At 57.2% G+C, this 57,671-nt stretch carries 55 protein-coding genes (2 of these 55 cut by a window edge); 36 read left to right on the plus strand and 19 right to left on the minus strand.

The window, feature by feature from the left end; all coding sequences use genetic code 11:
* Positions 1–68, minus strand: partial view of an NAD(P)/FAD-dependent oxidoreductase gene (locus ACR0FE_RS11010; protein ID WP_480912771.1) — the start only. It extends 1,225 nt beyond the left edge of the window; only the first 68 of its 1,293 coding nucleotides appear in the window; its start codon is at positions 66–68; the stop codon falls past the left edge of the window.
* 80 nt (positions 69–148) lie between these two features.
* On the opposite strand from ACR0FE_RS11010, the gene ACR0FE_RS11015 reads away from it, so the two are divergent.
* From ACR0FE_RS11015 to ACR0FE_RS11065, 11 genes are all read left to right on the plus strand, one after another.
* Complete coding sequence (locus tag ACR0FE_RS11015; RefSeq protein WP_480912772.1) at positions 149–478, plus strand: DUF6614 family protein; 330 nt, start codon at positions 149–151, stop codon at positions 476–478.
* Positions 479–647: 169 nt separating this feature from the next.
* On the plus strand, positions 648–1,316 hold the full coding sequence (locus ACR0FE_RS11020; protein ID WP_480912773.1) for a TetR/AcrR family transcriptional regulator: 669 nt from the start codon (positions 648–650) through the stop codon (positions 1,314–1,316).
* A gap of 75 nt (positions 1,317–1,391) precedes the next feature.
* Positions 1,392–3,449 carry an oxidoreductase gene (locus ACR0FE_RS11025; RefSeq protein WP_480912774.1) on the plus strand — a complete coding sequence of 686 codons (2,058 nt, stop codon included), beginning with the start codon at positions 1,392–1,394 and terminating at the stop codon, positions 3,447–3,449.
* 62 nt (positions 3,450–3,511) lie between these two features.
* Positions 3,512–3,964 carry a GNAT family N-acetyltransferase gene (locus ACR0FE_RS11030; RefSeq protein ID WP_170614551.1) on the plus strand — a complete coding sequence of 151 codons (453 nt, stop codon included), beginning with the start codon at positions 3,512–3,514 and terminating at the stop codon, positions 3,962–3,964.
* A 201-nt stretch (positions 3,965–4,165) separates the two neighbouring features.
* Positions 4,166–5,188, plus strand: a complete 1,023-nt coding sequence (locus ACR0FE_RS11035; RefSeq protein ID WP_480912775.1) for a BMP family protein — start codon at positions 4,166–4,168, stop codon at positions 5,186–5,188.
* Entirely contained in the window at positions 5,188–6,726 is a 1,539-nt protein-coding gene (locus tag ACR0FE_RS11040; protein WP_480912776.1) for an ABC transporter ATP-binding protein, read from the plus strand. The genes ACR0FE_RS11035 and ACR0FE_RS11040 overlap by 1 nt, the downstream gene beginning before the upstream one ends.
* The gene (locus ACR0FE_RS11045) at positions 6,716–7,765 is read left to right on the plus strand and encodes an ABC transporter permease (RefSeq protein ID WP_480812111.1); all 1,050 of its coding nucleotides are present in this window, start codon (positions 6,716–6,718) and stop codon (positions 7,763–7,765) included. Before ACR0FE_RS11040 ends, ACR0FE_RS11045 begins: the two co-directional genes overlap by 11 nt.
* A complete protein-coding gene (locus ACR0FE_RS11050; protein WP_480912777.1) occupies positions 7,765–8,709 on the plus strand; it encodes an ABC transporter permease in 945 nt (314 codons plus the stop codon). The genes ACR0FE_RS11045 and ACR0FE_RS11050 overlap by 1 nt, the downstream gene beginning before the upstream one ends.
* Entirely contained in the window at positions 8,709–9,983 is a 1,275-nt protein-coding gene (locus ACR0FE_RS11055) for an amidohydrolase family protein (RefSeq protein ID WP_480912778.1), read from the plus strand. The genes ACR0FE_RS11050 and ACR0FE_RS11055 overlap by 1 nt, the downstream gene beginning before the upstream one ends.
* A gap of 367 nt (positions 9,984–10,350) precedes the next feature.
* A complete protein-coding gene (locus tag ACR0FE_RS11060; RefSeq protein WP_170614557.1) occupies positions 10,351–10,728 on the plus strand; it encodes a nuclear transport factor 2 family protein in 378 nt (125 codons plus the stop codon).
* A 93-nt stretch (positions 10,729–10,821) separates the two neighbouring features.
* Positions 10,822–11,667, plus strand: coding sequence for a universal stress protein (locus ACR0FE_RS11065; RefSeq protein WP_170614558.1), 846 nt, complete (start codon positions 10,822–10,824; stop codon positions 11,665–11,667).
* An 83-nt stretch (positions 11,668–11,750) separates the two neighbouring features.
* On the opposite strand, the gene ACR0FE_RS11070 is transcribed toward ACR0FE_RS11065, so the two are convergent.
* Together ACR0FE_RS11070 and ACR0FE_RS11075 are read right to left on the minus strand one after the other, a co-directional pair.
* A complete protein-coding gene (locus tag ACR0FE_RS11070; protein WP_480912779.1) occupies positions 11,751–12,302 on the minus strand; it encodes a flavodoxin domain-containing protein in 552 nt (183 codons plus the stop codon).
* A 310-nt stretch (positions 12,303–12,612) separates the two neighbouring features.
* Positions 12,613–13,917 (minus strand): ferredoxin reductase family protein, encoded by a 1,305-nt coding sequence (locus ACR0FE_RS11075; protein WP_480912780.1) that lies wholly within the window; start codon positions 13,915–13,917, stop codon positions 12,613–12,615.
* Between the two features lie 292 nt (positions 13,918–14,209).
* Between ACR0FE_RS11075 and ACR0FE_RS11080 the strand changes: the two genes are divergently transcribed.
* Both ACR0FE_RS11080 and ACR0FE_RS11085 read left to right on the plus strand, forming a co-directional pair.
* A complete protein-coding gene (locus ACR0FE_RS11080) occupies positions 14,210–14,713 on the plus strand; it encodes an Hsp20/alpha crystallin family protein (protein WP_480489626.1) in 504 nt (167 codons plus the stop codon).
* A gap of 321 nt (positions 14,714–15,034) precedes the next feature.
* On the plus strand, positions 15,035–16,525 hold the full coding sequence (locus tag ACR0FE_RS11085) for a trypsin-like peptidase domain-containing protein (protein ID WP_480912781.1): 1,491 nt from the start codon (positions 15,035–15,037) through the stop codon (positions 16,523–16,525).
* Here the strand turns inward: ACR0FE_RS11085 and ACR0FE_RS11090 are convergent, their stop codons facing one another.
* Together ACR0FE_RS11090 and ACR0FE_RS11095 are read right to left on the minus strand one after the other, a co-directional pair.
* Positions 16,526–18,142, minus strand: a complete 1,617-nt coding sequence (locus ACR0FE_RS11090) for an MFS transporter (RefSeq protein WP_480912782.1) — start codon at positions 18,140–18,142, stop codon at positions 16,526–16,528.
* A gap of 45 nt (positions 18,143–18,187) precedes the next feature.
* On the minus strand, positions 18,188–19,408 hold the full coding sequence (locus ACR0FE_RS11095) for an APC family permease (RefSeq protein ID WP_480912783.1): 1,221 nt from the start codon (positions 19,406–19,408) through the stop codon (positions 18,188–18,190).
* Between the two features lie 607 nt (positions 19,409–20,015).
* Between ACR0FE_RS11095 and ACR0FE_RS11100 the strand changes: the two genes are divergently transcribed.
* The 8 genes from ACR0FE_RS11100 (at position 20,016) to ACR0FE_RS11135 (ending at position 28,503) form a co-directional block, all read left to right on the plus strand.
* The gene (locus ACR0FE_RS11100) at positions 20,016–21,116 is read left to right on the plus strand and encodes an MHYT domain-containing protein (protein WP_170614565.1); all 1,101 of its coding nucleotides are present in this window, start codon (positions 20,016–20,018) and stop codon (positions 21,114–21,116) included.
* Positions 21,117–21,256: 140 nt separating this feature from the next.
* Positions 21,257–22,090 carry an FAD binding domain-containing protein gene (locus tag ACR0FE_RS11105; RefSeq protein WP_170614566.1) on the plus strand — a complete coding sequence of 278 codons (834 nt, stop codon included), beginning with the start codon at positions 21,257–21,259 and terminating at the stop codon, positions 22,088–22,090.
* 13 nt (positions 22,091–22,103) lie between these two features.
* Complete coding sequence (locus ACR0FE_RS11110) at positions 22,104–22,598, plus strand: (2Fe-2S)-binding protein (RefSeq protein WP_093963851.1); 495 nt, start codon at positions 22,104–22,106, stop codon at positions 22,596–22,598.
* Positions 22,595–25,012 (plus strand): aerobic carbon-monoxide dehydrogenase large subunit, encoded by a 2,418-nt coding sequence (locus ACR0FE_RS11115; RefSeq protein WP_480912784.1) that lies wholly within the window; start codon positions 22,595–22,597, stop codon positions 25,010–25,012. Before ACR0FE_RS11110 ends, ACR0FE_RS11115 begins: the two co-directional genes overlap by 4 nt.
* A gap of 53 nt (positions 25,013–25,065) precedes the next feature.
* Positions 25,066–25,932 (plus strand): AAA family ATPase, encoded by an 867-nt coding sequence (locus ACR0FE_RS11120; protein WP_480912785.1) that lies wholly within the window; start codon positions 25,066–25,068, stop codon positions 25,930–25,932.
* Complete coding sequence (locus tag ACR0FE_RS11125) at positions 25,932–27,119, plus strand: vWA domain-containing protein (protein ID WP_480912845.1); 1,188 nt, start codon at positions 25,932–25,934, stop codon at positions 27,117–27,119. Before ACR0FE_RS11120 ends, ACR0FE_RS11125 begins: the two co-directional genes overlap by 1 nt.
* 12 nt (positions 27,120–27,131) lie before the next feature.
* On the plus strand, positions 27,132–27,944 hold the full coding sequence (locus ACR0FE_RS11130) for an XdhC family protein (protein WP_480912786.1): 813 nt from the start codon (positions 27,132–27,134) through the stop codon (positions 27,942–27,944).
* Positions 27,945–28,050: 106 nt separating this feature from the next.
* Complete coding sequence (locus ACR0FE_RS11135) at positions 28,051–28,503, plus strand: SRPBCC family protein (protein WP_170614570.1); 453 nt, start codon at positions 28,051–28,053, stop codon at positions 28,501–28,503.
* 146 nt (positions 28,504–28,649) lie between these two features.
* On the opposite strand, the gene ACR0FE_RS11140 is transcribed toward ACR0FE_RS11135, so the two are convergent.
* The 13 genes from ACR0FE_RS11140 to ACR0FE_RS11200 all read right to left on the minus strand — a co-directional run bounded on the left by ACR0FE_RS11140 (position 28,650) and on the right by ACR0FE_RS11200 (position 43,972).
* Positions 28,650–30,539 (minus strand): amidohydrolase, encoded by a 1,890-nt coding sequence (locus ACR0FE_RS11140; RefSeq protein WP_480912787.1) that lies wholly within the window; start codon positions 30,537–30,539, stop codon positions 28,650–28,652.
* Between the two features lie 76 nt (positions 30,540–30,615).
* Complete coding sequence (locus ACR0FE_RS11145; RefSeq protein ID WP_480912788.1) at positions 30,616–32,010, minus strand: alpha/beta fold hydrolase; 1,395 nt, start codon at positions 32,008–32,010, stop codon at positions 30,616–30,618.
* A gap of 168 nt (positions 32,011–32,178) precedes the next feature.
* The gene (locus tag ACR0FE_RS11150; protein ID WP_480912789.1) at positions 32,179–32,544 is read right to left on the minus strand and encodes a cupin domain-containing protein; all 366 of its coding nucleotides are present in this window, start codon (positions 32,542–32,544) and stop codon (positions 32,179–32,181) included.
* 57 nt (positions 32,545–32,601) lie between these two features.
* A complete protein-coding gene (locus tag ACR0FE_RS11155) occupies positions 32,602–34,134 on the minus strand; it encodes a phospholipase D family protein (RefSeq protein ID WP_480912790.1) in 1,533 nt (510 codons plus the stop codon).
* A gap of 231 nt (positions 34,135–34,365) precedes the next feature.
* The gene (locus ACR0FE_RS11160; protein WP_480912791.1) at positions 34,366–35,481 is read right to left on the minus strand and encodes a Gfo/Idh/MocA family protein; all 1,116 of its coding nucleotides are present in this window, start codon (positions 35,479–35,481) and stop codon (positions 34,366–34,368) included.
* On the minus strand, positions 35,478–36,554 hold the full coding sequence (locus tag ACR0FE_RS11165; RefSeq protein ID WP_480912792.1) for a Gfo/Idh/MocA family protein: 1,077 nt from the start codon (positions 36,552–36,554) through the stop codon (positions 35,478–35,480). The genes ACR0FE_RS11160 and ACR0FE_RS11165 overlap by 4 nt, the downstream gene beginning before the upstream one ends.
* A gap of 12 nt (positions 36,555–36,566) precedes the next feature.
* Entirely contained in the window at positions 36,567–37,574 is a 1,008-nt protein-coding gene (locus tag ACR0FE_RS11170; protein WP_480714184.1) for an ABC transporter permease, read from the minus strand.
* On the minus strand, positions 37,571–38,512 hold the full coding sequence (locus tag ACR0FE_RS11175) for an ABC transporter permease (RefSeq protein WP_170680446.1): 942 nt from the start codon (positions 38,510–38,512) through the stop codon (positions 37,571–37,573). Before ACR0FE_RS11175 ends, ACR0FE_RS11170 begins: the two co-directional genes overlap by 4 nt.
* The gene (locus tag ACR0FE_RS11180; protein ID WP_480912793.1) at positions 38,509–39,993 is read right to left on the minus strand and encodes a sugar ABC transporter ATP-binding protein; all 1,485 of its coding nucleotides are present in this window, start codon (positions 39,991–39,993) and stop codon (positions 38,509–38,511) included. Before ACR0FE_RS11180 ends, ACR0FE_RS11175 begins: the two co-directional genes overlap by 4 nt.
* Positions 39,994–40,068: 75 nt before the next feature.
* A complete protein-coding gene (locus ACR0FE_RS11185; RefSeq protein WP_480912794.1) occupies positions 40,069–41,106 on the minus strand; it encodes an ABC transporter substrate-binding protein in 1,038 nt (345 codons plus the stop codon).
* Between the two features lie 45 nt (positions 41,107–41,151).
* Positions 41,152–42,066: a sugar phosphate isomerase/epimerase family protein gene (locus tag ACR0FE_RS11190; RefSeq protein WP_480912795.1), complete on the minus strand. Its 915-nt coding sequence runs from the start codon at positions 42,064–42,066 to the stop codon at positions 41,152–41,154.
* 10 nt (positions 42,067–42,076) lie between these two features.
* Entirely contained in the window at positions 42,077–43,231 is a 1,155-nt protein-coding gene (locus ACR0FE_RS11195) for a Gfo/Idh/MocA family protein (protein ID WP_480912796.1), read from the minus strand.
* A 12-nt stretch (positions 43,232–43,243) separates the two neighbouring features.
* Complete coding sequence (locus ACR0FE_RS11200) at positions 43,244–43,972, minus strand: SDR family NAD(P)-dependent oxidoreductase (RefSeq protein WP_480912797.1); 729 nt, start codon at positions 43,970–43,972, stop codon at positions 43,244–43,246.
* 175 nt (positions 43,973–44,147) lie between these two features.
* Between ACR0FE_RS11200 and ACR0FE_RS11205 the strand changes: the two genes are divergently transcribed.
* From ACR0FE_RS11205 to ACR0FE_RS11220, 4 genes are all read left to right on the plus strand, one after another.
* Positions 44,148–45,176, plus strand: a complete 1,029-nt coding sequence (locus ACR0FE_RS11205) for a LacI family DNA-binding transcriptional regulator (protein WP_480912798.1) — start codon at positions 44,148–44,150, stop codon at positions 45,174–45,176.
* Positions 45,177–45,254: 78 nt separating this feature from the next.
* Complete coding sequence (locus ACR0FE_RS11210) at positions 45,255–46,415, plus strand: fatty acid desaturase family protein (protein ID WP_480912799.1); 1,161 nt, start codon at positions 45,255–45,257, stop codon at positions 46,413–46,415.
* On the plus strand, positions 46,415–46,726 hold the full coding sequence (locus ACR0FE_RS11215; protein ID WP_480525409.1) for a MocE family 2Fe-2S type ferredoxin: 312 nt from the start codon (positions 46,415–46,417) through the stop codon (positions 46,724–46,726). The genes ACR0FE_RS11210 and ACR0FE_RS11215 overlap by 1 nt, the downstream gene beginning before the upstream one ends.
* A gap of 4 nt (positions 46,727–46,730) precedes the next feature.
* Positions 46,731–47,798, plus strand: coding sequence for a hypothetical protein (locus tag ACR0FE_RS11220; RefSeq protein WP_480912800.1), 1,068 nt, complete (start codon positions 46,731–46,733; stop codon positions 47,796–47,798).
* Positions 47,799–48,302: 504 nt separating this feature from the next.
* Here ACR0FE_RS11220 and ACR0FE_RS11225 read toward each other — a convergent pair.
* Positions 48,303–49,337, minus strand: coding sequence for a LacI family DNA-binding transcriptional regulator (locus ACR0FE_RS11225; protein ID WP_480912801.1), 1,035 nt, complete (start codon positions 49,335–49,337; stop codon positions 48,303–48,305).
* Positions 49,338–49,467: 130 nt separating this feature from the next.
* On the opposite strand from ACR0FE_RS11225, the gene ACR0FE_RS11230 reads away from it, so the two are divergent.
* The 11 genes from ACR0FE_RS11230 to ACR0FE_RS11280 form a co-directional block, all read left to right on the plus strand.
* Positions 49,468–49,653: a hypothetical protein gene (locus tag ACR0FE_RS11230; protein WP_170614589.1), complete on the plus strand. Its 186-nt coding sequence runs from the start codon at positions 49,468–49,470 to the stop codon at positions 49,651–49,653.
* Positions 49,654–49,675: 22 nt separating this feature from the next.
* Positions 49,676–50,821, plus strand: coding sequence for a TRAP transporter substrate-binding protein (locus ACR0FE_RS11235; protein WP_170614590.1), 1,146 nt, complete (start codon positions 49,676–49,678; stop codon positions 50,819–50,821).
* Between the two features lie 112 nt (positions 50,822–50,933).
* Entirely contained in the window at positions 50,934–51,446 is a 513-nt protein-coding gene (locus ACR0FE_RS11240) for a TRAP transporter small permease (protein WP_170614591.1), read from the plus strand.
* Between the two features lie 11 nt (positions 51,447–51,457).
* Positions 51,458–52,786, plus strand: coding sequence for a TRAP transporter large permease (locus ACR0FE_RS11245; RefSeq protein WP_170614592.1), 1,329 nt, complete (start codon positions 51,458–51,460; stop codon positions 52,784–52,786).
* 12 nt (positions 52,787–52,798) lie between these two features.
* A complete protein-coding gene (hisD, locus tag ACR0FE_RS11250; RefSeq protein WP_321253872.1) occupies positions 52,799–54,106 on the plus strand; it encodes a histidinol dehydrogenase in 1,308 nt (435 codons plus the stop codon).
* Positions 54,099–54,860 carry an SDR family NAD(P)-dependent oxidoreductase gene (locus ACR0FE_RS11255; protein ID WP_480525415.1) on the plus strand — a complete coding sequence of 254 codons (762 nt, stop codon included), beginning with the start codon at positions 54,099–54,101 and terminating at the stop codon, positions 54,858–54,860. Before hisD ends, ACR0FE_RS11255 begins: the two co-directional genes overlap by 8 nt.
* Positions 54,857–55,837 (plus strand): alcohol dehydrogenase catalytic domain-containing protein, encoded by a 981-nt coding sequence (locus ACR0FE_RS11260; RefSeq protein WP_480904976.1) that lies wholly within the window; start codon positions 54,857–54,859, stop codon positions 55,835–55,837. The genes ACR0FE_RS11255 and ACR0FE_RS11260 overlap by 4 nt, the downstream gene beginning before the upstream one ends.
* A 27-nt stretch (positions 55,838–55,864) precedes the next feature.
* Positions 55,865–56,275, plus strand: coding sequence for a universal stress protein (locus ACR0FE_RS11265; RefSeq protein WP_170806438.1), 411 nt, complete (start codon positions 55,865–55,867; stop codon positions 56,273–56,275).
* A gap of 62 nt (positions 56,276–56,337) precedes the next feature.
* On the plus strand, positions 56,338–56,844 hold the full coding sequence (gene comD / locus ACR0FE_RS11270) for a sulfopyruvate decarboxylase subunit alpha (RefSeq protein WP_480912802.1): 507 nt from the start codon (positions 56,338–56,340) through the stop codon (positions 56,842–56,844).
* Positions 56,841–57,395: a sulfopyruvate decarboxylase subunit beta gene (comE, locus tag ACR0FE_RS11275; protein WP_170680415.1), complete on the plus strand. Its 555-nt coding sequence runs from the start codon at positions 56,841–56,843 to the stop codon at positions 57,393–57,395. Before comD ends, comE begins: the two co-directional genes overlap by 4 nt.
* Positions 57,395–57,671: the start of an alpha-hydroxy acid oxidase gene (locus tag ACR0FE_RS11280; RefSeq protein WP_480912803.1), read on the plus strand. It continues 818 nt past the right edge of the window; only the first 277 of its 1,095 coding nucleotides appear in the window; the start codon lies at positions 57,395–57,397; its stop codon lies off the right edge, out of view. The genes comE and ACR0FE_RS11280 overlap by 1 nt, the downstream gene beginning before the upstream one ends.

A 57,671-nucleotide genomic window follows, 5' to 3' on the forward strand; every position in this document is an offset into this window, starting at 1 on the left:
TCGGTTGAATAACCTGCCGTTGCTGACCACAGGCTGTTTGCAATAACGGGGTTTTCGTTGCGGATCATCTATTGGTCTCGCGCGCTTGCCTTGCGGGGGGAATTGCATAGGTTTGGCTGGTGACGCCTTTCCGGACAGTATGTGAAGAATGCCAAGACTTTTGAACCAATTCGAACTGAAACCGGCCGCCGACCTCGATGCGTTCGAACAGGCCTGGAACGCGTTTGTCGGACATTTGGTTGCGGCGGGTCTGGCAACGAACGGAACGCCTTTGTGTAAACGCATTCCAGAAAGCGGTTACGATACTGACCAACAACGTGACCATTCGCTTATGGCTGTGATCGAGTTCAGGGATCAAATGCAGGCCGACGCGGCTTGGTCCGCCATCGAGGATCGCATTGAGCCACTGGGAGAATTGCATCGCAGTGTCATTTCTATGGTGCACGACCCGGTTTTCACCTTTTGGTCGGAGCTGTAGATCCATGATTGCGAACATTCGTATTGTTTTCACATCATTTATCTTCATCATTGAATGATTATTCAATCAATGGCATAAACTTTGCGAATGTCAATCAGCCTCTCGCCGGCACGGCTTGGCAGTGAGCGCGGGCAAGATTGAAGTACCTGAGAAGATGGGAGGTGTGCGAGTGAGTCAGACGCCAGGCGATAACTCAAAACCGACAGGGCGCCGGCGTACCGAGTCCAAGGAGGTGCGGCGCCAACAGCTGATCAACGCCACAATCGACTCGATCGCACAAAACGGAATTGGTGGAACAACCATGTCCACCGTGACCGAGATTGCCGGCTTGTCGCTGGGCATCGTCAACTTCCACTTCAAAAGCAAACAGAACTTGCTGGAAGAAACGCTGTTGTTTCTTGCAAAGGAACACCATGAACAGTGGTTGGACGCTTTTGACAATGCAGGTTTACCGGCGCCCGAAAAGCTGTTGGCCATCGTCGATGCGCATTTTCACCCGCGGATTTGCTCGCCGAAGAAACTGGCCGTCTGGTTTGCGTTTTTTGGAGAGGCAGGGCGGCGCAAAGTTTATCGCAAACTGATCAACGACATTGATCTGGAGCGTTACAGCATCGCGCTGCGCCTGTGTTCGGAAATTGCCGAGGATGGCGGGTATGACGACATGCCGCCAAGGCAAGTCGCCAATATCCTGGAGGCTCTGTACGACGGAATCTGGTTGGAGCTTTTGACCTATCCGGAGAATTTTCGACGTACCGAAGCCCGGGATCACATCGCCGCCTTCCTGTCCAAGGTCTACCCGGATCATTTTCGAATGCCAGAGTTCAAGAGCGGCAGTTGAGACAGTGCGGGTCAAATTTCCGGTTTTACAGACAAGACGGGCCTGCGCACAGCGCAGCAAACAAAAGGCAAACGAATGAGCAGGGATCCTCGCTACGACATCCTTTTCGAACCAATACAAATCGGACCAGTCACTGCGCCAAACCGATTCTACCAGGTTCCGCACTGCACAGGCATGGGCTGGCAATACCCGCGTACCCTTGCGGCCATGCGCAAGGTGAAAGCGCAAGGTGGATGGGGCGTCATATGTTCGGAATACAACTCGATCCATCCATCATCTGACGACCTGCCGCATCCCTATGCGTCCCTTTGGGATGACAGCGATGTTCGGGCGCACGCTTTGATGACGGACGCGGTGCACGAATATGGCAGCCTTGCGGGTGCTGAGCTATGGTACGGAGGCGCCAACTCGAACAACCTGTTTTCCCGGTTGCCGAGCATGGACGTCGACAGCCGGCCCAACGTTAAAGGGCATCCCTATCAAACCCGCGCGATGGACAAGCAGGACATCCGGGATTTGCGCCGGTGGCACCGCAAGGCCGCCTTGCGGGCGCGAGACGCGGGCTTTGACATTGTCTATGTTTACGCGACGCACGGATACCTTATCTCAAACTTTTTGCATCCACGGGTGAACACGCGCAGCGACGAATATGGCGGCAGCCTGGAAAACAGGGTGCGCCTGACCCGTGAACTGATCCAGGAAACCAAGGACGCCGTTGGGGACCGGTGCGCTGTGGCGGTCCGTTTCTCAGCAGACGAAGAGATCGGTGAGGATGGCCAGCCCATCTATGGTGAGCGTCGCGAGATGTTCGAGATGCTCGCTGATCTTCCGGATTTGTGGGATATCAACATCGCAGATTACTCGGTCGAGATGGGCGTTTCCCGTTTTACCAAAGAGGCAGCTCTTGAACCCTACATGCATTGGGTCAAGTCCGTGACGGATAAGCCCGTCGTGACTGTGGGTCGCTTCACGTCACCCGATACAATGGTCTCGCAGGTCAGGCGCGGAATTTCGGATTTTATCGGTGCCGCGCGCCCGTCAATCGCTGATCCTTACCTTCCCAAGAAAATCGAAGAAGGGCGCCTGTCTGCGATCCGTGAATGCATCGGGTGCAATGTTTGCTATGCCAGCGACACGATTGGCGTGCCAATTCGTTGCACGCAAAACCCGACAATGGGAGAGGAATGGCGCAAGGACTGGCATCCCGAAATCATTCGAAAGCAAGCTTCAGATGCACGCGCTCTGATTGTCGGGGCAGGGGCGGCTGGTCTTGAAGCCGCGCGGGCGCTTGGGGCGCGTGGGTATGATGTCCTGCTGGCAGAGGCTTCTCGTGAAATAGGCGGTCGGGTTGTGCGCGAAGCGGCACTTCCGGGCATGAGCGAGTACATTCGCGTCAGGGACTATCGCGAGCAGCAATTGATCGAAATGCCTAATGTTGAAATCTACCGGGAAAGCCCGCTGACAGTTGACGATATCTTCGCGGTTGAGGCTGACCACGTCGCAATCGCCACCGGCGCGACCTGGCGAAATGATTACCATGACGAGGAACGTTTCGTCCCGGTCGCGGAAGGAGCCGCCTTGAACCGCGTTTACACTCCCGATGACATCATGGATGGAAGGATTCCCGATGGGCCAACTCTCGTTTTTGACAGTGATGGCTATTACATGGCCAGCGTCATTGCCGAAAAAATTAGGGCGCGAGGTCACGCCGTAACGTTTGTCACACCGTCCGACAGTGTGGCTGATTGGGCTGGAAAAACGTCCGAGCGTTGGCGCATCCGAACACATTTGCTTCGCCTGGGGATCGAGATTATGCCGTCAAGGACCCTCAGTCAGTTCGATGGCGAATTGGCGCATTTGGATTGTCTCTACGGCGGATCAGGTAAAACATTGCCCGTTGCCAACATTGTGATGGTGACAGCCCGGAAACCAAATGACGGCTTGTATCGGGAATTGAGCAGTCGGACGAAAACTGCGGAATTGCCATTCAGCCTCCGCCGCATTGGCGATTGCGATGCACCAGCGATTATCGCGGCGGCAGTCTATGCCGGGCATAGATACGCCCAGGAATTGGATGGTTCCGTGGATGTGGACGTGCCGCTCAAACACGATCGTGTCGATGTCGGGCAATAGCTCATTTGACCGCTCGGTGCGGCCATCTCGATAAGCACCTTGAAATGCAGGAGAAATCTGTGATGCCGGAAGGTCTGGTTATCCGCCCGCTTGAGTCGAAAGACAAGGAAGAGTGGCGCCGCTTGTGGACTGCCTATCTGGAGTTCTACGAGACCACCGTCCCGGAAGAAGTCTACGAGATTTCTTTCAGCAGGCTGTTGTCAACAGATACAGGTGAATACAACTGCCTCATTGCTGAACTGGACGGACAACCGGTTGGATTGGCACATTACCTGTTTCACAGGTTTATGTGGTCCGTCGAGGATACCTGCTATCTGATGGATCTGTTTGCAGACCCCGAGGTCCGAGGAAAGGGTGTCGGCCGTGCTCTGATCGAGGCCGTTTTTCAAACCGCAAAGCAGCATGGTGTTCCAACAACTTACTGGACCACTCAGGAGTTCAACTACAAGGGCCGAATGCTATACGACGAAGTGGCAAAACGAACGCCATTCATTGTCTACGAAAAAGACGAATAGTCAGCAGCGTCATTTCTGAAGGCCTTGGGCTGAGGAGGACGGGTATCTTTGACCACCTCGTTCAATGATCAAACCCAGCGCATTTGCTTGATTCAAGACCAATGCCGAGATCATTCGCCCAATATTCGGCACGTTTTCTTTGCGTTACACGACGTTCTTGCTACTGTCGGCTGACAACAAAGTCGATAGGGGGAATATGTCATGAAACGCGCCGAACTGCTTTACTCTGGAATTGATCGTCGGAGCCTGCTTTTGGGCGCGAGCGCCGCAGCCAGCCTCGCGACATTTCCCAAACGCCTCATTGCGCAAGAGCCATTGAGCGTTGCGGGTATTTATACCGTTCCAGTTGAACAGCAATGGGTCAGCCGCATCCACATTGCGGCGGAAGCGGCGAAAGATGCGGGCCAGATAACTTATGCCTTTACCGAGAACACGGCCAATACCGATTATACCCGGGTCATGCGGGAATACGCCGAAGGCGGCGCCAAGCTGATCGTGGGTGAGATTTTCGGGGTCGAGGCAGAAGCACGGGAAGTGGTTCTGGATTACCCCGAAACTGCGTTCCTGTTGGGTTCGTCTTTCCTTGAAGATCCGGCCCATCCCAATCTGGCCGTTTTCGACAACTATATTCAGGACGCTGCCTATCTTACCGGTATCATTGCCGGCGCCATGAGCGAGTCTGGCAATATCGGAATGGTTGGCGGTTTCCCGATACCAGAGGTCAACCGGCTCATGCACGCGTTTATGGCTGGCGTGCGTGAAATGAAACCCGACGCGACCTTCCAGGTTTCGTTCATTGGCTCGTGGTTCGATCCGCCCAAAGCGAAAGAGACGGCTTTCGCGATGATCGAAAACGGTGCAGACGTGATGTATGCCGAACGCTTCGGCGTTTCCGACGCGGCGCAGGAGCGCGGCGTTCTGGCGATCGGCAATGTCATCGACACTCAGGCGGACTATCCGGATACGGTGGTTGCCTCGGCGCTCTGGCATTTTGAACCTACGATGCAAGCGGCTCTTGCGGCGGTCGCCGACGGCAGCTTTTCGGCGGCCAATTACGGGCTTTACTCCTACATGAAGGAAGGCGGCTGCTCGCTCGCGCCTCTGGGCACATTCGAGGGCAAGGTGCCTGCCGATGCGATGGCGCTTGTTGCTGAACGAGAGGCTGCAATTCGGGCGGGTACTTATGTTGTGGAAGTGGACGATTCAGAGCCTGTGTCCTCCTGATGTCCAACGGTAGTTCGGCGCAGGAGGTTGTCCTGCGCCTTAATGGCATCACCAAGCGATTTGGCAATTTAACGGCCAATGACTCGGTTGACGTGACGCTTCACCGGGGCGAGGTCATCGCGCTTCTTGGTGAGAACGGCGCTGGCAAGACGACGCTCATGAACATCCTGTTCGGGCACTACACTGCGGACGAAGGAACCGTAGAGGTGTTTGGTCAAGTCTTGCCTGCCGGTGCAACCGGTGCAGCGCTGCGGGCCGGTGTCGGCATGGTGCACCAGCATTTCACGCTTGCCAATAACCTTACTGTTCTCGAAAACATCCTTCTGGGCACTTCTTCCCTTTGGTCCATTGGTCGTGGCCGCCAGAAGGCGCAGTCACGCGTGATGAAACTGGCCGAAGAATTCGGGCTGGCCGTCGACCCATCGGCTAAGACAGGGCAGTTGTCGGTCGGCGAGCGGCAGCGCGTGGAAATTCTGAAGGCACTGTATCGCGATGCCCGCATCTTGATTTTGGATGAGCCGACAGCGGTGCTGACACCACAGGAAGCTGACGCTCTGTTCGAGACACTGCGCCGCGCCGTCGATCAGGGCCTTTCCGTCATCTTTATTTCCCATAAGCTGCACGAGGTTATGGCAATCTCGGACCGGGTTCTTGTGCTGCGCCATGGCAAGCTGGTCGGGGAAACGCGCACAGATGAAACGACGCCTCATGCCCTTGCTGAGCTTATGGTCGGGGAAGAGATTACCCAACCCGTTCCATCCGAGGCCAAACCCGGTGCCGTTCTACTAAGCTTGCGCGGTGTCTCTGCGCATCCGCCTGGGCACCGAACCGGCCTTCGAAACATCGATCTGGATCTGCGTGCAGGCCAGATAATGGGCCTTGCCGGTGTGTCCGGAAACGGGCAGGGCGCACTGGCCGATTTGCTGTCGGGCGAAGCCAGGCCAGAAAGCGGAGAGATGTGGCTTGGTCAGGAAAAGGCGCCACCCTGGTCTCCTCGCGCGTCCCTTGCGGCCCGGATCGGGCGCATTCCCGAGGATCGCCACAGCACTGGCAGCATTACAGATTTCTCGTTGACCGAAAATGCCATCCTCGAAAGCTACAGGAATCCGGGGATCAGCCGAGCAGGTTGGATGCGCTGGGCCGCGGCACAAGCCTTCGCGCAGAAGGTGATCGCGCGATACGATGTGCGTTGTCCCGGTCCGGATACGCGAATTCGTCTGCTTTCGGGCGGCAATATGCAGAAACTCATCCTCGGGCGGGTTCTTGAATCCGATCCGGAAATCATCCTCGCCAACCAGCCCGTGAGAGGGCTTGATATTGGGGCCGTAACCTACGTTCAGGAGCGTCTGATAGCAGCCAGAGATGCGGGCGCGGCGATCCTGCTGATCTCGGAAGACTTGGACGAAATCATGGGGCTTGCGGATGTGATCCGGGTGATGTCCGACGGCCGGCTCTCGCCTGAGTTCCCCCGTGGAACGATAACCCCCGCCGAGCTTGGGCGGTGGATGGCCGGGGAGGGGTTTGAACGTGCGGCTTGAACCGATTTCCAACCCGTCCCTCGCCCGATCCGTGGGATTTCCAGCGGTGGCATTGGGGCTTTCGATCGTTATGGTATCGTTTCTCGTTCTACTTGCAGGGGCCAATCCTTTCGCCACGTTGGGACTGATACTGAAAGGAGCCGCAGGTTCGAAGTTCGCCGCGCTTGAGACCCTGAACCGGGCAACACCTTTGATCTTCACAGGTCTGGCGGTAGCCGTCGCCTTCCGCGCAAAGCTGTGGAACATCGGGGCGGAAGCACAGCTTTACATTGGCGCGCTTGTGACAGTCCTCTTCGGGACGTCGGCGTTGGGCCTGCCGGGGCCGCAACCACTGATACTGGTCGGTCTCGCCTCGATGCTGGGAGGGGCGCTGATGCTGCTGGGCCCGGTCATTCTCAAAACGCGTTTCGGCGTTGATGAAGTGGTAACGACATTGCTGCTCAACTTCATCGTGCTTCTTTTCATCTCGCTTCTGCTGGAGGGACCGCTCAAGGATCCCATGGGGATGGGGTGGCCGAAATCGCCCAGGCTGGATGCAGAAGCGCGCCTTCCTCGGATTGTCGAAGGGCTTCGTCTGCACTGGGGCTTTGCGCTTGCTCTGATCTGTGCCGTGGTCGTCTGGGTGATTGAGACCCGCACCACGCTTGGCTACGAAATCCGGGCTGTGGGTCAGAACCCGACGGCTGCCCGTTTTGCGGGTATCCCTGTAAATCTTGTGCTCTTGAAAACCGCGTTTCTTTCGGGCGGGCTTGCGGCTCTGGCAGGTTTTTCGGAAGTCGCGGGGCTTAAGGGGTCCCTTACGCTGGATCTGAGTCCGGGCTTTGGCTACACAGGCATTATCGTCGCCATGCTTGCGCTACTTCACCCTCTTGGCGTCGTTCTTTCGGCGATTTTCGTAGCGGGCGTATTCGTCGGTGCCGACGGTATGAGCCGCGCCGCGAGCGTTCCGACCTATATCGCAGACCTTCTATTGGCGACCGCACTTTTGTTCATGGTCCTCGCCATCTTGCTGACGCGGTTCAGGATCGTGAGGGGCTGATGGAGATCTTCGAAATCCTCCTCTCTGCCAGTTTTTGGGCAGCCGCTGTGCGCATTGCTTCTCCGTTGATCTTTGCGACGATGGGAGAGTTGATCTGCGAACGCGCGGGGGTTCTGAACCTCGGGATCGAAGGGATCATGGTGGCCGGCGCTTTTGCCGGTTGGATGGCGGTCTATGCCGGTACCGGACTGTGGGCCGGTGTTTTCATTGCGATGCTGGCAGGTATGCTTTTCGGGCTTCTGCATGCAACGCTCACGGTGCCGTTTGGGTTGTCGCAGCATGTCGTGGGGCTTGGGATTACGCTTCTGGCGACATCAGCCGCCTACTATGCGTATCGCCTGGCCCTGCCGGAAGTCTCAAGCCCCCCGCGGATCAAACCCTTTCAACCACTTGAGGTTCCGATACTGTCGAAGATACCCGTTCTGGGGCAGGCGCTGTTCAACCAAACCCCGTTAACCTATCTGGCCTTTGTTATCGTTGGCGTAACTGCCTTCGTACTGTACCGGACGCCGCTGGGACTGGCCCTTCGAGCAGCCGGAGAAAACCCGTCTGCAGTAGAGGCTCAAGGCCTGTCTGTCACCGCGCTTAGAATGGGGGCGGTCATCATCGGGTCTGGTCTGATGGCTGTCGGGGGCGCGTTCCTCACCATGTCGGCCTTTGACAGCTTTTTCTTCGAGATGGTTAACGGGCGCGGCTGGATCTGTATCGCATTGGTGGTTTTCGGTGCTTGGCGGCCAGGCAAGGCATTGTTGGGTGCGCTACTTTTCGCTGCCTTCGATGCCCTGCAAATCCGCCTGCAGCAGACGGGGCTGGGGGCCCTCGTTCCCTACCAGGTCTTCTTGATGATCCCTTACATCCTGTCGATCCTTGCATTGATCCTGATGTCGCGTCGTGCCGAAGTGCCGGCGGCGCTGATGATACCCTACAACCGCGGAGAACGCTGATGGCAAGCTTCGATATTCTTGTGAAGGGCGGGAGCCTGCCCGACGGAAACGTCGCCGATATCGGAATAACAGGCGACCGTATCACGGCAATGGGGCAGTTGAACGGTGCCGAGGCTGGTACGATCATTGACGCGACCGGCGACCTGGTTTCGCCGCCCTTTGTTGACCCCCATTTTCATTTGGATGCAACGCTTAGCTATGGCATCCCTCGGATAAACGCATCGGGTACGCTGCTGGAGGGGATCGGCCTTTGGGGCGAACTCAAGCAGGTGACAACGGTCGATGAAATGGTCGACCGTGCGCTTTCATACTGCGACTGGGCGGTCTCTATGGGCCTGCTTGCGATCCGGAGCCATGTGGACACCTGCGATGACAGCCTGAAGGGCGTCGAGGCGATGTTGCATGTGCGCGAAGTCGTTCTGCCTTACCTGGACCTTCAGCTTGTCGCCTTTCCCCAAGACGGTCTGCTGCGTGACCCCACTGCCCATGCCAATACATTGCGGGCGCTCGACATGGGTGTCGATGTCGTCGGCGGTATCCCACATTTTGAGAGGACCATGGCGGATGGCGCTGCCTCGGTCCGCATCTTGTGCGAAATCGCCGCTGAACGGGGCCTTCCGGTCGACATGCATTGTGACGAAACCGACGATCCTCATTCTCGGCATATCGAAACATTGGCCTATGAAACGACGCGACTGGGATTGCAGGGGCGGGTGGCAGGGTCTCACCTGACCTCAATGCATTCCATGGACAACTACTATGTCTCAAAGCTGCTTCCTCTGATCGCCGAGGCCGAAATCAGCGCCATTCCGAACCCACTGATCAACATTATGCTTCAGGGTCGGCATGACACTTTCCCGAAACGGCGCGGGCTGACCCGGGTGAAGGAAATGCAGGCTGAAGGTATCCGAGTTGGCTGGGGGCAGGATTGTGTGCGCGACCCCTGGTATTCGCTGGGAACCGCAGACATGCTTGACGTTGCTTTCATGGGGTTGCACGTCGCTCAGATGTCGTCTCCAGAAGATATGAGGCGGTGTTTTGACATGGTCACGGTTGAAAATGCTGCAATCCTCGGACTTGAAGACTATGGCCTTTACGAGGGCGCCATGGCCTCGCTTTTGGTTCTGGACGCCGGGGACCCCATTGAAGCTGTCCGCCTGAGACCTGACCGGTTGGTGGTGATCTCAAAGGGAAATGTGGTTTCCAAAAAGCAACGTAACGATAGCCGCCTCGCCCTTCCTGATCGGCCGAAAAGCGTGCGTAGGCGGCACTAGGGTTTCTGTGACGGTCTCGTCATGATTTTTCTTTGAAGGGTCGGGGGCTTTCGTAGCCTCACTCAATGGTTTTACGATTGGACTGGACGAACTATAGCCCGGTCTAGTCTGCGTTCTGTTTTGCGTACAAGCTACTGTTAATAAATAAAAAGTGGAAATGCGACATTTGCGTGAATCCCGTTTTGAAACCACTATCTGGATCGATGAACCGTAGCTGAAAATCATGAAATAGCTGGGTGTGCCTTGACCCGTTTACCAAGGCGGACCGCAGGAAATGCTGGCGAACAGGGTCTCTGACCTCATTGATCTTTGTCAATATTGGCAAGGGTCAGAAGTGGTACAATCGGCGATAACAAAGGGGGTTCCCATGGAAGACTTAGTCCAAATTGGAAGAGCATTCGTTCAGGCCATGCGTGATCGCAGGGGGCTTATAAGCGTTGACGAAATGTACGCCGAAAACGCCCAGTCGATTGAGGCGGTTGTGCCGCCGGTTCGACAGTTTCGTATCACAAAGGGCCGGGACGCCATCAAGGGAAAGAGAGAGGATTGGCTGGCAGCGCATGAATTCCACGAACTCGATGTAGACGGACCCTATGTGCATCCACCCAACCGCTTTGCAGTGCGATTTAGTGCCGAAGTAACCCAGAAGGCCACAGGAAAACGTATGACCCTGAGCGAGATCGCCGTCTATTCTGTGGCAGAAGGCAAGATCGTAATGGAAGAGTTCTTCATGTTGCCGAAGTAGGAAGAACAACCATCATCTAAGTGGCTGCTTTTGTTGGGTTTGTGCGCTCGGCGAGTTTCCTGCCCGCAGTGACATCCTGGAGGGAGATCCGGAATGCAACGCAGAACTTCGACGTATTTCATTGGCGCGGATACTAGCGATGTATCGATACTTGAATGCGCCGATGCTGCCCAACGTCAGCGCGGCCATTTGACTTGCCTTCTGATCGCGGCGCTACCGAACCTGCCTTACTTGAAGTACGGATCCAGCAAATTCGTCGAGGCGGGTTTGCCCGCAAACTGGTTGGATCAATTGGAAGAGAAAAAGGCGACCTTAAAGTCCCGTGCGCGTGAAGTTGAAGCACTGCTTGCGCGCTCGGGCGCATCGGCGAGCGTCACGGTTTTCATGGGTTCCGGTGCGGACTTTAAGACTCTGGCGGCGCGCCAATCGTACTGCTGTGATGTCGCATACCTGGACCCGGAACTGCGCAATGACCCCGAAGTGTTTCACGAGGTTTGCCATGGCGTCTTGTTCCATTCGCCAGTCGCCATGATGATCAACGGAGACCCATATACCCAACGCGAGCGCATTTTTCTGGCGTGGAACGATAGTCTTGCTGCATCCAGAGCGGCCCATTTGGCTTTACCCTATTTTCTGGAAGCCAAGGAAGTTGTGATTGGTTGTTTCGATCCGCCGTTAGCACATGACCCGGAAAGTCAGGACCCCGGTACGGACATCGCCGCATGGCTCAGACACCACGGCTGTAGCGTGACCGTAGCGCATTTCCCGAGCGGCGGACTACCGATCGAACAGTGCATACAGGAACGTGCGAAGGAGGCCGGCTCTGACCTTATTGTTATGGGCGCTTACGGGCAGTCATACCTACGCGAGTCGATTTTTGGTGGAACTACAAGGGCCATGCTGCAACAAACCGGTCTTCCGGTTCTATTTGCGCACTGACTGACGCAAGTGGACGTCCAGTGTTTGTCTGGGTTCGATGGTCAGGTCCAAACACTATGAAAGAATGGGTTCAGTGTATTGAGTTAGGAATTGTCTGATATTGTCAGGTAGTTCCCATCCAGAAACCCCTTCACAATCGACGTGAGTTCGTCCCAGTCTGTGAATTCCCGCACGCCATCTCTCGGATCGATTTTCCGACCCAACAAGACGACGTGTTTAACGATCTCTTTCTCAAAATATCCGTAGCTGTCGGGTCTCACCGCGCCTGCGACCAATGCTGACGCATCTGGTTCGAAACTCGTTCGCAACAACATCTCGGTGAGGTAGTCGCGGGCTTCCTCGCGCCCCGATGCAAAGGCCGCCTTTAGACCCACAGAAAGCACGAGTGTTTTTCGTTTCACCAACTCGTCTTTAAACGACGCGATGAAAGCTTCGAATGAGGCAGGGTGTCGACGTTCGTGAACAGGAGCCAACAGAACAACGCGATCCACATCGTCCAGTTTTACCTGACCGGGAAGTTGATCGGTATTGATCAGTCTTGTGTCAAAGCCGGATTTCTTCGCGACATTGCTGATAAAATGCGCAATTTTGGCCGTCTGGCCCTCAACAGTGGCAAAGACGATAAGTACTGTCATTCCGATCCTCCCACAAATCGGTCTGAGAAGCGTTTCAAGTATTATGAATTGGCGTGAGTTCGCCTTTGATCTTAATCAAAGGCGCAAGTTGAGGCTGGCGATTCCAATACATTGAACGTGTTTCTGAAATTTGCATGACGACGCCTTACGCGGGGAAGAATTTCTGCTGTGATGGCTGGTCTTCTCTGCACTACCCAGTGGACGTCCGCGCTATCTCAGGGCAAATAATAAGATTGCGACGCAAACAGTAACATTGATGGACCACACTGCCAGTTTGACCCGTCGGCGCGCGGACAGGTTTCTAAACGGATCAATCATAGTCAAACCTTTCAGACAGAACCCGATGCGAAGGTGTTCCCCGGGCAACAAGGTGATCTTCGACAGTGTCCATCATGGCAGTGGGGCCGCAGAGTACGAAAAGCCAGTTGTCATAATGTTCTGAAGAAAGCGTTCGGTCCAAGAGGGCGCCGTCGATCCAACCTGTTTCACCGCTCCAGTTCTTCGGGGGCTCGGATAGAACAAATACAGTATCTTCCCTGGTCAGTTCTTCCCGATAAACAATCTGCTCCTCGATCCGGTTTCCATAGATGAGCTTGATATCGCGTCGCTCTGCGCTCAGACGAACTTGGCGCAGTATGCTGAGCAAAGGGGCGATGCCGACACCACCTGCGATAAGAACAATGCCTTGTTCAGCGCGTTTGCCGACCGAAAGGTTCCCGTGGGGGCCATCGAGATAGGCCAGCGTATCCGGCGCGATCTGCCCGAGACTGCCTGTGAAATCCCCAAGCTCTTTTATCACGAATGAAACTTCAGGACCTTCACCCGGTGCCGAGCTAATCGAAAACGGGTTCTCGCGCTGTGAAAAGACGTTGTGCCCCACATTGAGCCAGGCAAACTGGCCCGCTTCAAAGCTGAGGCCCTGATGACCGACCGGTTTGAGGCGCAATTCCCATTGCTTCGGTGTCAGACGAGTGACCGAGGAAACACGCCACGGTTTCCGCATCTTAAACAAGGGGCGGGCGAAATAGACATAAAACAGAGTACCAACGACAATGCCGGTCATTGCGAACCACAGATATGTCAGTGACGGATGCCCACCGTAGCGACCTGCATAGATTGTGTGATGAAGAAGCAAACCGGCCAATGCCAGAGCTCCGAGACCGTGCAAAAGACGCCATGTTTCGTATTTGTTTCCAAGGCTTTTTCGGGCGACCGCCGAGGCGACCAGAACGACGACTAGGAAATAGGCAGCGACGCCCGAGGCCAGCGCCGGAAAGTCTGTCGTAATCGTCAGTTGGCGCGATACGTCCCACGGGCGATGTCCGCCAGAAGGCGTGCCCTGGTAAAGAAGCGGGTGTATCAACGCAAAAACGAGTGCCGCGCGCGCCATCAGCTGATGCATGCGCATGGTCACATCCATACCCACACCGGAAGAAATGAACCTGAAGCGCCCGGAGAGCAGGAACTCCACCAGAATGATCGAAAGTCCAATCATTCCCAGCCCTGATGCGAGTTCTTGGTGAAAAGATCGCGGTGGCCAGCCAAGTGACCAGGAAAAGCCCAACGGCGCCAAGATCAGCAGAACATAGATCAGCGCCAGATAGGGCCATTTCATATGGTTTTGCTCCACTGCGCCAGAGTTGGGACATTCCCGCTGTCTCAAGGGGCTAGGCTAGGCGAGCCCCGGTTGGCGATCAAGCTTCCTGTGATCGGATGTTTTCCCGTCCGGAACGCTATGCCTGTTGGAGTGCTGTCATGTTCCGAAATGGTGGCAGAAGACTGGCCGGTCCGAACGGCCAGGCGGGAAAAAGATGCGAGCATTCCCTTGCGCAAGATCAAGGTTCTTGACCGGGGTTTCTGCGATAATACGGCGTCCGTATAGCCGGACAAAAGGAGGAGATTTAGAAATGCTTGAAGACAAAAAGTCCCCGCAACTTTTCAGCGGAACGCATCCGCTCTCCGACAACTTTCGACGTGAAATGGAAACCCTGATGTCGCGGTTCTTAGGAGGCGGCTCTCCGTTTTTACCGCTGGAAACGGCTGCGCAGCGCACGGGTCTGCCATCTCTTGATATGTCCGGCGCAATTTCCCCGGCCATTGATGTTCAAGAGACGGATACGGCAATTGTTCTGACGGCGGAATTGCCCGGTCTGGAAGAAGACGATGTTGAAATCGAAATCAAGGATCGCCGCCTCACCCTGCGAGGCCAGAAGAAGATCACACATGATGAGACGGGCGACCTGCGTGTCAGCGAAAGAAGCTATGGCAGCTTTTCACGGGCAATGACGCTGCCGGACACTGTTGATGTCGAGAATATCTCGGCCACCTTCGACAAGGGCGTTCTGAGCATCAACATGCCGAAAACCGAACCTCGGGATCCCAGCCGCAAGATCAAGGTTTCATCCAAATAGGTGGCATTTCGGCTGGGGCTTGAAACTGAAGGCCGATCATCGGTCGGCCTTCTTTGATTTGCAATCCAAGGAGTGTGCGGTTTGGTGAACCTGCTGGCACGGATTTGATGCTAAACTGACAGAGAAATCCAATCCTTCCTAGCGCCCAAAACGAAGCAATAGGTTTTGTACAGCCGTGTGCTAAAGTACCTCTGCGTGGCCTTTGAAAAGGGGGCTAAATTGCGGAACTCAGACGCGGCTGACACAAGCTCATCGCCGTGCCCCGACGAGGGGGGCGTGCGTGCCCTCCTTGAAAATTTGACCGGACCGTCGCGCGGGAACGTGAGCTGGTTGGCCGACAATGCCCTTACTGTTTCGGTTGGTGAAAGCCGGGCGTTGAGTCTTCGCCCCAAAGACGACATGCCTCCGCACGACAACGATATCGCAACTCTTCAGTGGGCGGACGGTGGCTATTCAATAACTGCGTCGTCTGGGCGTAATGTCTGGGTGAATGGGCGCAAAATATCGTCCGCGAGTCTCGGGCACGGCGACATGATCGAGTTCGGCGAAAAGGGCCCAATGTCCCGGTACAGGTTATGTAGCAAAACCTACCCGGCGCGTCATACGGTCGAAGAAATCCTAAGTGACGCCTACGCTTACGCCCGAACAAGCCGGCGGCCGTTTGCCAAAAGGATGTCCGGCGCGCTGCGCGACAGCAGTCGTCGGCTAGCGTCTCAGACGACAGTTCTGTTCAGGATCACGGTCGTCGCTGCACTTCTGCTGATCGCGGGCCTTGTGTTTCTGCTTTATCAAAACGATCAAAGGCTGGCGGACAGTATCCAACAGGAATCTCGCAAAATCGAAGCGGTTGCGGTGATGCTTGCGCAGACACGTGAAAATGCGCTGACCCCGGACGATCTGGCCTCGTTGCGGGATGCCTTTGAAAACCAAGTCACGTCGACCGAGCAGCGTCTCGGAACCCTTGAACAGCGAGCAGGCGCATCGACACGGGTAATTACCGCCTCATCTAAGTCTGTCGCATTCATTCAGGGTGCCTACGGGTTGCGTCATCTGGAAAGCGGGAAGCTCTTGCGGCACATGTTGGGGCCGGACGGAGAAAACCTGAAAACCCCGTTTGGGCAGCCCTGGATCGAACCGGACGGCACGGGCGAACCAGCTGAATTCCAGTTCACGGGAACCGGTTTTCTGCTGGAAGGTGTTCCGCTTATGGCCACCAATCGCCATGTTGCCTTGCCGTGGACGTCCCGCGACCGGGTGGACGCTTTGAAAAGTGCGGGGTTGGAAGCGGAAATGCTGAGGCTGCTGGCCTATTTGCCAGGTCAACCGGATCCGATTGGGGCCAAGTTGGAGAAGTTCAGCGAAACGGCCGATGTCGCGCTTTTGTCAGTAGCTCCTGATCGGGTTCAGGGGCTGGGCGTGCCGTTGGCGGATGAACCGCCAAACGCAGGCGAAGAAGTCTACCTGTTGGGATATCCGACGGGCTTGAAGGCGCTGATTGCGCAGGCGGGGCCGGGCTTTCTTCAAACGCTGGAGAAGGAAGGTTCGGTCAATTTCTGGTCCGTAGCTTCCCGATTGTCCGAGCAAAGCAAGATTCATCCGCTGGCCAGCCGGGGGATCGTTGCCAGAGCAAGCCCAGGTTCCATCGTTTACGACGCCGAAACCACAACCGGCGGAAGCGGAGGACCCGCCTTGAACCGGCGAGGTGAGGTAGTCGCCATCAACGCCGCGATCCTGCCTGAGTTTGGCGGCTCCAACATTGGCGTTCCGGTTGCGCACCTCAAAGAACTGTTGAGCGAGGCAGAAGGCCTGTAGTCAGTCGCTTGTTCGGAAGCGGGACTTCTGTACAAGGAAAACCGCCGCCAGCGGGACCGTGACAGTGATCAGGGCGGCTGCAATCAGCAGATACCCGAGTTGGCTGTAGTCGGCAGTCGAGGTGACGACACCCGTTTCCGGATTGGTCACCGCGCGTGTAACGACGAATGTTTGGTTCAGGTATTTTGTTCCGAGACTGGCCGCCGACAACGCCATGTTGGTGAACGATGCCATCACCGCAAAAAAGGTCGCTTTCAGTTGGACCGGGGCGTTGCGTGCGATCCAGGCCAGCAACGGGACCATGGCAATTTGCCCAAGAGGCGATTCAACAGCCGTGTCGAGAATGGCAATGAATCTGGCGTCGACAACTCCGCCTGTACGCGCTGCCGTCCATTCGTGAACGCCGTAGTAAAGGGCAAGGTTTGGAAGAGAGAGCAGACCAGCCGCGATCGTAAGCACCACCACCACGTGGGCGATTGAGCGTTTCGCCATGAATGGCCGCAGGACGATCAATCCAAGCAATGCCAGCAAGGACGTCAGCAGAGCCAGGATTGCCAAAAACTGCTCGTCGAACCCCAATTCGTCAATTTCAAACCACGTCAGTCCCGGCCCCGGCAGAGGAACTGCACGGAACACGAAAATGATTATTGCCGTACCGACCAGGGCTTTCGCCTGGGCGAGTTCCAGTTCTTTCAGAAGACGGGACATGAGGTACAGGATCACCGTGAGAGAAACGGTAAACACCACCTCTTGTGCGAACTCGAATTCCGCGGTTCCCAACACTATGCTGAACACAACAAACGCGAAGCCACCCAGCAATATGGACCATTTGACCTCGGTCACCTCATCCGGGGTATGCAGTGGGTGACCCTGACGAAGCCGCTGACGTTGTATCAGTGAGTGCAGCACCACACCGCTGACGGACAGCACAGGGATGATCAACGCAATCAGGTAAACCTGGCCGTAGAGAGCAAGCCGGTCAGATTTTTGCAGATCTTCCGTTCCTGAGAATATCCAGATGTTGACGGCCGCAACCGCTGCAAACCCTGAGATGATCGAAACTCTGCCCAAGGTCTGCATTGTCGTGTGCTGGGCGCGGGTTTCTTCAGGCGTAAACGCAAGGCCGCCCTGGTCGACCTTGGGAACCGCCTCGACCGTCATGGCGTCGGCGACAACATCCTGAATGGCATAGCCGGAAGGCGCCAGAAGCAGGGCGACAACATACCAGTCTTCCAGCGGCATGACGCCGGCCATCCGAGTGGGCGCGGTCACAAGCCCGTACATTGTGAGCAGGGAAAGGGTAATCAGGGACGCGCCAAACAGGATCAACAGGGATTTCCAGCGCCAGAACAGATCCACGATGTGGCCCAGCGGCATTTTGAGAATCCAGGGAAGACCGGCCCAAAATGCCAGACCTGCGACAAAAGACGCTGATAAATCGAGGTAATCCTTCAGAAAAAAAGCACCGACAACCGAGGTCAAACCGGAGACGCCAGCCGCGAAGTAGACCATCAAAGGCGGCAGGTAGGACCATTGCAACTGCTGAGCCAGATCCACAAAGGTTCTGTGCCACCAATCTGAGAGCTGCGTTCCTGTCGAAGATCGGTCAGTGGTCATATGCCAACCTGGAATTGCTGATGGCCCGTTTGCCTTTGCATTTAGTTAGAGAAATCCAGCTCCGAAAAGCAATGCACTGGTGATCACGCCAAGGATCGGAACGAAAAGAGGCACCCGGAAGTGTTCTTCAGACCCGTTCGGTTTCACCTTCAGAAGGATCAGCGAGACATTGACGAGGACAAAAACCCCCAGAACAATCTGTGATGTGCGCTCCGCCAAGATCCCAATCGGTACGGTTTGGGTCAGAAGAAGGATTGTTGCGACAACGAGCAGTGTGGCAACCACAGGCGTCTGGGTTGCTTTAGGCACAATGGCCAAGGCTTTCGGCAAATGGTCCCTGTCAGCCAGCCCATAGATCACCCGCGATGCCATGATCATCTGGATCAGGACTCCATTAACAGTCGCCACGATCGCAACTGCAGAAAAACCCTGTTTGATCACGTCGGGGGCATTTGCAAAAACAAGTGCAAGCGGCGCAGCAGACGCTGATAGAACATCAATCGGGACAACCAGCAGCACCGTCAGCGATGTTCCAAGATACAGTACCGTCGCCAGTATGAGCGTCAGCAAAATTGCTTTCGGGATGGTACGAACAGGGTCAATTACTTCTTCGGCGACATTTGCCATGTCCTCAAAACCGACAAATGCAAAAAAAGCGAGAAGAGATGCAGCGAAGATGCCTCGCCACGCTTCAAGCTCAAGTGGAGGGAGCATGGAGCTGACATTATATCCCTGCGGGTCCTGAACCGACATGCCCCAGCCGATCACAAAGAGAAGCCCCGCAATCTCGATGATCGTGATGGCCGCAGCAACAAGCACCGATTCTGTAATCCCCCACAGCGCGATAAGCCCCATAATCAACACAACGCTGACAGTCAGAAGCGGTATTGCCAGACCCGTTAATGCGTGAAGATAGGAGGCTGCGCCTATCGCGACGGCAGAGGCCGAGATAACGCCCGAGGCCGCAACCGCCAGACCGACCAGCATTGCCATCCAGTTTTTCTGAAATCCCGCCTCGACATAGGCTGCCTCTCCTGCGCTGACCGGAAATCGCGTTGCGAGTTCTGCATATGAAAGTGCGGTCAGCGAGACGACGAGTGCTGCTACGACAAACGAAAATGCGGCATACGGGCCGGCTATGTCCGCCGTCGCGCCGACGAGCACATAAATTCCTGCTCCGACCGTTACGCCCAGGCCATAAAGCGTAAGCAACGGTGCTGTAAGGGCCCGTTTGAGTTTCTGTTCTGGCGGTTCAACGGTGCTCATCAGAGTTTATACCGAATGTCTTGCTGGCACGTCGCCAGCGGTGTCGTTGTTGTCACCGTCCGCATTTGGCGGTGCGGCCAGGTCTTGCGATCCAATTCGCGCCGTATTCCTTGCGTCTCAACGTTCAGGCTCTTTGGCGGATTGTGAACAAAGAGGGGGCTCGCCACCACTCCTGCCGAGCCCCCGTGTGGAACGTCCACGCTATTCAAATTTCGCTCACTGTCATGTTTGCTTGGGGACAGGTCAGTGAACGTAGATCATGATTAATATTCGTATTTCACTATATGAAGGTTGCAAGTGCATTGATCTGTGTCAATCGGTACGTTCTGCGGGCCTCGTTTGGTTGCTTTGGAAAAGACAGTGATCTCCAGTGACTTTAGAGTTGATATGGTGCTTTGGTTGTGAAGTTCTGGAAGTGTGAGGTGCCATTGGTGGCGGTCGCCAAACGTCGAAATAACCGGCCAGCACGAAACAGAATGCTTTCGTTGAATCCCGTCTTAGTCACAGGTTCCAAAAAGATTTGACTGATGGATCATTCGAGCCGATTGTGCCAATAAAACAGGTTTGTTAACGTCGTCCCTGCGCCAGGGAGGGCGCATGTACCTACATGTTGGACTATTCGCATAACGGCTGGCTTGTGGCGGCATCGCTTGCCGTGGCATTGATGGCCGGTTTTACCGGGCTCTATCTGACGCATGGAGCCTCAAAGCTGAACGACCAAAGACGCAAGTTCATCGTCGCTCTGGCTGCGATCATACTGGGTGGCGGCATCTGGTCCATGCACTTTGTGGCAATGCTGGGTTTGCAACTGCCAATTCTGTTTTATTACGACGCGCTGATCACATTGATTTCAGCTTTGGTGGCAATTCTGATGGTCGGTCTGGCCCTGCTGCTTTTGCATTTCCGTCCCCGGACAGTGCAAACAATGATCGGCGCCGGTGTCATCGTCGGCCTTGGAATTGTGGTAATGCATTACGTGGGCATGTCAGGGATGCAGCTTTGCCGCCCAGTCTACAATGCTTGGGATGTGGCAATTGCAACGCTTGCGTCGGTTGTGCTCTCCGTTGCCGCCATTTGGGTTGCGTACGACAATCGAACCCAGCGCAATATCCTGCTGGGCACGGCCTGTTTTGGCCTGGCTGTATTCACGATGCACTTCGTGGCAACCGGCCTGACCGACTTTGTCGCGACGGACAACGCAGGCGGAGCCGGACCGGCCCTGAACAATCAGGTCCTGGCGATGGGTGTGACTGTTTCGGTGTTTCTGATTTGTGGTGCCTTTCTGCTGACCGGCATTTCGTTTGTCGGCCCCGAGACGGCCACCGGCGCTGCGCCTTCTGTGGAACCCGAACCGGAACCGGCGCCGGTCGTACCGCGTGCAGGTGTTCCGTACGAGCGGGACGGCCAAACCTTCTTTGCCCAACCCGGAAAAATAGCCGCAATCCGGGCCGAGGGGCATTACACCGTGCTGTATATGGATGCCGATAAGCTTTTCTGCCCCTGGTCGATTACCGAGGCCGAAAGCCGGCTAAAACCAGATGGTTTCCTGCGGGCGCATCGTAGCTATCTTGTCAATCCCGAACATGTCTCAAGCTTTGAGAGGCACAAGGACAACGGCACCTGCTACTTCGACGGGGTTGACGCGTTGGCCAAGGTTCCGGTCAGCCGATCCCGCCTGACGGACATTCGCGAGGCGCTGGGCCTTTAGTCGCAACTCGTGCAGCTAATTCGCGTTTCGTGAAACAAGCTGCGCGCCCCGTTTCCACCCGCTGGAATGGCTGCCCCCAGTGTTCTTTCCTTCCCCGCAGGTCCCCCAAGGCATACCGCTCGGACCCAGGGAGGAAAAACATGATACCAGCCGGTTTTGAGTATCACCGGCCAGGCGACATCGCCTCGGCCATTGGCATCTTACAGGAACACGGAGATGAGGCGCGTGTGATCGCAGGCGGCCACAGCCTGATCCCGATGATGAAGCTTCGCATGGCCGAAATGGGCCATCTGGTTGATCTGCAGGCCATTGATGAACTGAAAGGCATCGAGATCGGGGCTGATACCGTCTCGCTGGGCGCGATGGTCACTCAGCATGAGTTGATCACGCATGACGGTCTGGCATCGGCCGTTCCCTTGATCCGCGAGGCCGCGTTGCAGATCGCTGATCCTCAGGTGCGTTATATGGGTACCGTTGGCGGCAACGTCGCAAACGGTGATCCGGGTAATGACATGCCGGGCCTGATGCAGTGTCTGAACGCGACGTTCGAACTGTCTGGTCCTGATGGCAACCGCAGCGTGGCAGCCCGCGATTTCTATGAGGCTGCCTATTTCACCGCGCGCGAGGATGAGGAAATCCTGACCCGGATTTCGATCCCGGTACCGGGTGCGGGCGTCGGACAGGCGTATGAAAAGCAGAAGCGCAAGATCGGCGATTACGCGACCGCTGCGGCCGCGGTGATGGTTGGCAACGGCCAGGCCTCGGTCGCTATGACCAATCTGGCGGATACGCCCATCTGGTCTGAGGCGGCCAGTAGAGCGTTGGCCGGCGGCGACGTCGACGGCTGCGTCGCAGCAATGCTCGAAGCGATTGATCCAGTGGCTGACAATCGCGGCCCCGTCGAATTCAAGAAACACGTGGCCGCCGTGATGCTGCGCCGCGCCATAGACCGTGCGCAAAGCCGCGCGGGCTGAGGGAGGAACACTTATGTCGAAAATGCACGTCAAACTCACCGTGAACGGCAAGCAGGTCGAAGGTCTGGCCGAGCCGCGCACGCTGCTGATCCACTTCCTGCGGGAAGATCTGAAAATCACCGGTCCTCATATCGGGTGCGAGACTAGTCATTGCGGTGCCTGCACCGTGGATATCGATGGCAAGTCCGTCAAATCCTGCACCACCTTTGTGGCGCAGGTGAACGGCGCCGATATCACCACTGTCGAAGGGTTGACCAATGACGATGGCAGCCTTGGTGTTCTGCAAGAGATGTTCCGGGAACATCACGGGCTGCAATGCGGATTCTGCACGCCGGGCATGATTACCCGCGCGCATCGCTTGCTGCAGGAAAACCCGAACCCGACTGAGGAAGAAATTCGATTCGGTATGGCTGGGAACCTGTGCCGTTGCACCGGGTATCAGAACATCGTCAAGGCGATCTCGGCCTCGGCTGACATGCTGAACGCTCAGAAGGAGGCCGCGGAATGAACGATCAAACCATGACCCCCGAAGAACGCGCCGCCAATCTCAAAGGGATGGGCTGCGCCCGAAAGCGCGTCGAGGATGTGCGCTTTACCCAAGGCAAGGGCAACTACGTCGATGACATCAAGCTGGACGGGATGCTGTTCGGCGCATTCGTCCGTTCGCCTTACGCCCACGCCCGCGTTGTCAGTGTAAACAAAGACGCCGCGATGGCCGTGCCCGGTGTTGTTGCTGTGTTGACGGCCGAGGATCTGGCTCCGCTAGGCTTGCATTGGATGCCGACGCTGGCAGGTGACAAGCAGATGGTGTTGGCCGATGGCAAGGTTCTGTTCCAGGGCCAGGAAGTCGCTTATGTCGTCGCCGAAAACCGCTATATCGCGGCGGATGCGGCTGAGCTGGTCGAGGTTGACTACGAAGAACTGCCCGTTCTGACCGACCCGTTCGAGGCGCTGAAATCGGACGTTGTCCTACGTGAAGACCTTGCGGGTCAGACCGAGGGCGCACACGGACCGCGCAAGCATCACAACCACATCTTCACCTGGGAACAGGGCGACAAGGACGCGACCGAAGCCGTTCTGGGAGAGGCCGATGTCGTGGCCGAAGAAATGGTCTATTACCACCGCACCCATCCCTGTCCGTTGGAGACCTGCGGCTGTGTGGCGTCGATGGACAAGGTAAACGGCAAGCTGACGCTGTATGGCACCTTCCAGGCCCCCCACGCGATCCGAACCGTTGTGTCGCTGATCTCGGGTCTGGCCGAGCACAACATTCGCGTGATCAGCCCTGATATCGGTGGTGGCTTTGGCAACAAGGTTGGCGCTTATGCGGGCTATGTCTGCTCGGTCGTTGCCTCGATTGTCACCGACCAGCCGGTAAAATGGGTCGAGAACCGGATGGAAAACCTGATGTCCACCGCCTTTGCCCGCGATTATTGGATGCAGGGCAAGATCGCTGCGACCAAGGATGGCAAGATCACTGGCCTGTGGTGTCACACCACGGCGGATCATGGCGGGTTCGACGCCTGCGCCGACCCGACCAAATTCCCGGCCGGTTTCATGAACATCTGCACCGGGTCGTATGACATCCCCACCGCTTATCTGGCTGTGGATGGTGTCTACACCAACAAGGCACCGGGTGGTGTCGCCTATCGCTGTTCGTTCCGGGTGACCGAGGCCGCCTATTTCATCGAACGGATGATCGAGGTTCTGGCCATCAAGCTGAACATGGACGCGGCTGAACTGCGCCGGATCAACTTTATCCGCAAAGATCAGTTCCCGTATCAATCGGCGCTGGGCTGGGAGTATGACTCGGGCGATTACCACACCGCTTGGGATAAGGCATTGAAGGCCGTGGGCTACGAAGACTTGCGCGCCGAACAGGCGCAGCGGATTGAGGACTTCAAATCGGGCAAGACCCGCAAGTTGTTGGGTATTGGGCTGACGCACTTCACTGAAATCGTAGGCGCGGGACCGGTGAAGAACTGCGATATTCTCGGGCTCGGCATGTTCGATTCCTGCGAAATTCGAATCCACCCGACTGGGTCGGCCATCGCGCGGTTGGGGACGATCAGTCAGGGTCAGGGCCATGCCACGACCTTTGCCCAGATCATCGCCAGTGAGATCGGCTTGCCTGCCGACGATATCACGCTGGAGGAAGGTGACACGGACACCGCGCCTTATGGACTTGGCACCTATGGCTCACGATCCACGCCTGTGGCGGGTGCAGCGACGGCAATGGCTGCACGTAAAATCCGTGCCAAAGCGCAGATGATCGCCGCCTACCTGTTGGAAGTCCATGACGACGACGTTGAATGGGACGTGGATCGGTTCTCAGTCAAAGGCGCGCCCGAGCGGTTCAAGACCATGAAGGAAATCGCCTTTGCCGCCTACAATAAGGCGATCCCAGGACTGGAACCCGGTCTTGAGGCCGTCAGCTACTATGACCCGCCGAACATGACCTATCCGTTCGGAGCTTATATCTGCGTCATGGAGATCGACGTGGATACAGGCGAATGGGACGTTCGGCAATTCTATGCGCTGGACGATTGCGGCACCCGGATCAACCCGATGATCATCGAAGGTCAGGTCCACGGTGGCGTGACCGAGGCGCTGGCCATCGCGATGGGTCAGGAAATCGCCTATGATGAGATGGGCAATGTGAAGACCGGTACTCTGATGGACTTCTTCCTGCCCACGGCATGGGAGACGCCCAATTACACCACTGATCACACGGTGACGCCATCTCCGCATCACCCGATTGGTGCCAAGGGCGTGGGCGAGAGCCCCAATGTCGGCGGCGTGCCCGCGTTCTCGAACGCGGTGCATGATGCATTCCGCCCATTTGGCCTTGTTCAGAGCCATATGCCGCATGACCACTGGCGTATCTGGAAGATCGCCAACGGTCTGGGAATGCACGGCTAACAGGAAAAGCCGCCGCGCTACATCCCAACGCGGCGGCAATCCGGGAGAATGGCATGAGCTTGCAGGACATACAGCAAGGCCTCGCCGAGGTGGGCTATGTTGCCGACGAACGGTTGGCGATGGCACTGCATCTGGCGCAGACGCTTGGGCGTCCACTGCTGCTGGAAGGCCCGGCTGGGGTCGGCAAAACCGAGGTCGCCAAGGCGCTGGCAGCACAGCGCGCGGCGCGGTTGATACGGTTGCAGTGCTATGAAGGGCTGGATGCCAGCCACGCGATTTATGAGTGGAATTACCAGCGCCAGTTGCTGGCCATTCGTGCAAGCGAGGCACAGGGCGGAACCAGCGAGGCCCAGCTATTTACTGATGACTATCTGCTGAAGCGACCATTGCTGGAAGCAATCAGCGAAGAAGAGCCACCTGTTCTGCTGATCGATGAAATCGACCGCGCGGATGAGGAGTTTGAGGCCTATCTGCTGGAAATCTTATCCGACTTTCAGATCACCATTCCGGAACTCGGAACGATCAAGGCGCGTTCGCGGCCTATTGTGATCCTGACTGCGAATGGGACTCGGGACTTGTCGGACGCGCTGCGGCGTCGGTGCCTGTACAGCTTCCTCGACTATCCATCGCGTGAAACGGAAATGGCTATCCTGAAAGCCCGCATGCCCGAAGTCGAAGGGCTGTTGGCGCGCCAGATTGTTGGCGTGGTGCAGGCGCTGCGCAAAGAAGACTTGGAGAAGACCCCCGGCATTGCCGAAATGTTGGACTGGGCGGCGGCCCTTTCGGGGCTGGGTGTAAACGACATGGCGCAGTCCCGCGAAGAGGTTCAGGCGACCCTTGTTTGCCTTCTAAAAACCGCCGCCGACTATGACGCGGCCCCGCCCGAGGTCATGGATCGTTTGATCGGAAAGGTGGCGTGATGCAAGTCACCCGGTTCCCCACTCGCGCATCTGGTTTGGCGGATCGCATGTCCGGCTTCATCGCACATCTGCGGATGAACGGAATGCGTGTGGGACCGGCTGAAACCGCGGATGCGTTGGCTGCGCTGGAGGCAATTAAGGCGACGGATGCCAGGCAGGCCCAGCAGGCGCTTTGCGTGTTGCTGGCCGGCAACGCCGACGGTTGGCGGCGCTTCGATGACCTGTTCGAGGCCTATTGGTTCAATACCGGAAAGCAGCGCACGGGAACTGCCCAAACGGCGCATGTGCGGGTTCAATCCGCCAAGCCGATGATCTGGCAGCAGGAAAGCCAGGCTGCTCAGGAAACGGAAACCGGCACGGATCAGGCCACTGCGCCTGATCCCGGCGACGGGGAGGCCGTGGGGAGGAACGGGAAGCTGATTGCAACCCGTACGGTCAACCTGTCGCGTCGGGATTTGCGCGAGCTGATGGACGAAGACGCGCTGCGGCAGGCGGAACAAGCCGCGACTGCTATCGCGCGCGCAATTCGCGACCGCCGCTCGCGCCGGCGGAAACTAGCGCTGCGCGGCCCATCGCTTGATATGCGCCGGATCCAACGCGCCAGCCTTGCAAGGGGCGGAGAACCGATGGACCTGTATCGCCGCGCTCGTCCACCACGCCCGATGCGGATTGTGGCCTTGTGTGACGTAAGCGGTTCGATGACGGTCTATTCGCGGGTTTTTCTGGCCTTCCTCAAAGGTCTGATCGGCAGTGGCACAGAGGCGGACGCCTATCTTTTTCACACCCGCCTGATGCGCGTCACGGATGCGCTGCGCGACCACGACTCCTTGCGCGCGGCCGGGCGGCTGTCGTTGATGGCCGAAGGGTTTGGCGGCGGCACGGATATCTCGGGCAGTCTTGAGCATTTTCTGAATGGATACGGCGCGCGGTCTTTGAACGGGCGGACCATCGTGCTGATCTTGTCCGATGGGTATTGCAGTTCCGACCCGCAGGCGCTGGGCGATGCGCTGGCGCGCATCCGACGTAAAGCGCGGCGGATCGTATGGCTGAACCCCCTGAAAGGCTGGCGGGACTACCAGCCGATTGCTGCTGCGATGCAGGCGGCGGAACCCTATCTGGATGCACATTTGCCAGCCAACACGCTGGAAGCGCTGGCGGCGTTGGAACCGCAGTTTCGTAAGCTGTGAAAGGAGTCTGAAATGGCTAACTTCGACATATTCGACACGATTGAACAGCTGCGCCAAACCGGTGAGGCCTTTTGTGTGGCAACGGTCCTGCGTACGGCGGATGCAACGTCCGCAAAGGCCGGAGGAAAAGCTGCGATCACCAAAGACGGGCGCCTTCTTGGACATCTCGGAGGGGCTTGCGTGCAGCGCGCCGTCCGAACCTCGGTCCGGACGGCGCTGATCACCGGTGAGCCGCAGATGATCCGTGTCAAACCTTCGAATAAGGTGGTGAGCATGACAGACCCCGACGGAGTGCAGACCTTCAAAAGCGGCTGCCCCTCGGGCGGCACTGTCGATCTGTTGGTCGAGCCGTATCAACACACCCCGCGTCTGGTGATCTTTGGGACGTCTCCGATTGCCACAGCGCTGGCAGCGCATGGGGCGCTGGCCGGCTTTCGCATCTGCCTTGGTGACGAGGCAGAAACAGACGGCGACTACGATAGGTTTACGCTGGAAACCATCGACCATTTGGACATCGAATCGCAGGATTTCGTTGTTGTTGCCTCGCAGGGTCGCGGAGACGCTGACGCCCTGAAAGCGGCGCTACAAACCGAGGCGGCCCATGTCTCCATGGTGGCCAGCCGCCGGAAGGCTGATGCGCTTACGGCAAAACTCATCGCTCAAGGTTTGGCGCCGGAGCGCGCGGCGCAACTCAAATCCCCGGCCGGGCTGGATATCCATGCGATCGATCCGCACGAAATCGCCCTGTCGATCCTTGCCGAGATCGTGCTGTGGCGAAACACGAACAAATCCAGAGAGGCATCTGATGATGAAAAACGTGCTTAATCGCCTGCGGCGTTTGTGGCTGGTGCGCCCGGACGTAACGCCGGAAGAGGCTACCGAGACCGCACTTCTGGTCTATCCAAGATGTTGTTGAACAAAGGAAACATGAATGGAACTCAGTGACGAAATCCACATTGCCACCCCGCGCGACGTCGTTTACCGCGCTTTGAACGATCCGGATGTCCTGCGCGAGTGCATTCCCGGCTGCGAGGAGTTGATCCAGCATTCGCCAGAGCACCTTGAGGCCAAGGTTGTCCTCAAGATCGGCCCGGTCAAAGCGCGGTTCTCGGGTGAGGTGACGCTGAATACTTCAAATGCACCTGAAGGTTTTTCCCTGACCGGGGAAGGCAAAGGCGGCGCGGCCGGGTTTGCCAAAGGTGGTGCCGACGTAACGCTTACCTCAAATGGGGATGAGACCATTCTTGCATACACCGCTAAAGTTGAAGTCGGCGGAAAGATTGCGCAATTGGGTAGTCGATTGATTGCTGGCACCGCGAAAAAGCTCTCGGGCAAGTTCTTTACGCGTTTTGGCGAGATCGTCTCGGAGCAATCGGTTTCTTAGAACTAGTATCAGTAGAACTTGGGATTGAGTGGCTGGGAATTGATCATCGTTCAGAGGTGACAAAACCCAGCTCATTTGCGTGCCCATTTGGCCTAACCCTGCCTTAATGCGATCGGTTCGAGTTGTCCTGCAGTGCGATTCAAACTTCAAAGATGCGCGTGAACAACGGAAAGGGCGTGGGTTAACGCCCTCTCGGCGAAATCTATATTGCCTGTGAAGTCGCTGCCCTTTCGGCTTGCGTCTTCCTGCAAGTTTTCTCCGACTTTCTGAATGCGTCCCTCCGCAATCGTGCCCCAAACCGCGATATCCTTGATCTTCATCGGGTCGACGGTCAGGGGGTTCTCTGCCAAAATCGTGAAGTTGGCGAGCTTGCCCGGTTCGATGCTGCCCCGTTCTTCTTCAAGGCGGTGAGAATACGCCGCATTGATCGTGACCCCGCGCAGGGCCTGTTCGGCAGAGATCTTTTGGTCGCTGCCGGCTACGCGACCGGAACTCGTGACCCGGTTTACCGCGCACCACATCAGGAACAGCGGGTCGCCCGGTGCCATGGGCATGTCAGAGTGCAACGACCACGAGATACCCGATTTGTCCAGATCGCCCAGCCGCACCATCTGATCCGCGCGCTCGGGTCCCAGGCCGGTTTCGCTGTAGCGATCTGATAGCGCGGTGACGTAGTAAGGATTGGCGCTGACGATCGCGCCGAGGCGTTTGATACGCTCGACCTGGTCCGGTGCGCTGACGGCGAAGTGGACAATCACCGTACGATGATCAAAACGCGGGTTGCGCAATAGGTTGTCTTCCAGCGTGTTCAGAACACGGTCGAGACCGGCATCGCCGTTGACGTGTACATGCACCTGATAACCGGCGTCCCAATAGACCCGGAAAGCACGCTCGAATGCGTCCTGATCCATCATCCATTCACCGTGATAGTCACCGATGGCGGGGTCGCGAAGTTGGATTGCGAGGGAATATATGGCGCCGTCAGAGAACAGTTTTACGCTGCCCTTTGCCATGCTGGTCATGCCGCCGTACCAGTCGACCAAAGCCTCGGTTTGGCGGATCACGTCGGTATCCTGATCGTAAGTAACAACCAGGCTTTTGCCATCGGGAATGAACGTCCACCGGAAGGGCATCGATGGCGCCGACATCACCGCATTGACCGCATCCTGAATGGGCTTTGCAAGAATACCGCCCGGTTCGTTTCCGAAGGTCACACCCTTGGCGTGCATGTAGTCGCGCATGGTCAGCAGGCCGGAACGGAACTTGTCAGGGTTTGCGACCATCGGCGCTATATTCGGCAAAACGGCAAACAAACCCTGTTCCCAGAAGTGACCATCTTCGAAACTGGATTGCGATTTTTCTGTCTCTGACCAGCTGGCGATCAGGTCTTCGGTGACGCCCGCGGCGTTCATCGCGGCTGTATTCAGGATGAACTCATGGCAGGATCTGGCCCACGCGAATATCGGCCGCTCGGCGCTGATCGTGTCGAGGTCGGCGCGGGTCAGAGGGCCATAGAACGCGGCATGATACCCCCAGGTGAGCAGCGGTTCAGCCGGATCATCCAACTCGGCCTCGGCTGCCGCAAGGCGCGTCATGAAGTCATCCTTGTCATTGAGGGCAATCGCGGTGCCGTCGGGCAGTTCCCAATCCTCGATGGACAGGATCAGGGAAGACATTGTCAATCCTGCCAGGATCGGATGGTCATGCTGCGCAATGAAACCGGGAACGATAACGTGGTCGTCGAATGTTGCGTCCAGATCGTACGGTTTATCTCCAAGGATGCCCTTGACCTCGTCCAGCGTTCCGGTTGCAAGGATCCGATCATTTATCACCGCAACGGCCTGAGCTGACGGTTGATCCGGGTCGAGCGTCACGATCTCGCGCGCAGTGAAAATCGTGGCGGTCTCCAAACCCAACATCGCACCGCCAACGTCCGAAAGAGAGGTCGCCTGAGCCATTGCCTGTCCGGCCAAAGCCAGGGCAGTTGAGTTGATCAGGGCGAATTTTAGGAAACGCCTTCTGGAAATATCAGTCATTACGTTCTCCGGAAATCACGTTACTTAGGAAACAGCGGGTACAAATAACGTCAGCACCCATTTAAGCGTAAGGTACTCAAAAATCACCATGTTCTTTCAGATACGGTCCGATTTCCTGAAAGAACTCATCGAACCCCGGATGGCCGCGTATCATGCAATGGTTGGCGCCGGGCAGTTCAACGAACTCAGCCGTCGGGATTTCCCGGGCTGTCTCACGGCCTTCACTGATGGGTGCCGCCATGTCGCCTTGGGCATGCAACACCAAAGTCGGAACACTCAAGCACTGCGCATCCGCGCGTACGTCCATGTAGCTGTTCATTTCCATTATCCGCAAGGCCGTTTCCGGGCTGGCGGAGATGCGTTGCATTTCGTCGAAACTTGCCCCTTCTTCCGGCGTGGCATCCGGCATGTAGCAAGACGTGAAGAAATGGCGGTACACCGGGTTGGGGGAGCCCCAGCCGGCCGATACCATGGCGCGAGATGCCTGATAAAACTGTTCGGCTTCGGCGTCCCCGCGCTTCATGCGCCCGCGCAAATAGCCCCCCAGCAGGATAAGAAATTTCACGCGCTTGGGGTGTCTTGCCGCAAATCGAATTGAAAATGCAGACCCCTGACTGATGCCGAACAGGCCAAAACGATCCAGCCCGGCCGCATCGGCCACGGCAATCATGTCGTCGATCATACGGTCTTCTGAAATGTCCTCAACTTCCCAGTCTGAAAGCCCGTTTCCCCGTTGGTCGAACCGGACCAATCGACAGAGTTTGGACATCTCGGACAGGAAATCCCCCCAGACCGGGCTGGTCCACTCATACTCGATGTGATTAAGCCAATTCGGGGCTTTCAGTACAGGTGTACCTTCTCCGGTCGAGGCCCAGGCAAGATTTACGCCATCTGCCGATTTGCAGAACTTCACGCGCTGTTGCAGTGAAATCTCAGGAGCCGCACGCACGGGCGCCGCCTGAGGGGACCATTGCCAGACACGAATGGGGCGAGTGATGTTCTTGACGCGTTGGCCGCCCATATCGCGAAATGGCGCGTCGACCCGGTCCTGAATCGCCTGATGCACGATATCCGAAACGCACACGCCGCCGGGTTCTGCCAATCCTTCAAGCCGTGCGGCGACGTTCACCCCATCTCCGAAGATGTCGCCGTCGTCGAAAATGACATCGCCCAGATTGATGCCGACACGAAATCGAATTCTCTTGTCGTCCTCCAGTTCGGTTTCCCGAAGGCTCATCGCTTGTTGAATGCTGACGGCGCATTGAACCGCGTCCTGAACGGATTCAAATGAGGCCAGCATGCCGTCTCCGGTCGTTTTGATGATGCTTCCTCGGCGCCGGGTTATTTCCGGATCGATCAATTCGCGCCGATGTTTCTTTTGACGTGACAGAACACCCAACTCGTCCACTTCCATCAAGCGCGAGTACCCGACCATATCGGCCGCCATAATGGCTGAGAGGCGTTGTTCCATGGCAATCCCCCCTCTGCGCCAGCGGTGGTTTGATCGCTGTCAATCAGGTGCCGGCGCGAAACAATGACCCCAGTATAGCCGGAAATCTTCAGGCCGTAACGGTGCTCTCAAATGTAGGCTGTTGATGGTGCTGGTGAAGGTTTGAAGAGATCGTGGAATTTTCCGACTTCACTCGAACTGAATAATGACCGCCTCAAAATCCTCGAAGCTTGTGACTTTGGTATGATGACCGCGTCCGAACTTGTCTGCCATGTGCCAAACGTCCCCCGGTCCTATGTCCCGAAAGTTGCCATCGCTTGCGGTGACGCGGATCGTTCCGGCAAGGCACACCAGCCTTTGCACCACTGGCGTCGGGTGGATCGGTTCGTTCCAACCTGATCGAAGTCTCAGGAACATGGTCTGTTTGACATGCTCCGGCTCGGAGACCTCAATTGCCTTTGCTGGTGGCGCAAAGCTTCGCTCTGCCAGCGGAACTTCGATCTCGGACCAACGGCTTTCGCCTGCGGCGTCGGCATACAGGTTGTAGTACTTCACGATCAAAACCCTTCCGGAGATTTGCCAAAGCCAGGCTGATGGTCAAAATCATCAACCCTAAAGCTGTGAACCAATTGGTAAGATGCTCAAAAAGCCGGCGACGATGTGATCCCATGCCGTACCTGTCGGCTCGGAGTCATATTCCAGGATCGTGCCATCTTCGTTCCGGGTCCGCCACTTAAGTTGGCCTGCACGCTCCAACGTCACGTGATAGGTGTAGGCTGGCAGCGCTTGGTCCAGGGCAGCCATGGTTTGACTGGCCAAAGCGGGCGAATCCATCAGAATCCCCATTTCGGTATTGATGTGGACCGAACGCGGGTCCCAGTTGAACGACCCGACGAACAGATATCGGTCATCCACCGCGAAAGCCTTGGAATGGAGGCCGGATCGGGATTGCGCCCAATTGATGCCTCGACGTTGGACTTGGTAGGCATCGGGCCTCAGTTCATACAGGTCGACCCCGCCGCGCAGCATTGCCCGACGTTTCTTGGCGTAGTGGGCGTAGACCGGAGCGACGTCGTTCGAGGCCAATGAGTTGGTGACAACTTTGACCTCGACCCCGCGGTTTTCCAGTTCGGTCATCCATCTCACGCCATTGTTGCGCGGTACAAAATAGGCCGAGATAATGTTCACTTCGCTTTTGGCATTTTCGAAGTAGGGCAGAAGTTGGGATGCGAGAATTGGATCCGAGTTTTCCAGGCCTGCCGCCTTGGACGGCGGGTCCGCATACAATCGGGCAGGAAGCCAATCCAGTGACAGCGCGCCGTCTGCAAAATTCTCTTCGGCTGATCGTCGCAGGGCGGCGCCGTATTGCGTTTGCTTCGCCTCTTCCACCAGCGCGTTGAGCCTGCCTCGCGCGTCGCTCAGGCTGAAGGCCTCCGGTTCACCGACGACCACGCGGGCAGGAACGGCAAATTCGCTGTTCCAGTATGCGTCGAAGCTTTTGGAGACCTCTTTTACAACAGGACCTGCGGCCAGAACGTCCAGATCGGCATAGTTCATTTCTTTACGGGCCAGAAAGTACTCGGCACCGATGTTTCGCCCACCGACAATCGTGAACACGTTGTCCGCCGTCATGGATTTGTTGTGCATTCGGCGATTGATGCGTTTGAAATCAGTCAGCCCCGCAACCAGCAGGCTTTGATCGCGCCAAAAGGGGTTAAACAGCCGGATTTCGATGTTGTCGTGGTAATCAAGCGCAGCGGTCATCGCGTCGTAGCCGGATGTATCCATGTCATCCAACAGCAACCGGACACGCACCCCCCGATCTGCCGCTTGTAAAAGACTGGCCGCAAAGAGATGCCCGGTCGGATCGTTGTGCAAAAGATAGTATTGGGCGTCGATCGTTTGCTCTGCCGCTGCGGCCATCAATAGCCGTGAGACCAGAGCTTCTTCGCCGTCGCTGATCAGCTTTACACCCGAACGACCGTCTTTTGGGTCTCCGAGGCGGTTGACGGTCTGCGCAAGATTGCTGCCCGAGCTTGCAGGAACAGCACTTGATACCGTCTTTTCATAGGTTCGAACCCGGGGAGAGCAAGCGACAAGGCCCAACGTGCAAACGAAACAAACCACGATAGCCCATGGTTTCATAGTCTTCCTCCAACCATCCGTTACCAAGTGACTACGTATCAGAGCGCGAATGCAAGTTTCTTCTTTGCAGCGTCTGGTTGTTTCGCATCTGTCCCCGGGCGGTGTGTGGTAGGGATCGCAGTATGGCGACCATTAAAAGCCACCTATTTGCGGGTTGGATGGGGGGCGAGATTGGTGGAAGAATGGTGGCAAAAGCCTGAATTCGTAACCGTTTTGCCTGAGAATACCCGTCTAGGCGTCGACTGTTCTGACGCTTCCGATCTGGATTTCTCGGTTTTGTTTGGACGAGGCAATTGCCGCAAAAACGATGGCCAATGACTTCAGGTTGTTCTTTGCGGATACCGAGGGCTCTCGGTCCTCTTCTATCGCACAAAGAAGCTCGCCCATGGTTCCGCGAAACCCGTCGTTGAACCATTGTCCCTTAAGCGCTGGGCGCGCGATGCCCTGCGCTGTCTCAAGCGTCACAGATTGCGATGAAAGATCCGGTCCCCTTGATGTAAGGCTTCCGGTTGTGCCAGCCACATATGTTGTGTCACGCGGGCCAAAAGGAACGCCCCCGTCAAAAATCAGGCTTGCTTGGCCTTGGTCCAAACGCACCAGCGCCTGTGACATCAAAGGGACCTTGTTGGCCTGGCCACGTGCCGGTGTCGCGGTTGCAAAGACGCTTTCCGCCCTGTCGCCAACAAGAGACGCAAGAAAATCGAACCAATGCACACCAAAATCGTAAAGGATCAGGTGCTCCATTTCGTCAAACGGCGTACCTGCGGTCCAGCCGTGATCCCAGTGAATTGAAACATGTGCAGACAGAACGTCGCCGATCAATCCAACTGAAACCGCCTCGCGCATCCAGGACAGGTGCGGAGCCCAGCGGCCATTTTGGTTTACCGCGAGTTTCACACCCTGATCATCTGCCAGCTTCACAAGGTCATTGCCAAGATCGAGGTCTGTAACAAACGGCTTCTGGCTGAGCACGTGTTTGCCCGCCTGCAAAGCAGCCTTGAGGATTGGCACGCGTTGTTCCGGATGAAGCGTGACGTCGACAACGTCGATTTCATTGTCGGAAAGAAGCGCCTGCCAATCATCTTCGATGCGCGCCGACGGGCAGTATTCGGCAGCCTTTTCTTCGGCTTTCGCGCGCGTCCGGTTCCAGATTGAGGCAATGTCCCAGCCGGCCGTTCGGTAGGCATCCAGATGGCTTACGGAAATTCCGCCCGTACCAATTATTCCGATCCTGGGCCTGTAGTTTTGAGGCACCGGTGGAGAATACGGCAAGTCCGGGGCAGGGACTTCGGGCAACTGGGCTGACTTTAAGGCATACTGGTCGGTTTTGGCACTGTCCTCGCTCATGACAGCAACCTGAGAGTTTGTTTTTCGCGGGCTGAACGGAGCGCGGTATCGACGATCCGCTGTGCTGTCAGACACAGGGCCGGATCAAGCGGCCCTTCGACCCGGGTTCCATTGGACAGGCAGCCAAGGACGTATTCGATGGCGTTTCGTTCGCCAGCAGCCAACGGGGTCACCGGTATCTCGTGCCGTTCGGGTTTTGCGCGGGTCTGAACCGTTATGTGGGTGGCATAGTCGGGCGACGAAATGGTGCCGTCGGTGCCGACAAAGACAAACCCGCAAGTGGGTTGCGGCTGCGTTGTCCAAGGATCGGTGAACGTGCCCCAGCGCGTTTCCATCTTCGACAGGCCTGTTTCATAACGGCACACGGCTATTGCATGCTGATCGACCTCGATACCTGGTGTTTCGTCAACCGTGCATGTGACCTCGATTGGTGCAAGGCCGCCCATGAACCAGGTTCCAAGTGTCGCGCCGTATCCTAGGTAATCAAGCAGCGAACCGCCACCGGATGACCGTTTGTACCACCAGGAGTCCGGCTTTTGACGCTCGACTTCCTCGGGGGTTACTTCGACCTTATCGGCCAAATGGTACAACGGTCCACGATTTCCGTCATAGAAATGAACCTCTCGCAGGTCACCGATCATGCCTTCGTCGATCAACCGCTTGGCCGTCACGTGACTTTCGACCCATCGCAAGGGCCAGTTGATGACCAGCTGATTTCCGGTTTCGCTCATCGCCGTCATCATCCGGCGGGCATCGTCAACAGATGCGGCAAAGGGTTTTTCGACAAAAACGTGCAGGTCGTGAGGGGCCAGCCGTTCCGTGTAGTCCGCATGTTGCGCTGTCGCCACGCAAAGAATGGCCAAATCGTAAGGACCCGCCGTCATACATGCGTCGAAATCCGTAAATACCCGATCTTCCGGAATATCGAATGCCTTCACTGCCGCCTGCATTTTGTCCCGATCCGGATCGAAGATCGCGGCGATTTCGGCGTCAGGATGCTCGTGCACCATCCGAAGCAAATCACCCATATGCATGTGATCGAAACTGACGCCGACGATCCGGAATTTTGCCATTGGAAACCTCCTTTAGCGTGTGCCGGTGATCCTGACGTAGAGCGCGGTAACCGCGAGGATGATCAGCCCAAACAGGGCCGTGCGTGCGCCTTCCGGCATCTGCATCAATGTTAGCATGGTATCCAGCACACGCAGAATAAGTGCGCCCACGATCGCACCGGCGAAACTGCCACGCCCCCCAAAGATTGATGTGCCGCCAATCACCGCCGCGGCGACCGAGGGCAACAACAACGGATTTGCCAGGCTCAGTGAGGTTTGACGGATCATGCCGAGATAGAGCAAACCAGCCAGTGCGGCGATAAAGCTGGATAGCACGTAGAGCGCCAGATAGACCTGCCATGCCCGTACACCGGAGAGTTTGGCGGCCTGTTCGTTGGAACCAAGTGCAAACAGCAACCGGCCAAACCCAGTATAGCGCATCAGCCACAGGATAAAGAGCGCGAACGGAACGAATACAAAAAGTCCGTTCGGCATTCCTGCGGTTCGACCGGTCCCGAGCCATGAAAGGAAAGCGGGAATCTCGGTGCCCGCATTGATGACGAGGCGTTGGTAGACCTGCAGGCATCCGGTGGCGATCAATCCCGTTCCAAGCGTCATGATCAAAGGATGGACACGCACCAGTCCAACCCCGATGCCATTCACAACGCCAACAACAAGGCCCGCGGACAACGCAATCAGGACTGCGGGTGTAACGCCCCATATTGCGCTGAGTGTCGCGCAGACGAAGGCTGACACAGTAGCGACCACTCCGACCGACAGGTCAATTCCTGCCGTCAGCATCGTCAGTACCTGACAAGCGGCAAGCATCGCCAGCGGAATTGCGAACTTGATCAGGTTGCCGACCCAAAAGGTTGAAATCAGCCCGTCCCGACCGGCCCGGAACGGGGTGACGATACCCGGCCGCAAGACCTCGAGCACAGCGATCATCAGGAACAGGAAAACCAACAGCGGTATGATCGGGTTGTCACGAAGATACCGCCCAAAGCGGACCATTGGCAGGTCAGTTGTGTCCATGCTCATCGGCGGGCTCCCCTTAGTGACGCCGCAGTGCCCAGCATGACAACAAGGACCATGATTGTTCCTTCGATAATTGTTGTCACGTTTGGATCGACGGCCAGCAAAGTCAGGATCGTTCGGATGATCCGCAGAATGAAAACGGCGATGATTGGGCCAAGAAGGCCGCCTTTGCCACCACCCAGAACGACACCGCCAAGAACCACCGCTGCGACAGAGGCCATAAGATACGGACCAGGCACCGGCTCTCCTATTCCGGTCAGGGCGGCCAGGCTTAATCCGCCCATGGCGCAAAACAGACCGCATAGGGCGTAGGCGATAACTTTCGTTCTTCCGACCGCAACGCCTGAACGGAAGGCAGCCAGTTCGTCCGACCCGGTTGCGTAAATCGACAGCCCAAGTTTGGAGCGCCGGATCGGCAGCCAGACCACCGCGATGCCGACAGCGATGACGACAAGCGCCTTTGGCAGCCCGTCGAACAGAAAATGCCCTCGGATCGATTGTTCCAGCCAGTCCGCCGTCGCGCCACCGGGTGTTTCAAGGATCAGCAACGCAACGCCTTCCCAAACAAAAAGCATGGCGAGTGTAACGACGATGTCGGGTACACGCGTCACGACAATCAGTAGCCCGTTGATCAGCCCCATCAAAAGCCCGACACCCAGAACTATGAGCAGGGCGGGCACACCGGCCATGCGTTCCATCAAAACGGCAGCCGTCACGGCGCATACCGCCATCATCGATGCGACGGACAAATCGATGCCGCCGACGATCACGACGATGGCCATACCGGCGGTTGCAAAAGCAAAGGGCAGGGCGGCACGGGCGATACTCTCAAGCCCGGACGCGCCGAAAGTGGGTTGTATCACCTTTGTGATGGTCAGAAGAACCACAAGAAGTAAAACGAGCCCCATGACCCAGGAGTGTTTTCGGATGGTCCCGCTCACGCTGCGCCCTCCGCTTCGGTCAGGCCATAAGCCGCGCGCATCAGTGTTTGTTCATCGGCGTTGGCAGCGTCTATCACGTCAACCACCCGCCCGTTGAAGATTACGACCGCACGATCGCAGGCCAGCGGGATTTCTTCCAACTCGGATGTGTAGAACAGAACCGCCGCGCCCTGATTGGCCAACTCGCGAACCAGTGGATAAATCTGGCGTTTCGTGCGGACATCAATGCCACGGGTCGGGTCGAACAAAAGCAAGGTTTCGACACCGGTCGCCAGCCAGCGACCAATGGTGACTTTCTGCTGGTTGCCACCTGAAAGTCGTTGCACTTCACCTTGCGCGCGTGTGTCGATCTGCAGCTTTTCGACCGCATAAGCGACCCGGTCCCGCTCGTGACGGAGTTTTATCGGCCCCCAGTTTCTAAGACGTGCCGAGAATGGTAGGGCAATGTTTTCCCTGACGGACCTTTGCGCCATCAAAGCATCAGAACGGTCGCCCGGCACGAAGGTCAGCCCGGCCGCAATGGCGTCGGCGGGGTGGGCGAAATGAACAGGCTTTCCGTCCACTTCCATTGACCCTGACGTTGGTCGGTCAAAACCCGCGAGCACCTCGAAAAGCTCATCCTGTCCCTGACCTTCAAGCGCGACTACCCCCAGTACTTCGCCGGGGTACAAGTCGAACGAGACGTCCGAGAAACTGGGCTCGAACGCAAGCGACTGAACGTGCAATCGGGGTGTCTGTGTTTGTGGTCCGTTTGCTTGAAGTATCTGGCGCTGTCCGATGTCTATCTTTTGACCCAGCATCAACTCGACAACGCGTTCTTCGACACCGGGTTCTATGTCGAGATCGCCGACGGACATGCCATCCCGCAACACCGTCGCCCGATCGCACAGTTCCGAAATCTCGGTGAAGCGGTGGGAAACATAGATCACCCCCATCCCGTCATTTGCCTTGCGTCGTACAGTTTTCAAAACACGTTCAACCAAATCTGTGGGCAGTGCAGCGGTCATTTCGTCCAGCAGGAGAACATCAGGTTCAACTGCCAATGCGCGGGCCAGATCGAGGATGCGAAGCGTGGCGAGCGGCAGGTCGCCGATCATCGCTGACAACTTCAGGTCTTCGATCCCAAGTTCCGAAACCCAGTCACGGAACTGATCGACCGGTGTGTCGGTCAGCCTGAGATTGTCGGACACATCGAGATCAGGAATAAGCGACGGTTCCTGGTAAACGGGCACCAGACCGGAACGGCGCGCCTCGGCCGGGTTTCCGACATGCGCCGGTTTCCCCCGGATCAGCACCTGGCCAGCATCAGGTTTCAGGGCGCCCGTTATGATTTTGACAAAAGTCGACTTCCCGGCACCATTTGCACCCATCAAGGCAACAATCTCGCCTTCGGCGACCGTAAGCTGGGCTTTGGTCAGGGCATGTACGGCGCCAAAACTTTTGGCCACGTCAGACGCGTCGAGTAGTGCTGTGCGGCTCATGGAGTTCCTTGAATGCTGGAGATGCACTGTGTGTGCCCTCCGCCCCGCCGGGGGCGGAAGGCCAGTCTGTTGGGATCAGCTTTCGCCGGGTCCCTTGCAGTCGATGATCTGTTCCATCGTGTAGTCAGTCCATCCGGGAACCGTCACGGAAACGGGCCATTCAGGATCCAGATTGGGATTCTGAGCGGCCTTGATCGTTTCGCGGCCAGCATCTGTCGCGTTTTCCCAAAGCACGGGGTCGACAAGGACAGTGTTACTGTCAGGGGCCTCACCGTTCAGGATGTCGACGGCTAAAGCGATGCCCGCGCCGCCAACCGAGCCGGGGTTTGTCACCGCTGCGCCATTCAATCCCTCAACCTCGGTCAGGTATTGAACAAAGCCCGCATTGTCCGCTCCGACGATGGGTACCAAAGGCGCTCCGGATTCCGTGAACGCGTCGACGATTACATTGTCGATGCCGCTGGTCCAGACACCGTCAAACGGGATGCCGGTGGCAAGGAAATCAAAGATCTGTTGCTTGCCCTGGTCCTGCTGCCATCCGGTGAACACCTCGTGCACCACGTTGATCTCGGGATGTTCAGCCAGTGCGCGCTTAAAGCCATTGTCGCGGTCCGTATCCGCCGAAACCCCGGCGATACCGCGCATGTAAACGACGTCACCTTTCCCGCCGAGCTGCTCGAAAAGCCACTTGGCACCAAGGTAGGCGTATTCTTCCTGATTGTTCGACAGAATATACGCGCCTTCGGCCGAAACGCCTGCATCCACGGCCACAACGACGATGTCTTGCGCCATCGCCTTTTCAAGCGCCGAGTTCAAGGCGTCGGGATTGGATGGGTTCAGGACAATCGCGTCGACACCCGCTTCGATCAGGTTGTTGATGTCTTCCAGTTGCCCGGCAGAATCTGTGTTGCGATGCGCAACGATCAGGTTTGTGACATCGGCTTCAACCAAAGCCTGCGCACGCATGGCGCAGATCATTTGTTCGCGCCAGCCGTTTCCCTGAACGGTGTTGGACACGCCGATGGTGTATTGCTTGTGCCCGTCCGCAAGCGCCACAGTTGCAAGAGAAGCAGATACTGCTACCGCAGCAACGCCATAAAGTAGGTTTTTCATTTCGTTTTCCTCCCAGTTTTCAGTCGTTTCACGTTTGATGTTGTTTTATTTGATGAATGGCGACAGGACATCCCGGGCCAGCAGGAACCCCCGCTTGACCTTTTCGTCTGTGCCTTCGAACAGCCTGTCTTCATGCTCGATGATGATGGGACCGTCGTATCCGACGCGGTAAAGTCCGGAAAAGAAGCCAGACCAGTCCACGTCACCCAGCCCGCAAAGCCGGGGGACTTGCCACCCCATGCCGGTTGACATCACCCCGTTCTCATACAGCCCGTCCTGATCAACCATCACATCCTTGGCGTGGACATGGGCCATGTGAGGGCCGAACTCCTTGATAAAGCGCGTCTGATCGATGAATTGCCAAATCAGATGCGAAGGGTCGAAATTCATGCCAACCGCATCGTCCCACTGCTCGAATATCCGTCGCCAGATCTTGGGCGAATAGGCGATGTTGTGACCCCCGGGCCATTCGTCATAGCTGAAGATCATCGGGCAGTTCTCAAAACACAGGCGCACGCCAGAGCTTTGCGCGTGCTTGACGATCGGATCGAATATTTCGGTCGCGCGTTCCCAGTTCGCGTCGAGGTTCAGCGTCCGGACACCGCCCACGAATGTGTTGACGACGTTGATGCCCATCACCCCAGCAGCGGTGATGACCTTCATGAGGTGCCCGATAACTTCTGCCCGATGATCCGCATCGGCATGGAGTGGGTTGGGGTAGTATCCCAGACCGGAAATCTCGACCCCATGACCGCCAAGTTCCGCGATAATCTCATTTCCCTGATCTGCAGAAAGGCCGTCCACGTTGATGTGGCTGGTTCCCGCATAGCGCCGTTGCTCGCCACCTGATGCAGGCCAGCAGGCGACCTCCATCGCTGAAAACCCATTGGCACCGGCCCAGGCCGCCACATCGGCCAGTTGAGAGTCTTCGAATGGTGCAGTCAGTAAGCCCAGTTTCATGTCATCGCCCTCAAATCTCGCTCAAATCCACCCAGCGGCTTTCTTTTGCTGATTTCACGACAGCGTCGCAGAACCGCATCTCGTAATGGCCGTCCTCGAATGTGGCCCATGTGCTGCCTTGCTGACGCCCGCCTGCGATGACATCGGCATAGACGGCCCGAAAAAAGTTGAAGAAGGAATCCGCGAAGCCCTCGACATGTCCGGGTGGCAATGTGGCGGCGGCAACCCCGGGGCCGTTCATCAATGTAAAGTCGCGCATCAGGGTCTGGTTCGGCGCGTCGCGGTGCCCAATGAGCAGATGGTCAGGGGTTTCACTGTCCCAGGCGGCACTGGCCTTCGCCCCGGCGATATCCCATTGCAATGAGTTCTTTCGACCCATGTTCACCTGAGATGTGCTCATCAAGCCCCGTGCTCCGTTTTCATAACGGATTAGGATCATCGCCGCGTCGTCGGTATCGATAGGCACAGTTTCGGTTTCGCCAGTTCCGCTGGAAAACGTCTCGACCGAGCCGAGAGGTTTCTGGCGTTCCGGAATGAAGGTTGTCAGCTCTGCAAAGACGGAAGCAGCTTTCAACCCGGTGACGAAACTTGTCAGATCAACCCAGTGCGTTCCAATGTCACCGACTGAACGCAGCGCTCCGCCCATTTCGCTTTCCAGCCGCCAGTTCCAGTCATCTGATTTTGCCAGCCAGTCCTGGTGGTAATGCCCTGTTATGAAACGAATATCACCAAGATCGCCTGTTTGAACCATGCCGTGAGCCTGCTGGTTCAGCGGGTAAAACCGGATGTTGTAACAAACCGCCGCGACCTTTCCTGACGCATTGGCCAGGTCCACCATTTCAGCGCTTTCGGCGGACGTCATGGCAAGGGGCTTCTCGCAGATGACGTGTTTGCCTGCCGCCAGGATCGACTTCACCTGCGGATAATGTGCGTTGTTCGGGGTTGTTACGTGCACCACATCGACGCTTTCATCCGCCAGCAGGTCGTCCAGAGATGTGTAGGCGTGCGTCACGCTGATCGCTCGCGCCCGGTCCCGACCGCGCTCCGGCGATGATCCAAGAACGCCTCTTACGTCCACGCCCAGACGCCGAAGGGCCTGAACGTGCACCGTTCCAATGAATCCGGTCCCGATCACTGCCGCGCCAATTTTTGCGAAGTCACTCATCGTGTGCTCCTGTCAAACAACCGAATACCCTCCGTCCACGGTGAGGCATGTGCCGGTCACAAAAGCCGCGGCATCTGACGCAAGAAACATGGCTGAGCCTGCGATATCTTCCGGTTGACCCCAGCGCGCCAACGGTGTGCGGGCTTCGATCGCTTTTGTGAAATTTGCATCTTCCCTCGCCCGGGCCGATTGTTCGGTCACGATGAACCCCGGTGCGATCGCATTCACCCGAATACCGTCCTTGGCCCAGGCGATTGCCAGCGACTTTGTCAGTTGTTCCACACCGGCTTTTGACGCGCCGTAGGCCGGGTTTTGCGGTGAACCAAATCGCGCATACATCGAGGCCACATTGATGACGCGTCCTTTTGCGGCCGAAAGGGCAGGGTGCAACGCCTCGGCGCAACGAAACGACCCGGTCAGATTGACGTCCAGCACGTGTGAGAAGAAGTCGGGCTCCATCTCCTCGCCGCGTCGTGTGATCGCGGCACAATTGATCAGCACGTCAATATAGTTCCATGTTCCAGCGAATTTGTAGACTTCGTCTGTGTTGGTTACATCCAACTGGCTGTAGCCAAACCGGGTTGCGTCCTCTTCGATGCAATCCGGTTCCACGCCGGTAATTTCCACTTCGGCGCCCGCGTCCTGAAATGCTCTGGCAACAGCTGCGCCAATACCGCCCCGGCTGGCGCCAATCACCAGGACCTTTGCCCCGGAAAAGTCGAAGAAGGTCTTCGAAGTCATCAAAGAGCCCGGCTTCTGCTGCTTTTGAATTCGGATGCCATCACTTCCCTCAATCGGCGAGTTTCCTTTGCAATCGATTACATTTCCGAAAAAACCTGCTTTTCAAAAACTGTAATCGATTACATAATCGGCATCACAATAGATTCGAGTCAAGCTGGAAATTTTCTGACTGGTCATGAACAAGAAGCCCAAACCCGCCACGATACAGGATGTTGCCCGTTCCGCGATGGTGTCTACGGCCACGGTCAGTCGTGTTTTGTCCAATCCTGGTCTGGTGTCGGAAACAACGCGTTTGGCAGTGCAGGAAGCCATTCATGAGACAGGCTACCGCGTCAACCAGGCCGCCAGAAACCTGCGCATGCAAAGGGCGGGCGCTGTACTGATCCTGGTCCCCAATCTTGGCAAGCCTTTCTACTCGGGCATCTTGGCAGGTATTAGCGAGGGGTTTGCCGGATCGGACTACGCGGTTCTGATCGCTGACACCGAAAGCAATCCATTGCAGGATGAAACTCTTGCCGGGTACTTTCGGGACGGCCGGATCGACGGTGCAATTTCGTTGGACGGCGGGATATCGTCGGCCGCGTTGCAGCAATGCGTCAGGTACGGGGCGGGTGACCGCATTGTCTTTTTGTGTGAATGGGTCGAGGGCGCGTCCTTTCCGGTGATTTCCAGTGATAACGCCGAAGGTGCGCGATTGGCGATCAGGCATCTGCATGATTTGGGCCACAAGAAAATCGCGCATGTGACCGGCCCCGACGGGAATGTTCTGACAACGGCCCGGCGTGAGGGCATGGTCGAAGAACGGACGCGGCTGGGGCTTCCAGCGCAGCCTGAGTGGATCATCAGGGGCGATTTCTCGCTGGAATCAGGACATGAGGCCGCCAGAAGAATACTCGCGATGGATGAGCGCCCAACGGCTGTATTCTGCGCGGCGGACATGGTTGCCTTTGGGTTGATCTCCGGGCTGGTCGCAGGCGGGCTGAAGGTGCCCGAAGACATTTCGGTTGTCGGTTTTGACGATATCGAAATGTCAGGTTCTTACGTTCCCGCGCTGACAACAATCCGACAAGACCGGCATCAACTGGGACGCCGTGCAGCCGAGGTGTTGCTGGGCCAGTTGGCGAATACAAGCCGGAACCTTCCGACAAAAACGGCAGTCTCCGTGGAACTTGTCACGCGGGCGAGCACAGCGCCGCCCAGTTGACGGGCCAAAATTCGAGGCGACTTTGCTATGGTCAAGGAAGCCGCGTACGAACTGCCATGAGCGATGAAGAGAGGGGATATGAGTAAGTCGACCGCATCCACTGGCTCGGATTTCGCTGTTCAGGACTATTCCCTGACTGGTACGAGTACGCGCCAGGCGATAGAGGCCGGTCTGTCGGCCGCCGAGTGGTATCATAGCGAGGTTCCCCGAAAGAAGCTGAAGTCCCTAATGAAGCGTCGGGATGCGCCTGCCATGCGTGACACAGTGATCTGGATCGCCTTGCATTTTGTATTTGCGGCTGGCGGGCTTTACTTTTGGGGTAGCTGGCTTTGCGTGCCTTTCTGGTTTGCTTACGGGGTTGTGTACGGTTCGGCCTGCGACAGCCGTTGGCACGAATGTGGTCACGGAACAGCGTTTCGAACCCGGTGGATGAACGATGTCGTGTACCACATCGCGTCCTTCCAGATCATGCGAAACCCGGTCAATTGGCGCTGGAGCCACGCGCGGCATCACACCGATACACTTATTGTTGGCCGCGATCCCGAGATAACGTGGATGCATCCGATCAACCTGATCCTTAAGACGCTTGCATTTGTAGGGATTGTCGAGACCTGGACTTCGCTCAAAGTTCTGATGCGAAATGCCATGGGGAACCTGTCGCAGGAAGAGCGGGACTACATTCCGGAAAGCCAGTGGCCGAAAGCAGTATACTGGGCACGGGTTCACGTCGCAATCTACGCCGCTGTTTTATTGGTTTCATTGGTATTGTTTGTCTCTGGGGCAGCTTGGAAGTCCCTGATCCCGATACTCCTGATCGGCGGCCCCCGGGTCTACGGATGCTGGCATTTTGTTATGACGGGGCTGCTTCAGCATGGAGGATTGGCCGAGAACGTTCTTGATCACCGGTTGAATTCCCGAACGCTCTACATGAACCCGATCAGCCGTTGGGTTTACTGGAACATGAATTACCACATCGAGCATCATATGTTCCCGATGGTGCCATATTACTCACTTCCAGCGCTTCATGAGTTGATCAAGGATGACCTGCCGCCGCCGAATACCTCGATTTGGGATGGCTACAAAGAAATGATGGGCTCCGTCATGAAGCAACGCATTGATCCGAACTATGCAATTCGAAAAACACTTCCAACGACGGCGCGACCTTATCGAGAGCATTTGCACATGGCTGTTCCCGAGCGAAAAACGGAAACTGTAAGCGGCGACCGGGAGGGAGTGTAATGCCTTGGTTCGACGCTTGCGCCGTAGACGATGTTGACGAAGAGGACGTCATTCGTTGGGATCACGAGGGCCGTACATACGCAATTTTCCGTAGTCAGGATAATGAGTTCTACTGCACTGATGGTCTCTGTACACACGAACATGTGCACTTATCGGACGGCCTGGTGATGGATTATGAGATCGAGTGCCCCAAGCACAACGGGCTATTCGACTACCGCTCGGGCAAAGCTCTACGAGCGCCTGCATGTGAAGACCTTCGCACCCACGAAACCAAAGTGGAACATGGTCGTGTGATGGTTCTGGTGGAATGATGGTTTGGGTGAGGTATCAATTGTGATCAACCTGTCCGCAACGGGTATCCGGCTTTCCTTCGATTTGCAGTTGGGGTTGATCGAGAGCTTCAGTGTACATGACGGCGACGCCGAGATTTCGCCGCTGCATCGCGCACCTTGGGTCGGAACGGGCGAAGCCATGCCCGAGGGTATTGCGCCTCATCTGGAAAAACTCGGTGGTGATTTTTTCTGCGCGCCTTTCGGGGCAACCGAGGGCGCGTCGCCGCTGCATGGATGGCCGCCCAATTCACGCTGGGTATTGAAGAAAAAGACCGAAAACTACTTACGAGCCGAGCTCGAAAAAACGGTCTATGGGGCAAGGCTGCAGAAAGAGATCACACTGCGCCCGGGGCATCCATTTGTCTATCAGCGTCATACGTTCATTGGTGGCGACGGGTTGGTGCCGGTAGCCAATCACGCGAACGTATCTTTGCCAAATGGCGGGATCATTCAAACCTCTCGAAAGCAGTGTTGGAGAACACCTCAGACCCCGCTGGAAGTTGATCCGTCATTGGGCCATTCAGCGCTAAAATACCCGGCTGAAAGTGATACTTTGTCGTCTTTCCCCGGTATGGAAGACGACTTGGACCTGTCACACTATCCATGGTCTTCGAAAAGCGAAGATTTTGTCGTTGGGCTGGAACCCCCTGAAGTGAAACTGGGGTGGACTGCGGTTATTCGCCCGGTGGAGGGTGACGTTTTCCTGTCACTCAAATCGGCACAGGCTTTGCCGATGACAATGTTGTGGCATTCCAACGGAGGTCGTTACTATGCTCCGTGGTCGGGCAGGCACTTCGCCTGCCTTGGGGTCGAGGAGGGGGCTGCGTCGACCGTTCTGGGCGCTGATGAAAACGGTTTTCCCAAAGGTCGTGGAGTCATTCAACTGGACCCAGACGGCCAAGTTGAGATTAGTCATGTCGTCGGTGCGTTTCGTTGGCGTGATGGGAGCGGAGTGAACGCCATTGAGACCCGGAAAGACCAACTCCTGATCCGAAATACGAAGAACGAGGAGTTCCTTCTGCCGTTTGACCTGCAAGCACTCGGCATTTGATTGGACTAAAGCTGCGCATCCACACAATTGATGCACGACATCAAAGGCGCCACTCAATGCTTCACTCTCTACGTCTGCTTCATCCGCATTGCGGCGAGCCGGCCTTTTTGACCGAGCGTCCGCACTGATCCCTAAAGGCCTTGCACTGGTCCGGCATGAGGCTTTGCTCTCGACCATCCAGAAACTCGCCAGAGTTCGGGCGGTATAGATGGCATGGCGGTGGACCACGATTTCCAGAATACGGCACCAAGATGATAGCGATTATTTCTTATCTATTTTAGGGTGTTAGGGTGACGCGTCAAAGCCGGCGCAGGCAAAGCTCTCTGAATGCAGACCCAGATCGAACTGCGGCGACAGACTGCGCCCATCACTGCCGGTCAAGTTGACGTTGCTGGGAAGGTTGCCGACCGTGCTTTGGGTACAGTGCGCTTTGGTCGGGCAGTTGGCTATCCGCAAATGTCTGACTTCACTGGGGCGAAAACGGAGGATCCAAACCCCACGCGTCTATTGCGATGTGTGGCAGTCGGGTTCTGCCAGCGAATGTCGGCTGACCAGCCTTGTATTGATGCAGATTGAATGGCCTTCCGATTTGCCCTCAACCATTGCAGTCAATTCACGCGCGGCCTTGCGACCCATTTCCCGGTGGGGAACATGTACGGTCGTCAAGGCCGGGCTGACGATCTCGGCCAATTCTATGTCATCGAAACCCGTTACCGAAACTTGTTCCGGCACCTGTATTCCAAGTCTTCGGGCCTCGCACAGTGCACCTGCGGCCAGAACATCGTTGCCGCACATGACCACTGTTGGCCTTGGGGTGAGGGCCATCAGTTGCCGAAAGGCTTCAGCGCCCTTGTCAATTTCGTAAGTGGTTTCGATCAAGGTCAAGGCATCGGCGTCGAGGCTGCTCTGTGACATAGCCTGCCTGACACCTTCGACGCGGTTTTGCGCCCGATCGTTTCCTTTTGTCTTGCCCGAAATCATGGCGATCCGCCGGTGTCCTGCCGCAATCACGGTTCGCGCCAGTTCCCCCATAGCATCCTTGTTGCTGAAACCGACGGACGGCCGCTTGACGTCCGGGTCATAGGACCAGGCAACAAGTGATGGAACCTGGTGGCGCTCCAGATACTCATAAATGTCTGCGTCACGCTCATGTCCGATAAGAAGCAACCCGTCCGCACCGCGGGCGACAAGCGTGCGGATCTGCTCTCTCTCCACCTCGGGGTCGTAAGCGGAACTGGATACCAGAAGGGTATATCCGCTTTCACGAAGCTGGTCCTGAAACTCCTGCAATCCGCGGGCGAAGATTGCGTTGTCCATTGTGGGAATAATCGCACCGATGGTGAAGCTGCGATTCGCTGCCATAACGCGGGCTGCAAAATTCGGCGTATAGCCCAACGATTCGACCGCTTGCATGACCCGATGCCGGGTTTGCTCGATTACCCGTTCCGGCGAATTCAGGCATCGCGACACAGTGGCGGTCGAAACGCCTGCCGCCTTTGCAACGTCGTTAAGTGTCGGAGCTGAACGGGTTTTTCCCATGCGGAGCCTGCTGTTGCTTTGGCACCGTCATACCACAAAAAACCGGTCTTGCCATCTGTTGATGTAAGCGCTTGCATTATTAATGTAAGCGCTTACAAATAGAGTTGAGAAAACAATCCGGGGTTTTGCGATGTTCCTTTGGGCTGCTGCTGTCGTCTTTGCCGTATTTTTCACAAATGTGGCGCTGGGCGCATTTGGAGGTGGCGGATTCCTGGGGGATGTCGGTGAGATGCTGGTTCTGTTTGCTGCCTCGATCCTGTTCGTGGCGGCCATTCTCAAGCGAGAGGCTGACCAAGAAAACAACAACGGCAGCTGACGGATTCAATGGGAGGAAGAAAATGACGAATGGCAAGGATGGCCTCAAATCTGCTGAGCGCCGGAATTTTCTGAAGCTGGCTTCAACTGGCTCGTTCACAGCGGCGGTGGTGGCCGGAGCTGGCGGCGTATTGTGGTCTTCGGAGGCCGCAGCGCAAACCGCCAAAGAAGAGAAAGAACGCGAGAATGCAGCCGAGCATGTGATGACCGTCGCCACGGCTTACGTACTGGGCGCATCGCGCAGTTATCCGATCATGCAGCTGGATCTGAAGGAAAATATCCAGAACGCGACCAACGGCAAGATCTACGTCAAGCTGGCCCCCGGTGGGCAGTTGGGTGCTGGCGGCGCGCTGGTTCAGAAGGTGCAGGGCGGCACAATTCAGGCAGCACAGCATTCGCTGTCGAACTTTGCGCCTTTTGCCTCGACCGTCGATCTGATCAACATGCCGTATCTGTGCGGCTCGAACCAGCGGTTCACCAATCTGGTGCATTCCGACACTTGGAAGAACGAAGTGCATCCCAAGGTCGAAGCCGCCGGATTCAAGGCCCTGTTCTACGTTGTGATTGATCCAAGGGTTGTCGCTGTGCGTCAGGGCGGAAACGCCATTCTTACCCCGTCGGACATGAGCGGTGTGAAGTTCCGCGTGCCGGGCTCGAAGATGCTGCAGCAATACTATCGGATGGTCGGTGCCAACCCGACACCTGTCGCATGGGGCGAGACGCCATCGGCGATCAAGCAGGGCGTGGCCGATGCGCTGGATCCGTCGGTCGGTGCGTTGTATGTCTTTGGCTTCAAGGACATTCTCAGCAACGTCACCTTTACGCAGGCCGTGCCGGACAGTCAGGTCTATTCCTGTAATCTGGAATGGTTCAATTCGCTGCCATCCGATGTTCAGGAGGGGATCATGTGGGGGTCGGAAATGACCAGCCACCAGAACCTGTCCAAAGTACCGTCGGCACGAGCCTATGCCATGGCGGAACTGAACAAGGCAGGCGTGCAATTCCATTCGCTGTCCGATGATCAACTGGCCGAGTGGAAGGATGCCGGTGGCTACCAGCGTTCGGAATGGGATCCGTTCAAGACCGAACTTGCTGGCTCGATGGACAATTTCGAAAAACTGGTCGAGGCGGCTGGAACGCAGGGCAAGTACTACGTCCACGACGCATAAGATCCGACGGGCGAGGGGGCTGACCTCTCTCGCCCGTTTTACCACGTGCAACCAGATGGCGGCGGTCCAAGCGGACCGGCAGGTCTAATGTTGCCAGGGACCGGGGCCGGAAATGACCATATTGCAAAAAATCGACCGAGACGCCGAGCGCTGGCTGCTACTGGTGTTCTACGTGATGCTTGTCATCACCATGGCGATCGAGGTGTTGCGGCGGGAAGTGTTCGCCTTTTCCTCGATCTGGGGCGAAGAGATCGTCCGCTATTCCTTCATATATCTAGCTTGGATCGGCGCGGCGGCGGCCGTCAAGGAACGCGCCCATATCCGCATCGACGTGATCATGCATTACCTGGGGCCACGCCCTAAGGCGGCTTTGTACATCTTCGGCGATTTGGTGATGTTCGTGGTGGCCGTTATCGCGCTCTACTGGTCGTATGAGGCGGTTCATGTCTCGGCCAAGTTCGGTTCGGTCACGGACGGGTTGCGGGTCTCCAAGGTCTGGTTCCTAATGGCTGTGCCGACCGGATTTGCGCTGATGATATGGCGGCTGATCCAATCCCTTTTGCGCGACCTGAAATCCCTTCGCGACGGCACGCCCGTCTTCGAAGGCGACAAGCTGTTTGACTGAGGAGAACTCGAATGCTCTGGAACTCCCTCAATCAGACTGTTGAGCTTGGATGGGATTTTTACCTGCCGGTGATCCTGTTCGTGGGCCTGATCGCTTTGGCGGTGCCGGTCTGGGCCGCCATTGGAACCGCGGCGATTGTCATGCTGATTATGTCGGGCGACCTGCCGCTGAGCGCCATCGGTGAAAGCCTGTTCACCGGTATCGACGCATTTGCACTGACAGCTGTGCCGCTGTTCATCCTGACCGGCGATGTGCTTGTGCGAACCGGCCTCAGTAAGAAATTTCTGGATGTGGCCGAGGCGCTGACCTGCTGGACGCGCGGCGGTTTCGGATCAGCGACCGTTCTGGTCTGCGGGATGTTTGCGGCGATCTCGGGCTCGGACGCGGCGGGTGCCGCTGCCGTGGGGCGGATGACAATCGCGCGGCTTGTCGAAAGCGGTTACCCCCGACCCTATGCCTGCGCCCTGGTGGCGGCTGGCGCCTGTACCGGCATCCTTATCCCACCTTCAATCGCGTATATCATTATCGGCCTCGTGCTGGGCATCTCAGCGTCAACACTGTTTCTGGCGGCGCTTATCCCGGGTCTTGCGATCCTGGTGTCGATCCTGATCACCAACATCATCATGAACCGCCTTTATACCTATGAGACCGGCGGCAATATGGGGCTGAGCGAGTGGATGGGCAATCTGGGTCAATCGTTGAAATCCGGCTGGTATGCCTTCATCGTGCCGGGAATCATTTTCTACGGCATCTTTTCGGGCCGACTGACGCCGACCGAAGCCGGTGCAACGGCGGTGGTCGTAACCATCGTGATGGGTTTCATACTGGGCACCCTGAAGCTGTCGGACTTTCCGGCGATGCTTGTCAGCTCTGCCAAAGTGAACGGGGTGATCCTGCCGATCATCGCATTTTCAGCCCCGCTGGCCGAGGCGCTGGCAATCATGGGCGTGCCGCAGGGCTTTGTCACGGCCGTAACCGGGCTGACCGATGATCCGGCCATGCTGATCCTGTTGATGATCTGCATCCTGATCGCAGCGGGCTGCGTTATGGAGACGACGCCCAACATCGTGATCCTGGCGCCAATCCTGAAACCCCTGGCCGACAACATCGGCATGAACGAGATCCAGTTCTGCATCATGATGATCACCGCGCTGGGCGTTGGCTTCATCACACCGCCCCTGGGGCTGAACCTCTTTGTTGTCTCCGGCATTACCGGCGAGTCGATCCTGAAAATCGCAGCCCGTGCCGTTCCCTTTGTTCTGACAATGCTGATCGTCGTGCTGCTGATCGCCTATTTCCCGCCGATCTCGACCACTTTGCTTCCTGATATCTACAAGTAGGACCCCCTGGAAATGACCCGTGAATATCTGAAAAAGGCCACCCTGACTCCCAAGTCGGACGCGTCTGAAACTCATAAGATCGTGCAGGGCATCCTCGACGACATTGAGACTGGAGGCGATGCCAAGGCTCTGGAATATGCCGCAAAGTTTGACCAGTACGAGGGCAACGTGCTGCTGACGCCGGAAGAGATCGAAGCGGCTTGTGCACTGGTCCCGGAGAAACTGAAGGCCGATATTCGGTTTTCCCACGACAATGTTCGCCGCTTTGCCCAGCTGCAAAAAGGCACCGTGCATGACGTGGAAATGGAAATCTCCCCCGGTTTCGTTACCGGGCAAAAGGCGATCCCGGTGGATGCGGCCGGATGCTACGTGCCGGGCGGGCGCTACAGCCATATTGCCAGCGCCATCATGACCGTGACCACCGCCAAGGTGGCAGGGTGCAAGCATATCACCGCCTGTTCGCCGCCGCGCCCCGGAGTAGGCGTGGCCCCAGCCATCATCTATGCCGCTCACATCTGCGGTGCCGACAAGATCATGGCAATGGGCGGTGTGCAGGGGGTTGCGGCGATGACATTCGGTCTGTTTGGCTTGCCCAAGGCAAACATCCTGGTGGGCCCCGGAAACCAGTTTGTCGCCGAGGCCAAGCGCATCCTGTTTGGCCGCGTCGGCATCGACATGATTGCAGGCCCGACAGACAGCCTGATCCTGGCTGACGGCACAGCGGACGCCCACATCGTCGCCACCGATCTGGTGAGCCAGGCAGAGCATGGCTACAACTCTCCGGTCTGGCTGGTTACCGACAACCGCGCCCTGGCGGAAGACGTGATGCGGCTGGTACCGGATTACATCAACGACCTGCCCGAGGTGAACCGCGAGAACGCCGCAGCGGCCTGGCGTGACTATGCCGAGGTGATCCTTTGTGCGGATCGAGAAGAAATGGCCGCCTGTTCCGACGAATACGCGCCCGAGCATCTGACAGTGCAGGCCGCGGATCTGGATTGGTGGCTTGAGCGGCTGACATGCTACGGCTCATTGTTCCTGGGTGAAGAGACTACAGTTTCCTACGGCGACAAGGCCGCAGGGACCAACCATGTGCTGCCGACTTCGCGCGCGGCAAGCTATACTGGCGGGCTGTCGGTTCACAAATACATGAAGATCGTCACCTGGCAGCGCGCAACCCGCGAGGGTTCGAAACCAGTGGCCGAGGCCACCGCGCGGATTGCCCGGCTGGAAGGGATGGAGGGGCACGCGCGTGCCGCCGACGTCCGGTTGGCCAAGTACTTCCCGGACGAAGTCTTTGATCTGACCGCAAATGGCTGACCCGCGAGCCCTGTTCGATCTGACAGGCCGAACTGCCTGCGTAACCGGTGCCAGTTCCGGTTTGGGACGGCAAGCGGCAGTGACGCTCGCTGCCGCCGGAGCGCAGGTTGTGGCGGTCGCACGGCGTGCCGAGGCATTGGAAGGTCTGTGTGCGGAAATCGGGGCTGGCGCTGCCCATGTGGTGGCGGATGTGGCGGACCGCAGCGGGCTGAAGGCGCTGGCAGAAGCGATTTCGGCCCCCTTCGGAATGCCGGATATTCTGGTACATGCGGCCGGGATCAATACACGGCAGCCAGCGGACGAAGTGACGATTGCGGATTGGGACCAGACGCTGGCTTTGAACCTTTCAGCGCCGTTCTTTATCAGCCAGGCATTTGTGCCTGCGATGAAGGAACGGGGGTGGGGGCGGATCGTCAATTTCGCGTCGCTCCAGACCTTTCGGGCTTTTCCCGGTGGCATCGCATACGGAGCCAGCAAGGGCGGGGTCGGTCAGATGACCCGCGCCATGGCTGAAGCCTGGTCGCCCCACGGCATCACCGCCAACGCGATCGGGCCCGGGTTCTTCCCGACCGAGCTGACACAGGCCGTGTTCAGCGACAAGGCGCGCGCTGCGGGCAATGCGGCGCAAACCTGTATCGGTCGCAATGGCCGGCTTGAGGATATCGACGGACCGCTGTTGTTTCTGTGTTCCGAAGCGTCGGGTTATGTCACCGGGCAAGTCCTAATGGTTGACGGAGGGTTCACGGCAAAATGAAAGCGCTTGTCTATGAAGGGGTTGAGAAGCTTGGCTTTCGCGATGTGCCGATGGCTGCGGCCCAGGCAGGCGAACACCTGATCCGCATCCATGCCTCGGGCATCTGCGGGTCCGACATGCATGCCTATCTGGGTCATGACGCCCGGCGTCCTGCGCCGCTCATATTGGGGCACGAGGCGGCTGGAGTAATCGTCGGCGGGCCGCGTGATGGTCAACGGGTAGCGATCAATCCGTTGGTCACCTGTGAAGAGTGCGCCGCCTGTATGTCCGGGCGCGAAAACCTCTGCGCCCGCCGCGAGATCATTTCAATGCCCCCGCGCGAGGGGGCCTTTGCGCAGTTCGTGGCAATCCCCGAGCGCAATCTGGTAACGGTGCCGGATGACGTGCCGCTGGAAAAGGCGGCGCTGAGTGAACCGCTGGCCGTAAGCTGGCATGCCGCCCGACTTGCACTCGAAGCGCTGAATCCACAGATGGAACGCCGCGCGCTTGTCATCGGCGGCGGCGCGATCGGGCTGGCGGCTGCCTTGGCGTTTCGCGCCATGGGTGTGGATGATGTGACGATACAGGAACCCAACGCCGCCCGCCGTGCCTTTCTGACAGAGCGCTGCGGCCAACAGACAATCGACGCGTTTCAGGGCATGGTGCCGCTGGTGGTGGATGCGGTGGGGTATGCTGCCACCCGTGCCGGAGCCTCGGCGATTGCAATGCCGGGCGGGGTAATTGCGCATGTTGGTCTGGGTGAGGATGCAGGCGGTCTGGATATCCGCCGCATGACCTTGCAGGAAATCACGTTCATCGGCACTTATACCTATACCGCGCAGGATTTCCGTGACACCGCACAGGCAATTTTTGAAGGTCGCCTGGGCCCGCTCGACTGGCCCGAACTGCGCCCGTTGTCTGACGGCGCTGCCGCCTTTCATGACCTGCGGTCCGGCTTGGTGGCCGCGCCCAAGATTATCCTCGACCCGTGGGCCTGAACGCCTGCCATAAAACGGAGAGAACCCATGTATGACAAAGTCCTGGTTCCCATGGCCCTGGATCACGGAGTTTCCGGCACCACCCTCAGGGCCGCCACGACATTATGCAATCCGGGTGGGCAGATCATCGCTCTGCACGTCTACGAAGCGCCGCATGGCTCAGTCGGCACTTATTTGGACGAAGACGTCGTGCGCGAAGGGTTTGAAACGGCCCGCCGCCAGCTGGCCCAGAAAACGTCAGACCATGACAACGTAACAGCCGAGATCGTGAAGGGCCGTTCGTATCGCGGCATCGTCGAATACGCGGAAAAACACGGCGTGGACTGCATTGTCGTTGGTTCTCACAAGCCCGGCCTCAGCGACTATTTTCTGGGCACAACGGCAGCCCGTGTTGTTCGCCATGCTCCGTGCGCGGTGCATGTCTGCCGCACCGCCTGAACTCCGATACTGACACATCCAACCGCGCGTTATGCGCCACAGACAGGACTGATATCCCGGATATGGACATAGACAAAAAGATAACAGACGACCTGGTTGCGAACGATGTTTCGTTCGTAACCACCGTCCCTTGCAAGCAATTGGCGGGCGTGATCGAAGAAATCGACCAGCGCGACAGCATCTATCACATACCTTCGAACAAGGAAGACGAAGGCATGGGCCTGTGCGCCGGGGCATGGATGGGCGGCAAGCGCCCTGCGATTATCATGCAGAACACGGCCATCGGCGTTACGATCAACACGTTGGCCACCCTGATCCAGTACTACCGGATGCCACTACCCATGCTGATCTCGTATCGCGGTGAGCTGCGCGAACCCATTGCCTGTCAGGTCGAGATGGCTGTACACACCAAGGCACTGTTGGCCCAGCTCAACATCCCGACATATCATTTCCACCATCAGTCGGATGTCGAGGAACTGGACGCGATCCTGAAATATACCTTCATGTGCAACAAGCCGGTCGCCATCCTGACCGACGCCAACTTCTGGGGAGGCTACGGCGACCAATGATCCGCTCTGAAATCCTGAAGGAAATCGCCCCGATCCTGCGTGATCAGCTGGTTGTCTGCAATATCGGCATCCCCAGCCAGGAACTGCACGCCATCGACGATCAGCCGACCAACTTCTACATGCTGGGCACCATGGGACTGGCCTCGAGCATCGGTCTGGGGCTTGCCCTGTCGCAGCCGAAGCCGGTGATCGTCATCGATGGTGACGGCTCGATCCTGACCAATCTTGGTACTTTGCCGACCATCGCCAACAACGTGGCCGACAACTATATCCTGCTGATCGTGGACAATGGCTCATACGGGTCGACTGGGGATCAGCCGACCTATGCCGGGCAGAAAACATCCCTGACGAAAATGGCCGAGGCCGCCGGGTGCGAGCGGGTGATCGAATGTGCCGCCCAGGACACGGGCCGTGTGCTGCAAGAGGCACTGGATGCCAAACAGATGACCATCATCGTCAGCAAATGCGAAAGCGGAAATGCCAAGATGCCGCCGATCACGATGGACCCGGTCGTCATCCGCGACCGCTTCATGAAGGCCGTACAGGCCTGATGGCCGCAGGCACCATCCATAGCGCCGAAGACGCCCGCCGTCTGGCTCGGCGGCGTCTGCCGTGGATGGTGTTCGATTATATCGACGGCTCCGCCGGGGCCGAAACCGGCGCGGCGCGCAACCGTGCCGCATTGGACGCCATAACCTTGCGACCCCGTATCCTGCGCGATGTCAGTCAACGGTCGATGGCGTCTCGGGTCTTTGATGTCGAGGCAGACAGGCCCTTCGGTATCGCCCCCATGGGGATGTGCAACCTTGCCGCCCCGGGCGCTGATT

Source organism: Ruegeria sp. K7 (assembly GCF_056531785.1).

Bases quoted from the DNA above. Each gene is read 5' to 3' on its own strand.
- ACR0FE_RS11015 (WP_480912772.1), top strand. From the start codon at position 149: ATGCCAAGACTTTTGAACCAATTCGAACTGAAACCGGCCGCCGACCTC.
- ACR0FE_RS11025 (WP_480912774.1), top strand. From the start codon at position 1,392: ATGAGCAGGGATCCTCGCTACGACATCCTTTTCGAACCAATACAAATC.
- ACR0FE_RS11030 (WP_170614551.1), top strand. From the start codon at position 3,512: ATGCCGGAAGGTCTGGTTATCCGCCCGCTTGAGTCGAAAGACAAGGAA.
- ACR0FE_RS11035 (WP_480912775.1), top strand. From the start codon at position 4,166: ATGAAACGCGCCGAACTGCTTTACTCTGGAATTGATCGTCGGAGCCTG.
- ACR0FE_RS11040 (WP_480912776.1), top strand. From the start codon at position 5,188: ATGTCCAACGGTAGTTCGGCGCAGGAGGTTGTCCTGCGCCTTAATGGC.
- ACR0FE_RS11050 (WP_480912777.1), top strand. From the start codon at position 7,765: ATGGAGATCTTCGAAATCCTCCTCTCTGCCAGTTTTTGGGCAGCCGCT.
- ACR0FE_RS11055 (WP_480912778.1), top strand. From the start codon at position 8,709: ATGGCAAGCTTCGATATTCTTGTGAAGGGCGGGAGCCTGCCCGACGGA.
- ACR0FE_RS11060 (WP_170614557.1), top strand. From the start codon at position 10,351: ATGGAAGACTTAGTCCAAATTGGAAGAGCATTCGTTCAGGCCATGCGT.
- ACR0FE_RS11065 (WP_170614558.1), top strand. From the start codon at position 10,822: ATGCAACGCAGAACTTCGACGTATTTCATTGGCGCGGATACTAGCGAT.
- ACR0FE_RS11070 (WP_480912779.1), bottom strand. From the start codon at position 12,302: ATGACAGTACTTATCGTCTTTGCCACTGTTGAGGGCCAGACGGCCAAA.
- ACR0FE_RS11075 (WP_480912780.1), bottom strand. From the start codon at position 13,917: ATGAAATGGCCCTATCTGGCGCTGATCTATGTTCTGCTGATCTTGGCG.
- ACR0FE_RS11080 (WP_480489626.1), top strand. From the start codon at position 14,210: ATGCTTGAAGACAAAAAGTCCCCGCAACTTTTCAGCGGAACGCATCCG.
- ACR0FE_RS11090 (WP_480912782.1), bottom strand. From the start codon at position 18,142: ATGACCACTGACCGATCTTCGACAGGAACGCAGCTCTCAGATTGGTGG.
- ACR0FE_RS11095 (WP_480912783.1), bottom strand. From the start codon at position 19,408: ATGAGCACCGTTGAACCGCCAGAACAGAAACTCAAACGGGCCCTTACA.
- ACR0FE_RS11100 (WP_170614565.1), top strand. From the start codon at position 20,016: ATGTTGGACTATTCGCATAACGGCTGGCTTGTGGCGGCATCGCTTGCC.
- ACR0FE_RS11105 (WP_170614566.1), top strand. From the start codon at position 21,257: ATGATACCAGCCGGTTTTGAGTATCACCGGCCAGGCGACATCGCCTCG.
- ACR0FE_RS11110 (WP_093963851.1), top strand. From the start codon at position 22,104: ATGTCGAAAATGCACGTCAAACTCACCGTGAACGGCAAGCAGGTCGAA.
- ACR0FE_RS11115 (WP_480912784.1), top strand. From the start codon at position 22,595: ATGAACGATCAAACCATGACCCCCGAAGAACGCGCCGCCAATCTCAAA.
- ACR0FE_RS11120 (WP_480912785.1), top strand. From the start codon at position 25,066: ATGAGCTTGCAGGACATACAGCAAGGCCTCGCCGAGGTGGGCTATGTT.
- ACR0FE_RS11125 (WP_480912845.1), top strand. From the start codon at position 25,932: ATGCAAGTCACCCGGTTCCCCACTCGCGCATCTGGTTTGGCGGATCGC.
- ACR0FE_RS11130 (WP_480912786.1), top strand. From the start codon at position 27,132: ATGGCTAACTTCGACATATTCGACACGATTGAACAGCTGCGCCAAACC.
- ACR0FE_RS11135 (WP_170614570.1), top strand. From the start codon at position 28,051: ATGGAACTCAGTGACGAAATCCACATTGCCACCCCGCGCGACGTCGTT.
- ACR0FE_RS11140 (WP_480912787.1), bottom strand. From the start codon at position 30,539: ATGACTGATATTTCCAGAAGGCGTTTCCTAAAATTCGCCCTGATCAAC.
- ACR0FE_RS11145 (WP_480912788.1), bottom strand. From the start codon at position 32,010: ATGGAACAACGCCTCTCAGCCATTATGGCGGCCGATATGGTCGGGTAC.
- ACR0FE_RS11155 (WP_480912790.1), bottom strand. From the start codon at position 34,134: ATGAAACCATGGGCTATCGTGGTTTGTTTCGTTTGCACGTTGGGCCTT.
- ACR0FE_RS11160 (WP_480912791.1), bottom strand. From the start codon at position 35,481: ATGAGCGAGGACAGTGCCAAAACCGACCAGTATGCCTTAAAGTCAGCC.
- ACR0FE_RS11165 (WP_480912792.1), bottom strand. From the start codon at position 36,554: ATGGCAAAATTCCGGATCGTCGGCGTCAGTTTCGATCACATGCATATG.
- ACR0FE_RS11170 (WP_480714184.1), bottom strand. From the start codon at position 37,574: ATGAGCATGGACACAACTGACCTGCCAATGGTCCGCTTTGGGCGGTAT.
- ACR0FE_RS11180 (WP_480912793.1), bottom strand. From the start codon at position 39,993: ATGAGCCGCACAGCACTACTCGACGCGTCTGACGTGGCCAAAAGTTTT.
- ACR0FE_RS11185 (WP_480912794.1), bottom strand. From the start codon at position 41,106: ATGAAAAACCTACTTTATGGCGTTGCTGCGGTAGCAGTATCTGCTTCT.
- ACR0FE_RS11190 (WP_480912795.1), bottom strand. From the start codon at position 42,066: ATGAAACTGGGCTTACTGACTGCACCATTCGAAGACTCTCAACTGGCC.
- ACR0FE_RS11195 (WP_480912796.1), bottom strand. From the start codon at position 43,231: ATGAGTGACTTCGCAAAAATTGGCGCGGCAGTGATCGGGACCGGATTC.
- ACR0FE_RS11200 (WP_480912797.1), bottom strand. From the start codon at position 43,972: ATGACTTCGAAGACCTTCTTCGACTTTTCCGGGGCAAAGGTCCTGGTG.
- ACR0FE_RS11205 (WP_480912798.1), top strand. From the start codon at position 44,148: ATGAACAAGAAGCCCAAACCCGCCACGATACAGGATGTTGCCCGTTCC.
- ACR0FE_RS11210 (WP_480912799.1), top strand. From the start codon at position 45,255: ATGAGTAAGTCGACCGCATCCACTGGCTCGGATTTCGCTGTTCAGGAC.
- ACR0FE_RS11215 (WP_480525409.1), top strand. From the start codon at position 46,415: ATGCCTTGGTTCGACGCTTGCGCCGTAGACGATGTTGACGAAGAGGAC.
- ACR0FE_RS11225 (WP_480912801.1), bottom strand. From the start codon at position 49,337: ATGGGAAAAACCCGTTCAGCTCCGACACTTAACGACGTTGCAAAGGCG.
- ACR0FE_RS11230 (WP_170614589.1), top strand. From the start codon at position 49,468: ATGTTCCTTTGGGCTGCTGCTGTCGTCTTTGCCGTATTTTTCACAAAT.
- ACR0FE_RS11235 (WP_170614590.1), top strand. From the start codon at position 49,676: ATGACGAATGGCAAGGATGGCCTCAAATCTGCTGAGCGCCGGAATTTT.
- ACR0FE_RS11240 (WP_170614591.1), top strand. From the start codon at position 50,934: ATGACCATATTGCAAAAAATCGACCGAGACGCCGAGCGCTGGCTGCTA.
- ACR0FE_RS11245 (WP_170614592.1), top strand. From the start codon at position 51,458: ATGCTCTGGAACTCCCTCAATCAGACTGTTGAGCTTGGATGGGATTTT.
- hisD (WP_321253872.1), top strand. From the start codon at position 52,799: ATGACCCGTGAATATCTGAAAAAGGCCACCCTGACTCCCAAGTCGGAC.
- ACR0FE_RS11255 (WP_480525415.1), top strand. From the start codon at position 54,099: ATGGCTGACCCGCGAGCCCTGTTCGATCTGACAGGCCGAACTGCCTGC.
- ACR0FE_RS11260 (WP_480904976.1), top strand. From the start codon at position 54,857: ATGAAAGCGCTTGTCTATGAAGGGGTTGAGAAGCTTGGCTTTCGCGAT.
- ACR0FE_RS11265 (WP_170806438.1), top strand. From the start codon at position 55,865: ATGTATGACAAAGTCCTGGTTCCCATGGCCCTGGATCACGGAGTTTCC.
- comD (WP_480912802.1), top strand. From the start codon at position 56,338: ATGGACATAGACAAAAAGATAACAGACGACCTGGTTGCGAACGATGTT.
- comE (WP_170680415.1), top strand. From the start codon at position 56,841: ATGATCCGCTCTGAAATCCTGAAGGAAATCGCCCCGATCCTGCGTGAT.